Here is a 47,835-nt window from a genome sequence, read left to right as displayed (position 1 = left end):
ATTCCCACCGTTTTAGGCGTAGAACGTGTCACACTGTTGGCAAACTCATCAGCGATGACACGCACATGAACTGGCAGTCTTCCACCATACTCATCATCTGCCTTGTCGCAAAGCAGATTGAAAAGCTGTGACTGTAACATGGCAATCACAAAATTAAAGGTTGTATCTGTATCGGACATAATCAAAAACAAGGCTGTCTTCCTGTCCCCGATCTTATCCAGTTCCATTTCATCATAAGACATGATCTCACGAAGTTCTGCTATATCAAATGGTGCCAGCCTCGCACCACAGGAAATAAGAATACTTTTGGCAGTTTTGCCTGCCGCCATTTTGTATTTTTTATACTGTCTGACCGCAAAATGCTGCGAATCTCTTTCTTCCAGTTCCTGGAACATCATATCCACAGGATTCTGGTAAGTTTCATCCTCTTCACGGGTTTCGCTTTCATTCAAAAGATCCAGAAGGGTATTCAGATTCTTTTCCTCTTCATCCCCTTCATACCAGATAAAAGCAATCAGTGCTGTATACAGCAATTTCTCTGCTTTCACCCAAAAATCTTCGGAAGCTTTTTCCCCTTCGCCTTTGGTATTAACAATGATTGTTGTCACCAGCTTCAGGATATCTTTTTCAGACCGTATATAAGCAAATGGATTGTAATGAAGCGATTTGGAAAAATTGATAGTATTCAGAACCTTAATCACATATGGCTCATGAACTACTTTTCCAGATCTATCTTTCATAATATTTCCATTCTTATCTTTCTTAGGTGGTCCCTTTGCTAACATCTTCCCGCATTCCTCAATCAGAGTGCCTTTCGGATCTGTAATGACCATGGAACAGTTCATCTGCATGACTGACGGCTTAACGAAAAATCGAGTTTTTCCGGAACCACTGCCGCCAATGACCACTATATTTTTATTTCTTGCATACTTTGGCTGTTTAGGTCTACTTTCCATAGTCAATGCTTCTGTTGCTGTCAATGGAATATTCATCCAGGGATCTTCCGACATATAAGGCTTGATATCCTCTGCGGTTCCCCATCTAGCTGAACCATACTCGATGCCTTTCCGTAATTTCTTTGCATCTGCCTGTTTCTGCCAGACCAACACTTTCAGAACGACTGCAACAACAATACCTGCTAACAGATCTTTCCAGTTATTGCTTAACACAAAACCTGCAAAAATCCGGTCTGCGTGTTCCATTGCATATAATAGTTTGTTCCCCATATCTTCTCCCGGACTGTTCCGGTAAAGAAAAAATGCCCGGTCTGCATAGAAAGCAGCCAGAGCATAAGGGATATTTGTAAGAACCAGTTTCTTTTTATCCAGGGCGGACAGCTTACCCCCGATTTTATTCTTCCACTTCTGCATCAGAGTTTTGCCGCTTTTCTTTTTCATCGACTCTGCTCCTGATGCCGGTTCTTTACTTTGTCCTTCGTCTTCTTTGGCATCATTGCCCGGTAAGCTGCAAGACGCTTATGAATGGAAGGTTTATTCGCTTTTTGAATCTGTTTCTGGGAAAACTCACGGAAAGCAGCATTGAGTGCATCCTGATCACGTCCCTTGAAGAATACCAGATAAACCGGAGGCTCTTTGCTCTTGTCTTTTTTCAGAGCATAATTGATCCCGTATTTTCTGGCATACCGTTCAAAGGACTTGATATTCTTATTTGTGATCTCGATATTGACCATCCCGGCATTCTGTTTTGCCAGCTCTTTTACCGTGACCTTTCCCTGTTTCGGCTGATTTTTCTGTGCTTTCTTCTCTACTGATTTCTGCTTCTGATGACGCAGATACGCAACAAGAACCTTTTTCAACAGGTCTGCCGTAATCTTAGTAGCCCGAATACAGAACGTGACCGTTTTCTGAGTTACCTCTTCCTGCATGACTTTTCCCTCCTTTCAGCGATTCAACTGCTGTCCAGATCTGTAATCATGGCAATCACCCCCTTTAATGAAAAAAGACAGATTAACCGGTAATCAGGTTCTGCACCTGTACGAGTTTTTCTGTCCCTTCTTCTTTTCTCTTATCTTCTCCACCACAATAGATGGGAACACACATTTCAAGTATTCTACTGTAAATACGCTGATGGGCAGTATCCAAATCTGTGGATTTCATTTCATTCAGTCCCAGATTCGTTGTTACGATCAGCGGAAGCATTTTACAATAGCGGCTGTCTATCACATTATAGACCTGCTCCAAGGCAAACTCGGAATTTCGTTCTATTCCCAAGTCATCAATAATCAGCAGCGGATAATCCACAAGATTTTGTATAATCTGGTTCCTATCTGCCTGATAACTGGTCATTTCATTTAAGATTCTGGAAAAATTTGTCATCATGACACGTTCTCCCTGTTCCAAAAGTGCATTTGCAATACAGCCTGCAAAGAAACTTTTCCCGGTTCCAACTGGTCCCATCAAAAGCAATCCTACATTTTTTCTCTTCATATCTGTCCAGTTTTCTACATACTGCCTGGCAATTAGTATCTTCTGGTTGCTTCCGTTGTCATTTTCAAATTTCCATTCCCAGAATCTTCTTTCCCGAAGTCCGACGGATTTTCTCTGATAAAGCTGCCGCTGTGCTTCTTCCCACTGCATCTTCTCATCCAGTTCCTGCCTGGCTTTTACCTCGCATTCGCACAAACAGGACACTACATGCTCAAATCCCATCAGACTGACTTTCATCTGTTTTCTTTTTCCACAGGTGCCACAATGAAGACATCCCTCTTCGTCCAGATAATCTGCTGTTACTTTATTTTCCATCACAGGCTTTCTCCTTCCTGAAATTCATATTTATCCATTCCTGTCCTGGTTCCATCCCTTTCTGCCCAAAGACAGATTGTTGCAAAATGGTTCTGATACTCTTTTCCACTGGATTTCATATAAACAGAAAGATGATCAATCCGTTTCTGGTAATCCCATGGAAATAGCGTCATCAGCTCCTGCAGTTCAGCTTCCGACAGAACAACATTTTTAAATCTACCATACTGACTGAATTTTTCTTCCAAAGTGGGAGTATTGCCCTTACTCTTATCAGTATGATTCTTTTCAGTCTTATTTATCTTAGTATTACTTCCATCCAGATTCTTGCAGTCCGGACTTCTATTTTTTTGCGTTCCGGACTTCCAGTTTCTTGCAATCCGGATTTCCAATTCCTTGCAGTCTGGAGTTCCAGTTTCTGGCATTCCAGAAGAAAAGTATCTTACTGGCTTTCCTCTACTCCGTTTTACAAAATTTTTCACATATATGACAGAAGGACGATTATTCCCCTGCCGATACCGTTCGATCAATCCAATTCCATGCACACTGTCAAGTTCATAAAGGAGCTTTGTTACAGTCGTATGAGACATCCGCAAAAGATCCTGCAGTTCTGCAATCGTATAAATGATATAGACATAACCGTCACTGTCAATCCAGCCATTTTTCTTTGATAGACTGATGCGGTCTAAAAGGATTCCATACAAGAGTTTTGCATCTGTGGAAAGACCCTGAAATTCCTTTTCTGTAAACAGGGCTTTCGGTATTCGGAAAAAAGAAAACTGGTCAGATTCTTCTGCTCTGAAGTATTCAAAATCTGCCATAATTTATTTCCTATTCTTCCATATTGTTGAAGTCATACCCTGCTGCACTTCCTGTGCCATGACATAATTCATCAAGCACATAATTGAACGCATTCACCGCTTCTTCCAGATAAATTTTCCTTGCCTCTTTATCACACGCATACATATCGGCAATAAATCCTTCATCATTTCCTATTGCGTGTACCAGAGTCTCCAAAACTTTCATAAATTTCTTTTTTGAACACTTTTTATGCTGCCTATTCACATACTTCTGAATGTCCAGTACTCTATCAGCATTTTCCTCATTTTCTTCCAGGATTCCAAATGCCAGGTCCATGCCAAATTCATAGCCATCACAGGAAATCTGATCAATATCAAGCTGTCCAAGCTCATCTCGATAATTTCTTTCTTCCATTGAAGTCAGTGGTGTCTCATATTCATCCAGATATCCCATATCCGCAATCGTTTCCAGAATATCTCTGGATGCTTTCACCATCTTGTCCATGATAATTTCTCTTTCTTCCATCGGCATATTTGCCATAATGCTGTCTAATGTCATCATTGATTCTTCCTCCATCTCATTTTCATAAATATCATTGATATAAAAGTGGTTCGCCTTTCCATTGTCTGAAATGATACGCACCAGATTACCAACTTGAACCAGTTCCTGCACTGCCTGATCTACGCCATATCTGGTCGTATTCAGGTCTTTTTTCATTTCACTTTTCGGATAGATTACAAATAAATCCCCTTCACCATCTACCCAGCCATTCTGCACCGCAAATTTTAAGCGATCCAGAAATAAGCTGTATAAAATCTTTGCTGTATTTGACAGATTTTTGTATTTTTCCATCTGGAACAGCATCTTTGGCACCTGCAGACAATCTACCGGCATATACTCCATCTTACTCATTGATTGTTTCCTCCTTCTGTTTGTACAGCACTTCGGCTGAATTAATATTGATTTCCAGCATCCCTACAAATACCTGATAGTACAGCAGGCATATCTCTTCATCCTCTCTTGCCAGATACAATCCTTCCAGTTCATCGGACGGATGTTTCATTCCATATACTGCCTGACAGATATCATGGATTTTCTCACATTCCACACTTCTAAGATGCAGCTCCAAGGTGTGGTTAAATCTCTGCCAGTCCTCCAGTTTCTGATTTACTGACATCATGCACTGGAACAGTTCCGCTGCTTCACATGCTGCTGACATCACTATATTTTTGTTATTGATACTTCCATCGGCATTTTTCATATGCCCTACCATATACGCCTGATCTACCGAAACCATCTTTTATCCTCCTATCTAAACGGCATTTCTTCTTCCATGCCCTCTGGGATCTCTAAGAACCCTTCCGCATCTTCTGGAAACGGTGGTCTGTCAACCATTTTTGCACCTGCGAATTCAATCCGGTTTGCATACACTTCGGTGGTATAAATCTTTTTTCCGGTATCCTTATCTTCATAATTACCTGTGACAATCTCGCCTTCCACCATGACCTTCGTGCCCTGCATCAGATAATCTCTGGCAAATTCTGCTTTCTTTGCAAAAGCCTTTACCGGAATGAAACTGACTTCATCGGAATAATTTCTTCTGACTGCCAGAACAAACTTGGCGATCTTATGAAGTCCTTTTTCATTCTCCACTTCGTTGTATCCGGGATTTCTTACTAATCGCCCGGAAATAACTGTTGTATTCATTGGCTTACCCCTCCTATGCTTTCATTGATTTGTAACAGATACCGATACATGGTCCACATTTTCCATAGGTACATCCGTAACATTCATCTTTTTCCAACTCTTCTTGCTTCATTTCATCGGCAAACATTCCTAACAGTGTTGTGTAAATCTTTTTCATTGCCAGGAACTTTTCTTCTGCTTTTTCCATCTTCTCTTTGTAAAATGGAATCAGTTCACGAAGAACTGGATGGAAACGTTCATTTTCATCATCCCAGGCACAGGTTTTCATCATACAGCGTGGCTGTTTCTCGTAATTGCCCAGATAATACGGGCAGAACGTACAGCCTCTTTCTTTAACAATTTCCACCGGAATCACTGGCATCTGACTTTTGACTTCCTTTGTTACATGCTTACTTTCAATTCGCTCTCTCATCTTAAAAATCCTCCAAGAATATATATATTTGCAAAAGGGAATTCCCCTGAATTGCCTGTTTTTAAGCACAAAAAAAAGAGGCAGACTTACGATTTTTGTTTTCGCAAGCCTGCCTCTTATCAATCTAATATTCTATTTTCCAATGACATACCGTATAAACACGTATATCGCTCTGATCACATACACTGGAATCATGATACTTCCAATCAATGCTCCAATAATGACACTTAATGCAGCCATCCCAAATGTTGCTGTGGTATCCATTCCTCTCGGAATCAGAATCAACCGCATTTTATGTATTCCAAATGGAAGTCCGGCAATAAATACCAACCAGAACCAATCCGTCTGCCCACTGACCTTCATAATTGTTTTTGTCATCCAAAACCAGAATACCATAAATGCCAGTGGCAGAATTGATTTTTTTATTACATCTCCAATCGTCATTTCTTTCGTCCTCTTATCTAATCTGTTTATCTTCTGTACTTTAGAAAGATATGCCTGATATCTTTGCATCTGTCTATCATTATATCTTATTTGCTTTTCATATTCCACTTTATCATCCCCTTCGCTCTGTTTGTGCTTTCCACGAATCTAATAACTGGAAAATTATTTTTTCGATTTGCTCTTTCTTGTAATCTGGTGGAAAATATTTTTGCAGTTGCTTTTCTGAAAAACTGATTTTCTGATAATTCACTTTTGCTTCTCCTCCAAGAATTTTCTCTATATCTTCTCCAGTCAATTCTTTTTGCTGGCTAAGTTCTTTCAGTTTTTTTGCCTGAGATCCATTTGGCATTTTCTTTGTTGTTCCTATAAACGCCAGTAACAATGACTGCTCATTACTTTTCAAATAAGATAAATCAACTGCAACAGTAAAGGGCAATTCATTTTTATCTACAAACTCCAGCAAGTAATTCGACAAGTAGGTCAATCGTATATATCGTTTGATCGTACTCATTGTCTCTCCGACTTCTGTGCCAACCATCTCAGCTGCCCATCTTTTTTTCAACTTTGGTTCAACTTGGACCAAAGTTAAATCAGTCCGTCTACCCTGACGTTTCAATGCTTCATACTTCATGCGGTATGCAAATGCCTTCTCACTATATAGCAGATTTTCTCTTTGAATGTTGGAATCGACCATAACCACAGTTGCTTCATCATCAGACATATCTCTGATAATGACCGGCATTGTTTTCAGTCCTAATTCCCTGCAAGCATATTTTCTTCTGTGTCCCACAACTAATTCATAATCCTTTTCCCCTGAATTTGAAGGTCTTGCAATTCCTGGCACAAGAACTCCATATTCTGAAATACTTTCAATCATTTCCTCCATTTTATCATCCCTGAACACTTTAAACGGATGATTCTTGAATGTATCCAACTCGTCCAGCGGAATTTCTCGCACACACTCCTGCTCCTCTGACAATCCGAATAATGCATCTACCCCTTTGAATTTTATCTTTGAAGCACTACTTTCTTTCACTGCCATCACCAATCACCTCCTCTACCAGTTTTTTATAAGCTTCGGCAACACGACCTTTCGGATCGTGTTTATAAATACTTACTCCTTCAGCACTCGTCTCAGCTGCTCTTATCGAAAACGGGATTGCAGTCTTGAAAATATTGATATATTCGCCATAATTATCGTGAAGCAACTCTATAATCTCTTTTGAAAAATTCGTTCTTCGATCTACCATGGTAAGTAAGATTCCGTCAATCTGAAGCTTTCGATTTATCTGCTTTCTGACTTTATATATGGTCTGCATCAACTGTTCCAATCCTTTAACAGGAAGATAATGTGCCATAACCGGAATGATAACCGAATCAGCTGCTGCAAGAGCATTTACAGTAAGCATTCCTAGCGATGGCATATTATCAATCAGGATATAATCATATTCTGGTGAAATTGTCTTGATAAACTGTTTTAACACATATTCTCTGCTCATAACATTTACCAGACTAACTTCTACCCCAGACAGTTCAATATTTGCCGGAAGAATGTCCATTCCCTCTTCATGGTGAAGAATTCCATATCCTTCTGGTAATTCAAGACCATTCATTTCACAATGAAGAATTGTCGCTACTGTTATTTCCAATTCATCTGGATTCTGATATCCAAGACTTTCTGTTAAACTTCCCTGTGGATCAAAGTCTATTGCCAGAACTTTATATCCTTTTTTTACCAATCCGATTCCTAAATTCACACAGGAAGTTGACTTTGCGACACCACCTTTTTGATTGACTATTGCTATAACTTTTGCCATCTCTATTTCCTCCCGATTCGTAATGTATGTTTTGAAACTGCTTTTTCTGCCTTTTTCTGATTTTCAGCCTGCAATGTTAAATCATGCGTCTTTATCAGCAATGCCTCAAATCTTTCTTTTTCTTCCTGCTGTTCGTGTGCTGTCAAATCCGTTTCCAAATTCGTTTTTTGTGAAACGCTCAACTTATTTCTAATATTATATGTGTCATATCTTCTTCTAATGCAATTCGCTTCTACACCGGACAGTGTAACCAGTTCTGACCAGGAAGACACTTTACATCTTCTTGCAATCGTTCCCCATGATGGTGTTTCTGGATTTCTACAAGCATCATATATTTTTGACGTTGCCGGTTGTATCCGTTCAAATTCGTTTTTAAATATTTCCAGAAAATCATATTGATCATCCACACACCTTGTTCCATGACGTCCAATCCTTACATATTCCATCTCACCATAATAATCATTTAGAAATTCTCTGGCTGTTTTTCCAAAAAGCTTTTCAAAGACCATATGGCTTGGTAGCTCTTTATGGCTGTCACACTCTTTTATTCTCGGTGGTATACCATTATGAGATTCTGTCCATTCATCTAATGCTTCATATACACTCGCTGCATCCCATCTATCCAATGGCGTGGAAGAATATTTTTTTAGTGCCTGTATCACTTCCACAACTTCCTCCGTCTGTGGCAGACATTGCAGTAATTCGATTGCCTTGGGTATGGCTTTTCTTCTTGTCATAATTCTTGCCATAAAAAAACCTCCTTTGAATGGTCATCATCTCATTCAAGAAGGTTCCTATCAGAAACAATTCCGAATTGTTTTCAATATCTTATCTATACTATTATTTCAACATAAGATATCGAAATGTACATCTGACAGCACTGTTTTTTTATCCAATGCCTTTATCAGAAATCCCTTATTTTAAGGCTTTTCCGGTCGTTTCCTTTATCTTACTCTATTGGAACTGCATAGGTAGAAAATTTCACATCATAGCCCAGATCAAACTTATCGATCGCTTTTAAAAGCCCGATGCTTCCGATCTGAAATAAATCCTCTGCCTCTGTGCCCCGTCCGTAAAATCTTTTCACCACACACCAGATCAGACCGGTGTTTTCCTCCACAAGCTGTGCCCTCGCATTTTCATCCCCTTCGTGAGCCCGTCTGATCAATGCGATTGTGTGGTCCATACAGCTTCCTTCTTTTCCCCTCCTGTCGTTTTCTTCATCCAAACCGTAGTCCCTTTTCCAGGCACAGATTCCACCTGTACTTCATCCATAAATGCTTCCATAAATGCAAATCCCATCCCGGACCGATCCATATCCGGCCTGGTCGTATAGAGTGGCTCCATCGCCTGCTCCACGTTTTCGATACCGATGCCCTGATCCTTCACTGTGACTAGAATGGTCTTCTTATCTTTTTCAATCCCGCACCAGACCGTGATCTTTCCGGACGTCCGTCCCTCATATCCATGAATAATGCTGTTTGTCACTGCTTCAGAGACCGCTGTCTTCACGTCTGCCACTTCCTCCAGAACCGGATCCATCTGCGTCATAAACGCAGCCACTGCCACCCTTGCAAATCCCTCATTCTCCGATCTGCTGTCAAAAACTACTTCCATCTCGTTAAAATATTCCATTACATCATTCCCTCCTCATAAATCTGTATAATCTTCGTCACGCCGGACATATTCAGAATCTGCCGCATCCGTTCACTTGTATGTATCGCCCATACTTCCCCGCCAAGAAGAAAGATATGCCGGTACCGTCCCATGATCACTCCAATCCCGGAACTGTCCATAAAATTCGTTCTTCCAAAATCAAAGATCACATATTTGATATGTTGCTCCTCGATCACCTTATCCGCCTCCCGTTTGATCTCCTCCGCATTGTGATGATCCACCTCCGCCGGAAGAAAAATCGTAAGACAATTTTCTTTGATCTGATACTGCATTTTTGCTTAAACCCCTTTCTGTCTTTTTTATTTATACAAATACGCCAATAGCCTTGATGGATTTATAAAAAGAGTGCGCATTTACGGCACATAGTGCCTTTTGTTTTATAGGAAGTTCCTTCGGAATTTCCTATAAAACAAAAGAGAAAGTAACGCCTTTTTTCGCTACTTTCTCTTTTGTGCCTTTTATATTTTATTGTCCCTGGGTGCCTGTTCCACCGGAAGTATTCTCCGAAGTTCCATCTGATCCCATTGCATCCAGTGCGCTCTGTGCCGAATATGCTGCCTGTGTTCCCGGATAATCGGTCGCTGCTTTTTCGTAATTGCTCTTTGCATTGTCCTTATCACCTTTACCAGCATACGCGTCTCCAAGAAGCTTGTACACACCACCATCACTATAAGAGTCATCCATCTTCTGGATCTTTTCAAGATCCGAAATGGCATCATCATAATTTCCACTCTGCACTTCATACTGCGCGGTCGAATACAGGCTCACACATACTCGCGGGAACACGGAACCGGAGATCGAATCGTAGATTTTCTGTCCCTCTTCTCCCAACGAATCCCTGTTCAGTCCAAGCAACGTATCTGCCATATCCGCATTGCTCGTTGTTCCGCCATAATACTGCTGATATACCTTGACCAGGGCATCATAGCTGTCCTGTGTGGATGCGGCAGTCTGCTTTGCCGATTCTACCTCATCACTGCTGTTACGGTATCCCTCCAGTTCATCCTTAAGCGTCTGGATCTGTGTCTTCTGTGAAGCTATCTGCTCGCTTAGTGCAATGACATTCCGGTTTTTTGTAGACGACTTTGTCTGGTTTACCGCCGGAGCGATCAGGAACCACACCACTGCCGCTCCAACCACCATACCGATCAGAATATTGACAACTGTCATCACTGCCGCATTGTCTCGCAGTGTTGCTGCAGGCTGGATGATCGTCTCATTTCCCAGATTGTATGTGACAACCGACTGTCTGCCATGCTTTTCCTCTTTAATATGTGCAACCTGCCGATTCCGCTGACGGTTCAGCTCATGCATATACCGGAGCGTAATATCATTCGTCACATCCAGCTTGAGTGCCGTCTTCAGGCTCTGTCTTGCTTTGGAATACTGTCCGGAATGCATATAAAGAAGTGCCAGAAGCTGATATGCCTTCAGGAAAGACGGATGTGCCACAACCACCTTTTTCAGCTGGATGATCGCAAGATCTTCTCCATTCTGTCTGCAGTATCCAAGACACTGGTTGTATTTGTGAACTGCCTGATTCACTTTCTCCAGCTCACTTGGATTATCCTGAACCTTACTGATATAGTAGCTGGCAATATTCTCTGAAGCCCTGAAGTTTTTACTGATGATCCACTCTACAAGAGCCTCCGCTACTTCTCCACGTCCATAATAGACAAGTCCGAGAAGATTCCTCGCTGTGATATTTTCTCTGTTAAACTGCAAACTTCTTTTTAACGACACAATTGCCCCGGACAGATCCCGGATCTGCGCTTTCTTCAGTCCATCATTGTACCAGTAGTTCGACTGGTACTCGAGTTTCTGCTTATAGTCCATCAAAATCTCCCCTATTTTTTCTGATCCATCATCTCTCTTAAGATATCTGTCATATCAGACAGATCCTCCTGATATACTGCATTCTCGATATCTTCTACTTCCAGACTTGGTTTGAACTTCTTAAGTTCTTCTTCAAAATTAAGCATCTTCTCCTCCTATCAGTTCTTTTAACTCCCCTACCAGATAGAGCGACCCCAGACAGTAAAGTTTCCCTTCGCTGCCCTTTTCATTCAATGCACGTGTAAATGCATCAGCAAGCGTGTCCTCCCGATAGACCGGTCTGTCTGTATACTTCCGGAACAACGCGGCAAGTGTATCTGCCTGCGCTCCCCTTTTATTGTCTACTTTGGCAATGACATAAGCATCTGCTTTCGATTCTCTGCATAAAAGCTCGATCATATGACTGTAATCCTTATCTGCAACGGCTGAAAAAAGGATTATCAGTGGATGGATTTCCCCTTCCGCCTCTCTTTGCAGCCGGATACTCTTTGTAAATTCACGGATTGCCGCAAGATTATGCGCCCCGTCAAAGATAACTCCGGGAAGAACCTCTTCCATTCTTCCCTGCCATTTAACAGATGCAACCACCTTCTGCCATTTGCAGATTTCTGCCTTGTCGCCAAATGTATATCTCATCGCCCGGATTGCAAGTGCTGCGTTCATCACCTGATAGATTCCGGTGCTGGCCACCTGCCATACGGTATTATTATCATACTCATCCAAAATAGAAAAAGCAATATGTTTGTCTGTAATTTCTTGAATTTTCAACGCATCTTTTTCCATTTTATACCACGGTGCTTCTACATTTTCGGCAGTTTCTTCTATAACCCGACTACTTCTTTCATCAGAGCCGTCAAAAAATACCGGTACGCCTTTTTTGATGATTCCGGCTTTTTCTCCCGCAATCTTTTCAATCGTATCTCCAAGGATCTCTGTGTGATCCAGTCCGATCGATGTAATCACGCTCAGGAACGGATGCTCGAAGGAATTAGTCGCATCCAGCTTTCCTCCAAGTCCTGTCTCCAGTACAATATACTCTGCATCATTCTCTTCAAATGCAAGCATACCCATTCCATACAGGAATTCAAAATAAGAAGGATGTTCCAGCCCTTCCTTTTCCAGTTCTTCTGCCACCTGCCGCACCTTTGCAAAAATCCGGCAGAAGGTATCATCGTCAATATCTTTTCCATTGATCCGGATCCTCTCGTTGAGCTTCACCAGATGTGGTGATGTAAAAAATCCGACACGCTTTCCCTCAAAAAGAAGAATCGCCTGCATATATGCGCAGACGCTTCCCTTTCCGTTTGTCCCTGCCACATGAAGAACCTTTCTTCCCTGGCAGGGATTCCCCAATCTTCTCATAAATTCACGGGTATGCAAAAGCGTATGCTTCTTTGTAAATTTTGGTATGTCCTCTATATATCGGACTACTTCTTCATACTTCACAATCTTTCCCGTCTTTCTTAAGCGGAACTCTACTGCTGCCCGCTCTTTTCTTCTTTATTATTCTGATCCTGCTGTTCTCCGGACTGTCCGGCATTTTCTGTCTTCTGCTGATTGCCGTCCGTCTTTGCAGAATTCTTCTGTTCTTTTACTTCATCTGTATATTCCAGGATTTTTCCATCCATGTAAATATATTCTCTTGAAGTCCTGAAGATGGTATTGCTTGATCCGACCTGGCTGACCGTAATGATGTCTCCATCCTTCAGCTTACTGTCCGGAAGTTCGATCCTTGTATTATTGAGGAAAGTAGATTCCTGCTTTTCATCATTGATGTAAACCTTGCTCCATTTAGTAAAGTTTGTTCCGTAGAGGCTATAGGTCTCATCCAGATTTTCTACAAGATCCGTGAGCGTAACCTCCTTGATCCCCATCTGCATATGGCCTTCTGTGATCGGCGGCTTACCATTGTATACATACTGGTCTCCATACAGAATATCATACTGTAACAGCTCCAGATCCTTCAGATAATCCTTTGTCTGGCGTCTCTGCTGGTGATAGTTGAATACCGTACCGGAATGTAATCCCAGGCGGTCCATCACATCCGCCATGATCTGGTAGGACGGAATGTTCCGGTCCTCTTTCTGAAGTCCAAGATTGTCCCAGATCACATAATTTGTATTGTACAGATAACGGTTCTTCATATCCTTTGCTTCCAGTCCCATTGTCGGCAGATGGTCACCATAGAATACAACCACAGTCGGCTCACCGCGTTCTTCCATCATTTTTACCAGATTACCGGCAAACTGATCCATCTCATATACCTGGTTCACATAGTATTCCCAGGCATTGTTCTTCTCTTCTGTCGGTGCTCCTGTTACGGTGATCTTCGGGTTCTCAATCACCTTTTCTGTCGGATAATTTCCATGTCCCTGTACACTGACTGTAAATACAAAATCCTCCTGCTCGGTAGAGTCCAGAGCGTCTTTGATGTGCGTCAGAAGAATATCATCCTTCGACCATCCATTCTCTGTTGTCTGGAGAATATTCATAAACTCTTTACTTGTAAAGCTGTCAAAACCAATATTGTTAAATACCTTCGCACGGCTGTAGAAATTACCACCGTTGTTGTGAATCGCATGGGTTCCGTAACCGAATGCAGAAAATGCAGTTGCTGCACTTTCACATACCTGATTCTTAAGCTTTGTCTTATAAGGATACTCGCCCGGTCCGAAATAACGCAGGTTCATACCTGTCAGCACTTCAAATTCTGTATTGGCTGTTCCGGCCCCTACCGAAGGAACCTTAAAATATCCGGAAGAATAATTTTCAAACATCTTGCGCAGATTCGGAATCGGATCCTCTGACATCTGCAGATCCTCATATTCAATAGGATCAAAGAAAGATTCCAGCTGTACAAACAAGACATTCGGTCTCACACCATTGTCGGATGTGCTCTCTGTCATCTCTCTATTATCCGTGATCTTCTCGATCGTGTCTTTGTTATAATCATTCGGTTCTGAAATACCTGTATTAAAAAGGCTGGCCGAGAAACAATACGGAAGTCCGTAATCCTGATAAGCAAATGCGATATTTCCAAAGTAAGTAGAAATAATCCTCTTATCTACAGCAACATTTGTCAGTACAGAATATCCAAAAAACGCTGCAACAACAATAATCAGCATCGGGATCCTGTGCATCTTTCCTTCATACTGTCCGGCACGTCTCCACATGGCAACCAGCCAGATGAGCAGTGCCGGAACACCAATTCCCATCATCACAAGCTCTGCCACCGAGAAATAGTTTGTAAACAGTGACAGTCCTTCTGTAAATGTCTTTAGATCCTGTGCATTAAACGGCGTAACACGCTTTGCCAGCATCACTCCGTTGACAACACCCAGAAAGAGCCACAATGCACTGATGATCAGTCGTGTAAACACCCGGCGCCGCACCAGATAAGCGATTAAAAGTGTAACGAAAATCATTCCGGCATTGTACAAAAATACCAGCGGTGTTCCTGTCATATACTGCCAAGCTGCAATTGCAGAATGTCTGGACAGTGCTTCAATGATAAAGTTAATGATACAAGCCCACAGTGCCTGAAGCGGCAAAGAGAACCGATTCATTATCTTATAGTACGGTGCCATCTTTTTTGCGAATTTGCTGTTTCGCCGCTTTTCAAGAATCTGCTGTCTTCGCTCATGCTGCTTTTTTAAATGCGCCTTTATATCTCCTGGCTTCATATTCTTCAGCTTCTGCCATTTTCCTTTCAGATCCGGTTTTTTCCACTGAATCTTTTTAAAATGAATTTCCTTCATCGTCTTTTAACCCCTTACGTGTTTCTGTACCGTCAGGCGCAGTTTATGCTGCGCCTGACGGTATATCCGGCTAAAAAAGAATATGCCTTAGTACTTTCCTGCAGTGATTATCTTCCTGCCTTTAAAGCCTCCAGACGTTCTTTCACCTGTTCCATCATCTGTGTATACTTTTCAAGCTTTGCTTTTTCTTCATCAACCTTTGCCTGTGGTGCTTTGCTGACGAATTTTTCATTTGAAAGCATTCCCTTTGCACGGTTGATTTCTTTTGTAAGCTTTTCTTCTTCTTTTGTCAGACGCTCGATTTCCTGTTCGAAGTCAATCAGCTCTTCCAGTGGTACATATACAGAAGCATCCGGTACTACGATCGATACGGCATCATCCGCAATACCTGCCTTATCAGCCTGGACAGCAAGTTCAGAAGCACTCATAAGCGGGCATGCACATGTTGTCAGTTCTTCGAATCCTTCACAGAGCTTCTCATCTTCGCATACTACATAAACCTTTGCTTTACGGCTCGGCGGTACATTCATTTCTGCCCGCGCATTTCTGACACCACGGATAACTTCTTTCATATGATCTGTTATATTTTCAGCGTCTGCATAGCACCAGTCTTCGCTAAACTGCGGCCAGTCTGACATCATCAGAGATTTTTCCTCCGGTACCAGTGCGCTGTAGATTTCTTCTGTTACAAATGGCATAAATGGATGTAACATCTTCAGTGCATTACCAAGAACCGTCTTCAGTGTCCAAAGTGCTGCATTAGCGCTCTTATAATTTTCATCAGAATGGTAGATCCTGTATTTTACAAGCTCAATGTACCAGTCACAGAATTCATCCCAGATAAAGTCATATACTTTCTGTACAGCAATACCCAGTTCAAATTTATCCATGTTCTCAGTTACATCTTTTGCAAGTGTATTTACCTTGGATAAAATCCATTTATCGGTTACTTCAAAGTCTGCCTCATCCGGTTTGGAAATTACCTTATCTTCCATGTTCATCATGATAAATCTGGATGCATTCCATACCTTATTGGCAAAGTTACGGCTGGATTCTACACGTTCGTTGTAGAAACGCATATCATTTCCGGGTGCATTTCCTGTGATCAGAGTCAGACGGAGTGCATCTGCACCGTACTCATCAATGACCTCCAGTGGATCGATACCATTTCCAAGAGATTTACTCATCTTACGTCCCTGGGAATCCCTTACCAGTCCATGGATCAGAACAGTATGGAACGGTGCTTTTCCAGTATGTGCATATCCGGAGAATACCATACGGATTACCCAGAAGAAAATAATATCATAACCGGTTACCAGTACATCTGTCGGATAGAAATACTTGAAGTCCTCTGTCTCTTCCGGCCATCCAAGTGTTGAGAACGGCCACAGTGCTGAACTGAACCAGGTATCCAGTGTATCTTCATCCTGTGTCAGATGTGTGCATCCGCAATGCGGGCATTTTTCCGGCATCTCACGTGCAACAACCACTTCTCCACATTCATCACAATAGTAGGCCGGAATTCTGTGTCCCCACCAGATCTGACGTGAAATACACCAGTCACGGATATTTTCCAGCCAGTTCAGGTAGATCTTACCAAAACGTTCCGGTACGAATTTTAATTCGCCGGTCTTGATCGCATTGATCGCCGGTTTGGCAAGCTCATCCATCTTAACAAACCACTGTGGTTTGATCATCGGTTCAACGGTTGTCTTACATCTGTCATGTGTTCCAACGTTGTGTACATGTTCTTCGATGCTTACAAGGTATCCTTCTTTTTCCAGATCTTCTACGATTGCTTTTCTTGCTTCGTAGCGATCCATTCCGGAATATCTTCCGTATCCTTCTACGATGGTAGCATCATCATTCAGGATGTTGATTTCCGGAAGATTATGTCTCTTTCCTACTTCAAAGTCATTCGGGTCATGTGCTGGTGTGATCTTAACCGCACCTGTTCCGAATTCTTTATCAACGTAAGCGTCTGCCACGATCGGGATTTCTCTTCCAACTAACGGAAGGATGACATTCTTTCCTACGATATCTTTGTACCTGTCATCGTCCGGGTGTACGGCGATCGCTGTATCTCCAAGCAGAGTTTCCGGACGTGTAGTTGCGATCTCAAGGAAACGTTCTGTTCCTACGATCGGGTACTTGATGTGCCAGAAATGTCCTGCCTGTTCCTCATGCTCAACTTCTGCGTCAGAAAGGGAAGTCTTACATACCGGACACCAGTTGATGATTCTGGAACCTTTGTAGATAAATCCTTTTTCGTGAAGACGAAGGAATACTTCTTTGACCGCATTCGAGCATCCTTCATCCATGGTGAAACGTTCTCTGTCCCAGTCACAGGATACACCAAGCTTTTTCAGCTGACCTTCGATGGTTCCTGCGTACTCTTCTTTCCACTGCCAGGTTCTCTTAAGGAATCCTTCTCTTCCGAGTTCTTTCTTATCAATTCCCTCTGCCTTTAACTGGTTTGTAACCTTTACTTCTGTTGAAATTGCAGCGTGGTCTGTTCCCGGGATCCACAGTGCATTATATCCCTGCATTCTCTTGTAACGGATCAGGATATCCTGAAGCGTATTATCGAGAGCATGTCCCATATGCAGCTTACCGGTGATATTCGGTGGCGGCATTACCGTTGTAAATGGTTTTTTACTTCTGTCAACTTCAGCGTGAAAATACTTTTCTTCACACCATTTTTCATAAAGTTTCGCTTCAATCTCTTTCGGATTGTAGGTCTTTTCAAGATTCTTACTCATTGTTTCCTCCTCTTATAAGTCCACCGCGCACTTTTGCTCTCTATAAAGAATAAAAAAAGCCCTTTACAATATGTAAAGGGCGTGTATAAACGCGGTACCACCTTTGTTCCACGAAATAAATCCATCTCGTATCTCTCACAGTTCTATAACGGAAACCACCCCGTGATATCCTACTCGCCCTTTTTCAGATACCCGGCTCCAAAGCTACCTTCTGCAACCACTTCCCGTAAACCGTCTCTCAGCCTGTGAACGGTTCTCTCTTCTTCGGACCAGTCTGCATACTCCTCTTTCTCATTGCCTTTTCCCATAACTATTGATAATCATAGTATTCAAAGTCCGATTTGTCAAGAAGTTCATGAAATCTTTAGAACTTCTTAAAGATTAAATTTTTCACTTAACTCAAAAAAGGCGAAATCCCTCTGAATAAGAAAGATCCCGCCCTAAATTCCTAAGCCTCGTCAATCGCTTTTCCGATATCGTGGCGCATATATTTGTTATCAAATTTAACCCATTCGGTTGCTTTGTAAGCATTGGCACGGGCCTCTTTGAGCGTTGCTCCTTTGGCTGTCACACCGAGGACACGTCCTCCGTTTGTCACGATCTGATCTCCATCGAATTTGGTTCCGGCATGGAAGCAATAGTATCCTTCATGCTTCTTGAACTCGTCAAGACCTGTGATCGGAAGTCCTTTTTCATAAGCGACCGGATAACCGTCAGATGCAAGTACCACACAGACTGCTGCATTGTCTTCAAACTGAAGATCTACCTGATCCAGTGTTCCGTCGATACAGGCTTCGATCACATCGATCAGATCATTTTTCATACGCGGAAGAACAACCTGTGCCTCAGGATCTCCGAATCTGGCATTGTATTCCAGAACCTTCGGTCCGTCTTCGGTAAGCATCAGTCCGAAGAAGATGATCCCCTTGAACTCTCTTCCCTCTGCTGCCATTGCATCTACCGTCTTCTGGTACACATATTTCCGGCAGAATTCGTCAACTTCTTTTGTATAGAAAGGACTCGGTGAGAAAGTTCCCATACCACCGGTATTCAATCCCTGGTCTCCGTCTTTGGCTCTCTTGTGATCCTGCGCGCTTGTCATAGTCTTGATGGTCTTTCCATCTACAAAGGAAAGAACAGAAACCTCACGTCCTGTCATGAATTCTTCTACAACCATGGTATTACCGGATGCACCGAATTTCTTGTCCAGCATGATCTCTTTCACGCCGGCTTTTGCTTCTTCCAACGTATTACAGATCAGTACACCTTTTCCAAGTGCCAGACCATCTGCCTTCAGAACGATCGGAAATTTGGCTGTCTCCAGATAAGCCAGCGCTTCGTCTGCATTGTCAAAGTTCTCATATGCTGCGGTCGGGATGTCATATTTTTTCATCAGATCTTTTGAAAATGCCTTGCTTCCCTCCAGGATTGCTGCATTTTTTCTTGGTCCGAATGCGCGGATCCCGGCTTTTTCAAATTCATCTATAAGGCCGCCAACCAGCGGATCATCCATTCCTACGATTGCCAGATCAATCTCTTTTTCCTTTGCAAATGTAACCAGCTTGTCAAATTCCATCGCACCAATCGGTACACATTCTGCAAGCTCTGCAATCCCGGCATTTCCCGGTGCACAGTACATCTTCTCTACCTTGCTGCTCTTTGCTACACAATATGCAATTGCGTGTTCTCTTCCGCCACCGCCTACGATCAATACTTTCATTGGTGCTCCTCCTTCTCTAACGGGCAATTGACACTCTGCCATCTTTTACTGTTACTTTTCCATTTGCGATCAGGTCGATCGCATGTGGAAGGATCTTCCACTCCGCCTGCTCCATCACTCGTCTCTGCAGAACCTCCGGTGTATCGCCTTCTTCTACTTCAACAGCCTTCTGGAGAATGATCGGACCGGTATCCGTTCCTTCGTCTACAAAATGTACGGTTGCTCCAACCACCTTTACCCCTCTGGCAAGTGCTGCCTCATGAACCTTCAGTCCATAATATCCCGTTCCGCAGAACGACGGAATCAGAGATGGATGGATATTGATGATCTTATTTCGGTATCTGCTGATCATTTCTTCCGGAATCACAACCAAAAATCCCGCCAGAACGATCAGATCCGGTTTCAGTTCGTCTACCTTTTCAAGAAAAACTTTGTTAAACTCTTCTCTTGTCTCAAAATCCTTCGGCGAAACGCACTGTGCCGGGATCTGATGATTCCCGGCTCTTGTGAGTGCATATGCGTTCTTATTATTGCTGATGACACCGACCAGCTCTGTATTGGTGATCGTGCCATTTTCCACTGCATCAATGATTGCCTGCAGATTGGTTCCGCCTCCGGATACAAGTACAGCAACTCTTAACATAAAGTAACTCCTTTTTCTCCTGCTTCTACATAACCAACCACAAATGCTTCATCTCCAGCTTCTTTCATTGCCTTAATTGTAGCATCTACATCCTTTTCATCGACAGCGACAACCATACCGATACCCATATTGAAGGTATTGTACATCATCTCTTCTGCAATGTTGCCAGTCTTTGCGATCAGGTTGAAGATTGCAGGGATTTCATAGCTGTCCTTCTTTACCACTGCACGGATTCCTTCCGGAAGCATTCTCGGAATATTTTCATAGAATCCACCGCCTGTGATATGGCTGCATCCTTTGACTCTTACACCGGCTTCTTTTACGTTCTTCAGTGCTTTTACATAAATTCTGGTCGGAGCAAGAAGTGCTTCGCCAAGTGTCTTTCCTAATTCATCATAGTATGTATTTAAGGATTCTTCTGTAATGTCGAATACCTTACGAACCAGTGAAAATCCATTGCTGTGAACCCCTGTAGACGGCATTGCAACAAGTACATCACCTGGCTTAATATCAGAACCGTCGATAATGTCTTTCTTATCTACAACTCCGACTGCAAAACCTGCAAGGTCGTAATCATTCTCTGGCATCAGTCCCGGATGTTCTGCTGTCTCTCCACCTACAAGTGCACATCCTGACTGCTTACAGCCCTCTGCCACACCGCTTACGATCGTAGCGATCTTTTCCGGGTAATTCTTGCCACAGGCAATATAATCCAGGAAGAATAACGGTTCTCCACCAGAGCATGCGATATCATTCACACACATGGCAACAGCATCAATACCGATCGTATCATGCTTGTCCATTACAAATGCAAGCTTCACCTTTGTTCCACATCCATCTGTTCCGGAAAGAAGTACTGGTTCTTCCATATTCTTGATTCCACTTAAATCAAATGCACCTGCAAAACCGCCAAGCCCTCCTAACACTTCCGGTCTCATGGTTTCTTTTACATGCTTTTTCATAAGTTCTACTGATTTATATCCTGCCTCGATATCTACGCCGGCTGTCTTATAATCCAACATTTTCTATATCCTCCTGGTATTTTCACTGACATCTGTATGCCTACATCTGCTTGATATATTCTTTGTGTCCGATTTTTTCAAGCTTTTCTGCTTTTTTCTGGACGGTTTCTTTCATTTCTGCAGTGTAATCCTTCAATTTCTGAAGAAGCTCAGGATCTGAGGTTGCAAGAATCTTTGCAGCCAGAATAGCTGCGTTTGCTCCGCCATCGATCGCAACTGTGGCAACCGGGATTCCAGGCGGCATCTGAACGATTGAATAGAGTGCGTCGACACCCTCCAGATTCTTCCCTGACATTGGGATTCCGATAACCGGCATCGGGAAAATTGCTGCACACATTCCTGGAAGATGTGCTGCCATACCTGCACCTGCAATAATTACTTTGAAGTCTTTTGCTTCTGCAGACTTCGCATATTCATAGAATACATCAGGCTCACGGTGTGCCGAGATGATCGTCATCTCATAATCGATTCCAAACTTTTCCAGCATGTCGGCAGCTTTTCCCATTACTTTCATATCTGAGTCGCTGCCCATTACGATTCCAACTTTTGGCATAATGATCTCCTTTTCTTTTATCTATAAGTATTTTAATAAATAGCTAACCACTTATAAGTTATTTTACTAAGTCTGTTGCGGTATGTCAACCGTTACTTATCTGACCATTATTTAATTTTACTTATTGGTATTATTGAAAATCCATAACTAATACTAATTCAGAGGTTCATTGAGGATCTCTGTTCCCGGAAGAACAAACCGTCCATCACGGATAATTTCTGTCTCTGTTCCGTCTTTCGCCACTACAACAATGCTTCCCAGCTCATCATAAGGGATGGTGATATCGGTATGGCACTGGAAATATGCTTTCGACGGATCCTCTTTTCTCAAGATCGATATGCTGTTGTCTCTTGCAATAATCTCTTTTCCATCCGGATTGTAAACCTTTACATCCTCTGCCCAGCTGTAGCAGGTATCCCCTACTGCAAAATGCGGTCCCGTCTTTTCAGCGATCAGAATCGTATATTTATCTGCAATATCATATTTCTTCGCAACCGCATAAGCTGTGGTATTGGTTCCGATCGCAAACTCGCCGATCGGAAGTGTCTGATGATTGTGCAGAATGTTATCGAAAATATATTTTTTATTTTCTTCTTCTGAATCAAAATTGGTGCAGGTATACTCTGTGATCTTTCCTTCTTTAAAACTGATCTTCAGATTGTAATACGGAAGTCCGTGAAGAAATACCTTGCTCACAAAAAGGGTACCTTCTGTTCCTTCCAGTACCGGGGAAGTGAACACCTCACCTACCGGGATATTGACATCGGCAACACAGTTTTCAAAGATCGTCTCTTTTGCCGGATCGGCAAGCGGATGAAGCATCACTTTCAGATCCGTCTGGTTTTCGCCTGAGCCTGTTACTTTTACATACTCTCCTTTATCCAGTGCATCGATCATTGTCTGCTGCACCTTCTGGTAAAGCTTGTAATCCAGAGTATTGATCTTGATCGTTTCATCAAAGATCTCATGATACTGCTCTCCGATTTCCGGAACCGGCCAGGAAATGATCGTAAAGCTTCTCTCATCTCCCGGAAGATATTCATTGGTCAGACGTCCGGCTCTTCCATTCATCGCAACCAGAAGTTCTTCCTGCTTTTCGCTTAATTTAACTGCCTCTGGTTTAGCCTGCGGAACAAAAGTCTTTTCTCCGAAAATGTCGATCACTGCCGGTCCTGCATAGCCTGCTGCAATCTCTTTATTCTGCTCGTAAGTGGTACGCATCACTTCCAGCTTTCGCTCTACATACTGTTTATCCATCACAAGCCCGATATCATCTCTGTGGTCATAGACATACTGCTTGTTGCCGGAAATATTGAAAAATCCGATCTGGCTGTTACGTCCTCTTGTGATCACGCTGTGACTTGTTCGGAAAATACTCGGCTTTAATCCCATTTTGGCAAAATTCTCAATGGCTTTTTTTACGATCCGTTCAAATCCCATTGCATAGTAAATGTTGACTACAGATTTTTTTGACAGGTCTTTTCCGGTATTTACAAAACCAATCCTGTATCCTTCACTGAAGGTATCTGCCATCTTATCAATCTTCTCCTGTGAAAGTGAATTTAAATATGCGGCTGTCTCTCTTTCATTTACCCCCACATATTCTCCCATACGGTAGAGATAACGCAGATCGGAAAGATCTTCATTCATGATCATATTCACAATGAAGCATCCTCTTTCCGGATCGATCTGGTCTTTGATGCGGTCTGCCGCAAATACATCACAGTAATCACTTGCATACCAGTAAAAGATTTCCTTCAGGCTTTCCGGCTGCGGCTGCTTTTCTTCTTCAAATTTGTTGTAGATTTCAATCAAAAGCTCTGCTCCGATCACAACATACTCCATACGCTGTTCCTGAACATAAGAAATGCTTCCGCGAATCTCGGTGTAAACCGCAGACAAAAAGCTTCCCAGTTCTCCTCCCAGCACCAAAACCGCATAAGCCGGATTTGCATAAGATTTCTCATAGTTTGCTTCCAGTTCGTCTGCATAAAGATCCTTCATCTCTTCCTGCAGCTCTTCTTCTGACATCTCTTTCTGCTTTCCGCTTTCCACATTCTGTTTCAGCTCATCAAGCTTTAAAATAAACCGAGCCACATGCTGGAAATACTCCCGATATGGCTCTGCTACTGTTTTTTCTTCTATTATTGCTTTTATTCTGTCAATTGCCAGATTATATCTTTCTTCCATTTATACACATCCTCTTATAAATACTAAGATCAGGGCAAGTAAAATAAATCCGTTTACAACAATTCCGATCTTGCAGGTCAGATAATTTTTATCTCTTTCTTTAAATCCTTTTACACCCGTTACAATACCGATGCAGGCAAGAATCATATCGAAAACCCCAAAGCTTCCTACCATTGCTGCTGATTTCCCTTTATTCATAAATGCCATTACAATCAATCCCGCTATCACTGCCGTAACAAGTACTGCCATCACACAGGACCAGATTCCCTTGCGGGAATGCTTTCTTTTTATCTGACCATACTTCCGGCTTCTTTTATTTCGATCTCTTTCGCGTGCTCTTTTTTTATCTCTCCTGCTTCGCATCGTGCCATCTCCTTATCATATTACAAATCGCGAAGACGATATACCCGATCACACCGCCAAGGGTGTTGAGCAGCATATCATCCACATCAAAACTCCCCACTCTTGTTACCAGCTGAAAGCACTCCACAAAGAAGCTCACTCCAAAACTGTAGAAAAGGGTAAGAAAAAAGCTGCGATACCGGCTTGCCATCGGCATAAAAAATCCAAATGGTATGAAAATCAGGACATTTCCGAACAGATTTGCATAAGATACCCATCCTAAAACATCTCGATACAGCCAAAATCTTTTTATTTCACAGAAAAGAACCAGGTTATAATGATATTCCCCGGTTCCTTCCCGTCCATACCAGTCAGAAAAAATCAGAAAGTAAAATAAAAATCCAATATACAGGACAAATAAAATCTTCCCAAGAACCCGAAGTCTTTTTCTGTTCTTTGCTTTCAACTTAAAGCGCCCTTCCTAAAATGTCAGTCCCTTTTTCGCACCAAGCAGCTTTCCACCGCTGACAAGCAAAATGATCCCGGTTGTCACACCAACAACAATAGAAATAATTCCGATCGCAATATTGGCACCGCCGGCAAGTCCCATCACCTTATATGTCTTTTCTGTCACTGTAACTCCTCCTTATTTTGCACCATACTGCTCATAGTATGCGTCGATTGCAGCCTTGATGTTGTCATCGATAACAATTTCACCATTGCATGGTTTGTTGTACAGATGCTCTACTACATCCTTCATGGTTACGATTGCATTAGTTTCAAATCCGTAAAGATCCTTTACTTCATCGAGTGCGCATTTCACACCGCCTTTTCCTACTTCCATACGGTCAAGGGATACCATCAGTCCAACAATTGTTACATCAGCGGCTCCTCTTACCTTCGGTACAGTCTCTTCCATGGATTTGCCGGATGTGGTAACATCTTCGATCATAACCACGCGGTCTCCGTCCTGAAGCTTGCTTCCGAGGAAGCTTCCCTTATCTGCTCCGTGATCTTTTTCTTCTTTACGGTCTGAGCAGTAACGGATCTCTTTTCCGTATAATTCACTGTAAGCGATCGCGGTTACAACTCCAAGCGGGATTCCTTTGTAAGCAGGTCCGAATAATACATCAAAATCATCCCCGTATTTGTCATGGATTGCTTTTGCGTAATATTCACCGAGTCTTTTGAGCTGTGATCCTGTCACATAAGCTCCTGCATTCATGAAGAAAGGGGACTTTCTTCCGCTTTTCAGTGTAAATTCTCCAAATTTAAGCACGTGGCTTTCTACCATAAAATCAATAAATTCCTGTTTGTAGCTTTCCATTTTATTTATCCTCCATCTCTTATCTGTTCTTTATTTTACAATTCCAACCATATCTTTCACAGACTCAAAGCCATTCTTCTTCATGTAGGCTTCAATTCCATCGATCACTTCCATCGTCACTGCCGGATTGTGAAAGTTGGCTGTTCCTACGGATACGGCACTTGCTCCTGCAAGAAGGAACTCGATCGCATCTTCTGCGCAGGAAATACCGCCCATCCCGATGATTGGGATGTTCACTGCCTGTGCTACCTGATATACCATGCGGACAGCGATCGGTTTGACGATCGGTCCTGATACACCTCCGGTCTTATTTGCCACCGCAAATGTCTTACGATTGATATCAATCTTCATACCGGTCAGTGTATTGATCAGGGAAACTGCGTCCGCACCGCCTGCTTCTGCCGCTTTTGCTATCTCAGTAATATCGGTTACATTCGGTGTCAACTTCATGATGATCGGCTGCTTTGCGATCTTCTTGATCTGTCCGGTCAGCTCTTCTACATGCTTTGCATCCTGTCCGAAAGCAAGGAATCCTGCATTGACATTCGGGCAGGAAATGTTGATTTCCATCATATCGATCGGTTCATCCGCAAGGCGTTCTACCACTTCAAGATACTCTTCCGGTGCATGTCCGCAGACATTCACAATGATCTTGGTATCATAGTTTTTCAGATACGGAATATCTCTTTTACAGAACAGATCGATTCCCGGATTCTGAAGTCCTATGGCGTTCATCATTCCGCCGTAAACCTCGGCTACACGCGGAGTCGGATTGCCCGGCCACGGTACATTTGCCACACCTTTTGTTGTCACAGCTCCAAGCTTGTTCAGATCTACAAATTCAGAAAACTCTTCTCCTGATCCGAAGGTTCCTGATGCCACTGTTACCGGATTCTTCCATTCTACTCCGGCAATATTTACACGCATATCCATTAGATTTCCACCTCCGTAGAAAGAAATACCGGTCCGTCTTTACAGATACGTTTGTTGTGCACATTGCTGTGCGCATCCTTTTCCTTTGACTTGCACACGCACGCAAGACATGCACCGATTCCACATGCCATTCTCTCTTCCAGAGAAATATAGCATTCGATTCCGTTTGTTTCTGCATACTGTTTGATCGCACGGAGCATCGGAGTTGGTCCACAGGCATAGATCATATCTGCTTCCAGCGCATTCTCACGGATTGCATCCATGACATTTCCTTTTGTTCCGACACTGCCATCTTCGGTTGAAATATAAAGCTCTCCTGCCTGTTCAAATTCTTCTTTCAGGAAGGTATGTGCATCACGGTATCCAACCACAATCTGCTTTTTCTCACATTCCATCTGTTTTGCAAGCTCCAGGATCGGCGGCACACCGATTCCTCCTCCCATCAGAAATACCTTCTTTCCTTCGGCCTTCTCAAATGGGAATCCATTACCAAGTGGTCCGATCACCGGAATGGTATCTCCTGCCTTCATCTGTGAAAATTCTTCTGTTCCGGTTTTTTCCCCTGTTACACGGTAAACCACACGAAGTTTTCCACCTTCTTTATCGATCTCACAGATACTGATCGGGCGTGGAAGAAGCTTGCTTCCATCATTGGTATACATGGAAATAAACTGCCCCGGTCTTGCACTCCCTGCTGCTTCTGTCTGGATCCACATACTGAAGATTCCATCTGCAAGCTGCTCCTGCGATACAACCTTTGCCTGTTCTTTTTTCTTTGTAGTCATCTTCTATTCTCCTATAATCCGGATTTGCCGGTATGTCAGAAGCTTCTGTCACACCGGCTCATTCTTTTCTCTTATCTGTTCTCAAGCGCGCCTTTGATATCTGCTACCATGGCTTCTACTGCTGCACGGGATGCATCTCCAAAGTTCTCTGCACCGTATTTTGCATAAGCTTCCTGTTTATATGCTGCAATGATTCCTCTGGATGAGTTTACGATTGCTCCAAGTCCATCTTCATTGAAGAAATGAACCAGATCTTTTCCTTTTCCACCTTGTGCACCGTATCCTGGAACCAGAATGTAGGATTTCGGCATTACTTTACGAAGGACTTTTCCCATCTCCGGATAAGTAGCTCCCACAACTGCTCCGATGTAGCTATAATCATCACCCATGCAGTCTGCTCCCCACTCGGCAACCTTTTCTCCGACCAGTTCGTAAAGCGGACGGCCATCGATCAGCCGATCCTGGAATTCTCCACTGGATGGATTGGATGTCTTAACAAGGATAAAAAGACCTTTCTTCTCTTCTTTACATACTTCGATAAATGGCTTTACTCCGTCAGATCCAAGATACGGATTCACAGTAGCGAAATCTTCATCGAACGGTACATAGGATTTGCTTCCTACCTGAACTCTTCCAAGATGTCCAACAGCATATGCTGCTGAAGTAGAACCGATATCACCTCTCTTGATATCTCCGATAACAACAAGTCCTTTTTCTTTACAGTAGTCTACCGTCTTCTTAAATGCCTGAAGTCCCGGAATTCCGAACTGTTCGTACATAGCGATCTGCGGTTTAACTGCCGGGATCAGATCATAAGTCTTATCCACGATCTCTTTGTTGAACTGCCAGATAGCTTCTGCTGCTCCTTCCAAAGTCTCGCCATACTCTGCAAATGCCTTTTTCTGTACCTGCTCTGGTACATAGGAAAGCATCGGATCCAGTCCGACAACGATAGGTGCTCCTGTTTTTTTAATGTTAGCGACTAATTTGTTAATCATCTTATTCCCTCCAGTTTTCTATTTATATTTTTGCTGTAACAGAAAGTATTGTCCTTTTGTTACCTGAAAAAAAATATTCTTTACTTATGATATCATATTAAAAACTAAAAGGGAATGCCGTTTTCGGCATTCCCTCCGGATTTCTGTTATTGATTGATTTTATTTCTCACCTGTTCCAATGCTGCATCAAGCTGATTATCTGCATTCGGATTATTCTCATCCTGCTGATATTCAACTTCTACGTCCGGCGTAATTCCTTTTTTGTGAATATTTCTTCCATTCGGAGTATAGTACTCAGCCATTGTCAGCTTCACACAGGTTCCGTCTCCAAGATCAAAAATCTGCTGAACGATTCCTTTTCCGTAAGTTGTTGTTCCGACGATCGATCCAAGTCCGTAGTCCTGGATCGCTCCGGCAAAAATCTCGGAAGCACTTGCACTGTTGCCGTCAACAACAACCGACATCGGCTTCGTAAACTGGTGTTCATCATCCGATGAGATCACCTCTTCGTGACCACTCTTGTCTTTTGTTGACACGATCGTACCTTTTGGCAGTAACAAATCCAGCATCTGTGTGACTGTCGCAAGATTGCCTCCCGGATTCGCCCGAAGATCAACCACAAGTCCTTTCATCCCCTGGTCCTCCAGACTGCCGAGTGCACTCTTGAACTGGTCATAGGTCACACTGTCAAATTCCGTAACCCGGATATAACCGATCTGGTCATCCTTCATTTCAGACTTGACTGTCTCCACCTGGATTTTTCTCCGGGTAACCGTCATTGTCACTTCCTTCGCATCATCCCCACGCAGGACTGTGATATCAACAGTCGTATTCTCTACACCGCGGATCAGCTGTACAACATCGGAAAGATCCGTTCCACTTACGTCCTTATCTCCAACCTTATACAGAATATCATTTACCTGGATACCTGCTTCATTCGCCGGGCTGTTCTCATAAACCTGAACTGCAGTGATCACCTTAGTTTCCTGATTCTGTGAAAAAACAACTCCGATTCCCGAATACTCTCCCGAAGTTGATTCCTGCAGGGATTTAGTCTGTTCTTCATCATAGTATACGGAATATGGATCTCCCAGTGCATTAATGTATCCACTGTAAAGTCCATTCTCCAGATCTTCTTTTTTCAAATCATCTGTATAAAGATAATTTTCATCAATCAGCTTTTTCAGTTTATTCAGTTTTTTCTCTTCCTGCGCATTTACAACCTTTTCCTGACTGGTTCCAAGGTCTACACCTGCGACATTCATAATTCCAAGTGCCGCAGCACCTACCATAAACATGGCGAGGGCGCCTGCAAGCGCCCCCTTCCAAAAATTCTTTTTATTATTTTCCATCATTTACTCTTTCATACCTGTTATGTATTATCTTACAGATAGTTCAGTGGATTGACCGGTACACCACCTACATGAACTTCAAAGTGAAGATGTGGTCCTGTGGAAATTCCGGTCGTACCGACATTTCCGATCACCTGACCTCTTGCCACCGTCTGTCCCACGCTAACATTCATCGAACTCAGATGCTGATACCATGTCTGCATTCCATTACCGTGATTGATTACGATGTAATTTCCACGTGCACTGTTGTACTGTGCGGTAATAACGGTACCGGAATCAGCCGCATAAACTGCTGCTCCGTATCCTGCACCATAATCGATTCCGTCATGACCGGTTGTTGCACCTGCAGTCGGTGCCACACGTCCGCCAAAGCCACTGGTAATCGCTGCTCCCGGTACCGGATGTGTAAGTGATCCGGTTCCCGATGCACTTGCATTGCTGCTTGTATTGCCTGAGCCGCCTGAACTGCTTGTGCCTGACGAAGCTGATGCCTGAGCTGCCGCCGCTGCCTGTGCAGCCTGAGCGGCTGCCGTTGCTTCTGCTTCTTTTCTGCGGGCTTCTGCCGCCTCTGCTTCTGCAATCAGCTGCTTCAGTTTGTCAGCATTACTACTGATCTCAGATGTCAGGTTATCGATCTGAATGTTCTTATCAGCAAGAAGCTTTTCTACATTTGCCTGTTCTCCCGCAAGTTCATCCTGCAGGCTTTCCAGCTCTGCATACTCTTTTTTAAGTGCATTTTCTCTGTTCTCAACATCTTTTCTTGTATCTTCGTATTCTACAAGAAGTTCACGGTCACATTTGGAAATCTTGTTGATGTATTCTGCTTTGTTCAGCAGATCTGCAATACTGTTAGCTTCCATCAGGATCTCCAGGAATTCATTGCTCCCGTTCTCATACATATACTTGATACGTAGCTTCATCGTCTGGTACTGGTCATCTTCGTTGGCTTTCGCAGTTACCAGCTCTGTCTCTGCATCATTGATCTCCGTCTCTTTTGCAGTCAGATCTGACTGTGTCTTCTCCATTTTTGATACAATGGAATCCAGTTCAGAAGAAAGTTCCGACTTCTCCGCCTCAGCCGTATTCTTCTGCTGTTCCAGCTCCTGCTGCTTCTTTTTCGCATCCGAAATATCATCAGCCTGTGCCGGAATTACCATACCGAAGCAAAGTGTAAACGCCAGTAACGCCCCAAGTATCTTTTTCCCTCTTATCATATTCGTCTCCCTTAAATATTATGCGACTAGACTCTTAAGTGCTTTCTAATCGTAAAGAAACTTCCCACAAAACCAATTCCGATTCCCAGTAAAAGTCCGACCGGAAGCAGTGTCTTGTATACCTGCCCCACCGGAAGGAAATCCAGAATATTATTCAGCAGGCTGAATTTTGTAAGAATATAAGTAATTGCTTTATTATAAAGTACATAAAGGATACCAAGCGGAATCGCCGCACCGACAAGACCGATCAGGATACCTTCAATGATGAACGGTGCCCGTACAAAACCATCCTTCGCACCGATATATTTCATAATTGCAATCTCTTCCCTTCGGACAGTAATACCCATTGTGACCGTATTGCTGATCAGGAAAATGGATACTGCCAGAAGAATCGCAATGATAACAACCGATACATACCATACCAGCTTGTTCACACTGTTCAGTGTATTGGCTACGGTATCTGATTTGTTAACCTTGCGAACCCCGTCAAGGCTTTCCGCAAAGGAAACCAGCTTCTTCTGTGAAGCCACATCTGTCATATATACTTCATAGTTGTCAGATCCTGCCAGAGGGTTATCATTTTTAAATCCTTCTGCAAGGTCACTTGATTCGCCAAAATACTGATCTTTAAATGTATCCCATGCTTCGTCCGCAGACACATACTTGATATCTTTTACACCATCCTGCTTTTTAAGCTGTGCGCCAATATTATCAATCTGCTCCTGCGTTGCATCATCATTAAAAAATACAGTGATTGCCACACCTTCTTCTGCTTTGTGTACAATATACTGAAAGTTCATAATAATTGAGAAAAACAGTCCGAACACAAAGATACATGCAGCCATAGTTGCAACAGATGCCAGTGAAAACATCTTATTTCTTCCAATATTCTTAACTCCCTGTTTCACGGAGTATCCAACTGTACTAATCCTCATGCTTATACCCACCTTCTTGTTCGTCGCTGACAATGACACCCTTCTTCATCGTAATAACGCGCTTTTTCATCTCGTTTACAATTTCCTGGTTGTGAGTAACTACCAGAACTGTAGTTCCTCTCTCGTTCGCTTCTTCAAGAAGTTTCATGATCTCCCATGAGTTGGTTGGATCCAGGTTTCCTGTCGGCTCATCAGCCAGCAAAATAGCAGGCTCATTTACAACAGCTCTGGCAATTGCAACTCTCTGCTGTTCCCCACCGGACAATTCCTTCGGGAACGCTTTGTACTTCTGTGCCAGTCCGACAAGTGACAGAGCCGCCGGCACTTTCTTTTTGATGACACGGGTTGATTTTTCTGTAACCCGCTGTGCAAATGCAATATTCTCATAAATATTGCGGTCTTTCAGAAGTCTGAAATCCTGGAATACAACGCCGATTCCTCTTCTGTACTGCGGAATCTGGCGATGTTTCATACGATTCAGATTCTGACCGTTGACAATAATCGTACCTGACGTTGGTTCGATCTCCTTCATCAGAAGACGTATCAACGTAGACTTTCCGGAACCGCTGTCTCCAACTACGAATACGAACTCTCCCTGTTCGATCCGAAGGTTGATACCATTGAGTGCAGCAATACCCTTCGAGTATTCCTTGGTAACTTCTTTAAGTTCTATCATATGCTCCTCCTAATTATCCATACTCCGATATAACTTAATACTCCAGTGTTTCCATGTATTTCATATATTTGACTACCATCAGCGCGATCTTAAATGTGATTGCGTCCTCAAATACGCGCAGATCCAGTCCTGTGCTCTTCTGCAGTTTGTCAAGACGGTACACCAGTGTATTTCTGTGAATATACAGCTGTCTTGATGTCTCGGAAACATTCAGGCTGTTCTCAAAGAACTTATTGATGGTCGTGAGCGTCTCTTCATCAAATTCGTCCGGAGATTTCCCCTCAAAAATTTCGCGGATAAACATCTTGCAGAGCGGAATTGGAAGCTGATAGATCAGTCGTCCGATTCCAAGCGCACTATATGCAATAACTTCCTTCTCGTCGAAGAAGATCTTTCCTACATCGAGCGCAAGCTTCGCTTCTTTGTAAGACTTGGATACTTCTTTGATGTCATTGACGATCGTACCATATGCGATACGGACATTCTCTTCTCCTTCTGCTTTCAGAAGATCAAGAATCTCATGTGCAGTCTTGTCCATCTCCGGATATCCATCGCCAGGACCTAATTCTTTTACTACGATGATGTTCTTCTCATCAACAGCTGTAATAAAGTCCTTGCCCTTTCCACCCAGAACAGAACGGAGACTGTCAAGCGCACTGACATCTCTTTCCCGAGAAGTCTCAACTATAAAGATATCACGTTTTACCTCTGTGTCAATATGTAATTTTTTGGCGCGATTATAAATATCCACCAGAAGAAGGTTGTCAAGAAGAAGGTTTTTGATGAAATTATCCTTGTCAAAACGCTCCTTATATGCTACCAGAAGATTCTGGATCTGGAAGGCTGCAATCTTGCCAACCATATAAACATCTTCACTGCCGCCATTGGCGATCAGAATGTACTCCAGCTGGTGTTCATCATAAATTTTGAAAAACTGATACCCCTGAATCACCTGACTTTCTGCCGGAGATTCTACAAACGAAAGAACGGCATTCTCATAATCTCCAGGCTCCGGAAATGTTGTCGCCAAAGTCTTTCCATCTGTATCCATCACTCCAAGATCAATCCTTGTAATTGATTTCAACCCTTCAATCGTATTCTGCAGTATCTGATTTGATATCATATTCTCTCTCCTCCATCCTCCGTGGTTCTATACACTTTGTACAATCTTCATCCCCCGCAACTGTGGACTTAGCCATATACATATAATACTTTAATACATATTACCAAAAAAATAAAGAGGAAATCACATTTTTTTATGCATTTCCTCAATTGAGTTTATTATAAAATTTATTCTATCAAAAAAGATTTTTTGATTTTTTTTATTATTTTCAATCTTTTGTCGCTTCAATTATACTTCTTTTCTTTTTTGCTCTTTTTTGATCTCCCGTTTTAAAATCCTTTTACCGATAAAATTTTTCAGGTGATCTGCCCAGTTCTCACCATTTGCAAAGGAAGCAATACTATGTCCTGTTCCAAACCACATTCTGGTATTCAGCTGCTCTTTGCACCGGTAAACAAACTGTTCCTGCCAAGGGAAATCCATGCTGGCAATCACACAGTCTACTTCTCCGCCGTTGACCAGATTGGTGATCCTGTCATCCTCACTTTCGTCTGCCGGTACTGCTTTCATACCGACAACCTGAATCCCACTGTATGCCTCATGCAGATAGCCCTGCAGTCTGTCTCCTTCTTCCTCAGATCCTGCCAGTATAAATATCTTACAGCGGTTCTTATGAAAATAATGGAATACCATCTTCAGCATCGTCTGATCCTCCATCTCCTGGATCCGCTTTCTATCTGTGATCTTTGCAGCTTCAAGAATCGCCATATCTCCCGGAAGCAGAAGATCCAGTTTCTCCAGCTCTTCCTTCATACCGTCAAGCTGTGTCGCTCTCATCAGGGTATCCACCGTAACAATATCTACTGTGTTAAGTTCTTCTGTCTGCATATATTCTGCAATGATCTTCATCGCATCTTTTGCCGTACAGTTATCAAGCTGTACGTCCAGTACGTTCATTTTTTCATTCATTTGCCTCACCCGTTCCATTTTCTCGGTTTTTGCGGTCAAGCGATTATATCAAACATACAGTGCTTTTTCAACAAACGTTGCAAAATATTCACATTTTTTAAAATTTGTAATATTATTGTAAATTCCCAGTCTCATTCTTCCTGGATTTTTTTGAAATGATTCCTCCGATCCGCCCGGTTTCTTTTGATGACAGACTCTTCCAGCCATCTTCCAGAACCTTATCGAGAAGTCCAAGCTCCTCCGCAATCTCGTATTTTACCCGCTCACTTGTTTCCAGATTGGGGATATCTTCGCGTCTGATTTTCTTTGTCTTTGTGCTTTTCATACCTTTCAACTCCTTTTTCAGAGTGTTTCCCCAATTACGGATTTTATACATTTATACCTGGTTATTATAAAAGAAGCCGGAAACATTACTTCCGACTTCTTCTCCTTCTGCCTTTTCTTTATCGGCAAAGCTCTCTTATTTTTTATTCTGGATCCGGAATGATAACTGCTGCAACAAAATAGGCAACCACGGCAGTCCCACAGCTTACGCAAGCCAGCAAAACACCTCCAAGCCGGATCAATGTAGGATCGATATTAAAATATTCTCCAAGACCTCCACATACACCGCAGATCTTACGGTTTGTTACGGATCTGTATAATCTTTTCTGTTCCATAAAAATTCCTCCTAAAAGTTTCTCCTATTTTTGTGTTTCTTCTATTATATATGTGTTTCATCTGATAGATTTTTCTGTCTATGTTAATTCTAATGGAAACGGATCTCCACGCTGCCTGCTCCGTTCGATATCTCAATCGTGCGTTTACTGCCATTATCGATTGACTTCTCTGTGCTTAAGCCGCCAAGATCTATATCTTCTCCAATTTCTATCGAACCGGCACTACTATCCAGTTCATAATTATAATCCTCCACTTTTCCTTCCAGATTCAGTGTGACGCTTCCAGCACCACAGTCAATGTCCACTTCTTTTTCCACTGTTCCATAAAAATCCAGACTTCCGGCACCTGTTTCTACATCTAACTCCTCTATATCTGCATTTTTTATTGTACAGCCTGATGCCCCGCTTTCAATCTTAAGGCTTTTCGCATTTAGTCCATCGATCTCTGCTGTTACTGCACCATATTCCATGTCCACCTGATCGAACTTGTAATCTCTTGGAAGATAGATCACAAGTATTCCCTTTACGTTTCTCACATTTTTGAAATCGAAACTGCTGCGCATTTTCGTTGTTATTTCCAGGGTTTTCCTGTCATCGGACAGTCTTTTCTGCACTGCATCTTCCGTTTTCATCCTGGAATCATCCACATGGATCTTATCATCCGTCCCCGTCTTGATCTGTACCTCACTTGCACCGATATCAAGCTTCAGATTCTCTACGTTCGAAAATGTCTCCCCTGATACAACATTTTCTGTCTCTTCCGGCTCATCATCGTCGTCATCATCCCAATCTTCCTCGAAAGAAACGTAATTCTTTCTTATAATACCAATTCCATTCGGATATGCTTTTTCAAACTGTGAAAATGTGACTCCAAGGCATAACGCAATGATACAAAATACAACTCCTGCCCCTGTCAGGCTTATAATAACTGTCCAGAAAATCTTCCATCCTTTTTTCATCTGCATTCACCTCTCTTTTTCTGAAATGGTCTGCGACAAAGATTTACAAGACCACGGAACATCATTGGAATCAGTTTGATGCATCCCCATCCGATCAATACTGTAAATACTGCCCCAAGTGCCAGCAGCAGGCAGCCGACACCAAGCATTCCAATTCCAAGAACCGGGGAATAAAACAGCTGACCAAATCCGTGAATCCCCAACAGAATCCCTACGGCTGCGGTTGCAACTGCTGCCACCCAGATTGCTATTGCTGATATTGCAAGTACGACCAGAACTCCAAATGCCGCCAAAAGAAGACCAAGTGCTGTCGGAACTACAATTGGAAGCCCAATCAAAAGGATACAGATGATCAAAATGATCTTGCCGGCACTAGATCTCTTCCGCGGCATTTCTGTCGTCTGACCCGCACCATATCCCTGATTTCCCGCATATGTATATCCCTGATTAGAATTGGCTGTATAAGAATACTGTCTTTCTGAAAATGGATTCCTGTCATTCTGTGACTGGCTTTCTCCACATGTCTCCGAATAGCTGTCTTTATAATAGCCATCTTTTCCCGCCGGATACTCACTGGTATCAAAACGTCTGTCCTGATATCCTCTCTCTCCGTACTCTCCATAACTTTCCGCCTCATCGGTATTGCCATTTACCCCGGAACGAATCGTATCTGCAAGCTTTGCAGGACTTCCCAGCTCTTCGATTACCTTTTCTTCATTCTCGCTTCCGGCATCATCAAAATAATCGTTGTAATACTGCATTGCTTCTTCTCTTTCTTCTTTCGAAATTCCTTGAAGCAGTGCATCTAATTCCCTCATATACTCTGTACGGCTCATTCGGCTGCACCTCCCTCGAACATCTCTGTAATCTTCCTTGTGTAGTTCTTCCATTCGACTTTATACAAATTAAGCTGTGCCATTCCTTTTTCTGTAACTTTATAGTATCTGCGGTTTCTTCCGTCAAACTGCATATCGTAGACTTCCAGGCATTCATCTTTCTGAAGTCTTCTGAGTACCGGGTACATCGTTGATTCCGATACATCCAGAACTCTCCGGACATCCTGTGTGATCTTATATCCATAGGTTCCTTCCTGTTCCCGTGATACAACGGCAAGCACGATTGCATCAAGGAGGGCAGCTCCGGTGTTAAATACCATATGATTCACATCCTTTTATTGTTTGTTATATTGTTTTGTTAAGCATATTATACGTTATATAATATAGTAAGTCAATGTAATATTGTATAAGACTTTCTGAAGATTTCCTAAAGAAATGGGTGGGAGACGGATGGTGGGAGGGAGGTTGTGACAGCTTGCGGATAGAAATAAAGTCCACCGCTTCCCACGGGGCGAAATTTGAAGGATTGTGAAAGGGGGGGGACGGGTCGACTGCAAAATTTGGAGAAGGGAAGTTATATAAAGAGGCGCAGCGCCCCTGGGTGGATAGTTTCGTTTGGTATTATGTTTTGGATAAAGGAGACGCACAGCGCCTGTAAGGCGACTGTGCTGGGGGATCAAATATTTTAAATATGGGGGTAAAGAAAATATGTAATTACTATTTGAATGATTAGAATAATAGGAATTCCTAATTTGAATTTCAGGTGGCGGGTTTTGTGGTGGTAGTGTTTCATGGCGAGGAGGGCGGCTGGGGAGCCGCCCAGAAGGGCCAGGAGGATGAGGGTGCGTTCGGGGATTCGCCATTTGTTTTGGCGGGCTTTGGTTTTATCGGCGGCGTAGGTGAAGTAGGTGATGATGTTGATCAATAGCAGGTATGCAAGGAGTATTATTTTAATCATTTTTGTAGTCCTCCAGGTGGATTTCTTTGCGAAGGGTGAAGGAGTAGATGATCTGTTCTTTTACTTTTTTCCGGATGATCTGTTCAAGGGCTTTGGTGTAAAGGCGGAGCTGTTCCCGGTAGCGGTCTTTTAGTTCAGCTTGGGTTTGTACACGGTCGGTTTTATAATCGAGTACGATGATTTCTCCGTCTTCTTCAAAGTAAGCATCAATAATTCCCTGGATCAGTACCATTTCACCCTTTTTCTGATCCGGATAAAATTCTTTTGCATCTACACCGAGAACAAACGGCTGCTCGCGGTAAAGTGTTTTTGCCCTGGCTGCATTTTGCATTCTTTTTCCCACATTCGTATTAAGAAACTCCATAATTTCTTTTTTTTGAATACACCCGGCTGTTCCCGCATCCAGGTATCCTTCGTTTTTCAGATTCTCTATGTTTTCCCGCAGTAAATCCATCGTATATATTTTCGAAAAATCGAGAAGCTCCATTACTTTATGATAAGCTGTTCCTTTTGTTGCTCCTTTTACCTCTTCTTCCTCTTTCATAAAATTCGGAAGGATTGGAACAATCTCCTCTTCCGGAATCAGTATTTCTCCATCTTCTTCTTCCGAAGCTGCCGCATATTTTTTCAGCTCTGACACGGTGTACTTCATTTTCAGCTGATCTTCACCCTGATACGGATATCTGTAGGAAAATGCTTCCTCGATTTTTGCCCGAAAACGTTCATCTGTCACAGACATCGGATGTTCTTCTGCTTCTATTTTTTCAAGGAACACCTCTTTTTCCAGATAATCTGCTGCTTCCTTATCCACTTCACCTTCTACAAGCGTATCAACACCAATCACTTTTAATTCGATTGGAACTTCTTCTGTTTTACGCACTGCCGCCGGAAGGATCCAGTCATAATAAGACGTTGCACGTGCAAGTTTTGTAAAGTCCAGTGTTTCTTTCTGACTATTTTCCTGTTCCAGCTGACAGGCTTCCAGTTTGTCTGCCGCATGTGGAACCGTTCCGGTAAGAATCAGCTTTTCCTTTGCACGTGTAAGTGCTACATAAAGCACACGAAGCTCCTCACCAAGATTTTCCAGACCGATTTCATTTTGAATAACTTTCTTTAATAGTGTCGGAGATTTGGTTCGCCGCTCCAGATCGATCGCATCGATTCCAAGCCCCAGATCCGGATGGATCACAACACTTGCCGTGGTATCCTGAATGTTGAACCTCTTTCCCATTCCGGTCACAATCACAACCGGGAATTCCAATCCTTTACTCTTATGGATACTCATCAGACGAACTGCATCCGTCTGCTCATCGTAAAGCCCGGCTTCCCCAAAGTCTACATTATATTTCTTGAGCTGATCAATATAACGGACAAAATGATACAGTCCCTTATAACTGGTTGCCTCAAATGCCTTTGCCCTGGTGATCAGCATATCAAGATTCGCGCGCCTTCCTTTTCCTCCTGGCATTGCCGCGATATAATCCCGGTATCCTGTCTTTTTCATGATCTCCCACAGGAGATCATGGATTGCCGTGTACGGTATCCTCTCCCGGAAATAAAAGAGCCATCCAAATACATCGCGCACTTTTTTCAGAATGCCCGCCGGAAGATCTGTCTTTTTTTCCGGATCCGCTGTTTCCAGCACATTCTGATAAAATGGTACTTCTGCATTCAATTCTCTGATCTGTGCCAGTTCTTCATTTGTCATTCTTCCAAACGGGGATTTCAGCACTGCAACGAGTGGAATGTCCTGACGAAAATTGTCAAGTACACGCAGATAGTCCATCATCCATCCAATTTCCAGAGTTTCAAAATACCCATCTGCCGATTCAGCCAGAACCGGTATTCCCTCATCCTGCAAAATTCGTGTAACAGTATCGGTCCACCCTGCAGGGCTTCTTGTCAGGATTACAATATCCTGATAGCGTATCGGTCGCAACATTCCCGTTTCTTTATCTACAATCTGCTGATTTTCCATCAGCTCTCCGATTCTTTGTGCGATCAGACGGACTTCCAGCTCTTTTGCCGTCTGGCTTCCGCTTCGCACAGAAAGCCCGGTATCCTCTTCCTCACTTTTTGTATCCAGAAGAAGGATTTCTGTCTCATTCTTTTCGGATTCCGGGTAAGAAGCTCCCACATAAAGTGCAGCATTCTCATCGTATGTGATCCTTCCAAGCTCTTCGGTCATGATCTGTCGGAAAATGAAGTTTACCGCATCCAGCACTTCTGCACGGCTTCGGAAATTTTTGTGCAGATCGATTCGCCTGTTTCCTCCGTCCGTCAGACTGTAGGTATTGAATTTTTCCATGAAAAGCTCCGGCCTTGACAAGCGGAAACGGTAAATACTCTGCTTCACATCTCCTACCATGAAGAGATTATTTTCCCCTCTGCTGATCCGGGACACACTGGTCAGGATCGCCTCCTGGATCAGGTTACTGTCCTGATATTCATCGATCATTACTTCCTCAAATGTATTCTGATACTCCTTGGCCACCTCAGAAGGCACTCTTTTTCCGTTTTCTTTTCTTGTCAGGATCTGCAAGGCAAACTGTTCCATATCCCGGAAATCGATCAGATTTTTTTCTGCCTTCTTAGCTGCAAGTACCCTCTGGTATTCTTTTACCAGACTGACCAGCTCATGCATCACCGGAATGCAGATTTTCCGGTCTGCTTCCATCTCAGATGGCGGCTGGAAAAAATAATTGTTTCGAATGTCATCGATAAGTTTCTTCCAGGTATCCCGATAGGCTCTTACCTGCTCTCTTTTTGTCGGATCTACTGCGTCATCTTTCTTTCTGGACAGAGTTTTCCATGCCGGCTTTTCTTTCAGTGCCTCATACATTTCTTCATAGCTCTTTGCCGCAAAAAGCTTTCTCAGAACTTTCTGATCCGCTTCCAGCATTTCTCCATACATATACGGTCCGTCCGGTTCCATGCAGATCTGGTCCGCTTTTTCCATCAGCATCTGCATATCCGCAACTGTTCTCCGGATATACTCCATCACCTTTTCAATATAAATGGCTTTTTCCCCGCTCTCTTCGTACATCCTTGCACAGTCATCCAGCCACTCCTCCGGATCCGGATAACTTCCGGCAAATTCATACAGTCTGCTGATGATTTCTTCCACCTGCAGATCTTCCCTTCCGGTTGCAAAAGTCTCCACAAAACGCAGGAAATCCTCGTTTCCTTCTTCATATTTTGCTTCCAGAAGCTCTTTCATCACGTCCTGCTTCAAAAGCTTTAATTCTCCTTCTTCCGCAATACGGAATCCCGGATCCAGATCGATCGTGTGAAAATACTCCCGGATCACAGACAGGCAGAAGCTGTGGATCGTTGTAATCTTTGCTGTATGGATCAGGGCAGACTGCCGCTTCAGATGTTCACTTGACGGATCCTCCTCCAGCTCCTTCTCAATCGCAGCACCGATTCTTTCTTTCATCTCAGCCGCCGCCGCCTCAGTGTAGGTCACGATCAGCATATGGTCGACATCCACCGGATTTGCATCCCTTGTCAGCCTCGCAATAATCCGCTCCACCAGAACAGCAGTTTTCCCGGAACCAGCGGCTGCTGACACCAGAATATTATGATCGCGCAGGTCGATCACCTGCTGCTGTTCTTCGGTCCATTTTACTCCCATGTCTGCTTCTCCTCTTCCAGCTTCGCCATAATTTTCTCCATTACAATTTCCTTCGGAAGCTTCTCAAGCTTCCGGTATTCATATCCTTCGATCTGCTCATCAAATCCGCAGATATCCCGGTATGGGCAATACGTACAGCCATTTTGTGTACCCATCTCATACGGCAGTGCCTCCGCCTTTCCGCGGTACATTGCTCCCTGAAGATCAGTCCGTCTTTTCTGTGCATAAGTCAGCACTGCATCAAACTCTTCCGGCAGGAGCATTTTGGATGCTTTGGAATAGCCGCTTTTCGTCTTTCCTGCCGGAATCACAAGCGAATTCCCCGAAAAATCCGCATCCAGTCTCTGAATCACGGCATCCTCCTGACGGATGATTCCATCCAGCCGAAGCTCCTTTAAAATTGCCTCTTCCAGTTTTTCTTCATCCAGCTCTTTCCCGACGATCGGATCCTTCATCCGATAGTAGAAAATGCCTGCCGGCACAATCTTTTTACCCGGATGTTTTCTTTCCTCCAGCCGGACTGCTTCTTCCATATACACCACCAGCTGCATCTGCAGACCATGATAAAAAGCTGCCATATCAAAACTCTTTGCCCCGGTTTTATAATCCAGGATCTTCACATAGACCTGATCTTCCGTCTCACATGTATCGATCCTGTCAATCTTTCCGCTTCCAAAGCTTACCTCATAGCCCTCCGGTTTAAAGCTTCCCTTCCGAAGCTGCTTTGTCATCGCCCAGACCGTCCGGTTCATCATACGTTTCATACGTGGCACGATATACGCGTTCCGCGCACTGCTGTAGATTACGGTATTGCTGTAATCTACGATACTCTCATCCACGCTTTCCGACGCAAACTGTTCCTGCTGCTCCTTTGTAACCTCAGTCCATTCCAGGCCTTCCCGTTCTACCCGTCGGGCATATTTTTCCAGTGCTTTATGAAAAATATTTCCAAAATCAAGAGCAGCAAATTCATAGACCTCTCTCTCCTTAAGGCGAAGTCCATAGATCAGAAAATGCGCACAGGCACAGGCAGCAAATTTCTCCAGTCTTGAAATGCTTGGTGCCCAGTCTCCATATAGCTTCCGTGCGGTCTGCAAAGTCAGATTGTCCTCCGGCCTGCGGTATCTGCTGATCCTTGCCAGATCGTGCACCTTTTCGTTCCAGTCCTCCTGCGCACAATACCAACGGTACAGCTCCTGCCAGCTGCCTTCCTCCATCTTTTTCGGGTTCTGTAATCCTTCGATCAATGACCCGATCCCGGTCTGTGGAAGCATTTCTTTTGTCTCCATCCCATACTGATCCATATTAAATACAGGAAGCTTTGTATACATCCGCTTCAGATCCCCGATCAGATATGCCGCCCTCCTGCTCTTTCCATCGGCCGATACTTTACTGTAGGTCAGCATCAATTCTTCCGTCGGCTTTGTCATGTGCAGATACAGATAAAATTTCTGGATGTAACTTTTTTCTCTTGTTCCCGGTGCAAGCGCAATTCCTCTTTCTTCAAAACGCTCCCGGTCTCTGTCTGAAATCAGTCCACCTGCGGATGCATTTCCCGGAATCAGAGAATCATTGACTCCCAGAAGGATCAGCGCCCGGATATCTTTCAGTCTCGTTCGCTCAATATCTCCTGCCATCACTTCATCCAGACTTGGCGGAATTACACCGATCCTTGCCTCTTCCATTCCGGCATCCAGAAGCTCCCTGTACTCTTTGAGCGCAATCCGCTCATCTCCAAGAAGACTTACAAACTTGTCAAACAGCTCCATCACCACACGATAGATCTGTGCATATTCTTTTGCAAGTGCAAGCTCTCCTGCTTCTGTAAATTGATTCTCCAATACTTTTACCTGCTTCTGGATTTCTTCTTTTTCCAGAAATTCACAGATTGCAAGCGTCACATCCCGCACTGTCTTCTGACGCTGCTTTAAGACAAACACCAGCTCTTCTGTTTTTTCCACAAAGCATACCCGGAGATGATTCAGTACCTCCAACTCTTCCTCGGTCGTATCCTTCGCTCTGCGGATCCATTTTTCCTGCCATTTTTTGTAACCACGGATGCCCAGCGCAAGTACATAATTTTCCAGAAGATCCAATTCCTCACCGGTAAATCCGACCAGATCCGTTCTTAAGAAACGGAACACACTTTCTGCAGAAAAATTCTGTTCTGCCATCGCAAGAAGACTCCGGATATACTCCACAAAAGAATTTAAAAGTACATTCCGCTTATAATCCATGAAAACCGGAATCTCATACTCCCGGAAAGTCTTCTCGATCTCATCCGCATAGAGATTCATGTCACTTGCGATCACCGCGATCTCCCGGTAACGATATTCTTTCTTACGAATTAAAAAACGTATCCTCTGGGCAGCGCATTCTACTTCCATCCTGGGATTTGCCGCTGCATAAACCCGCACATTTGACTGCTTTTCCCTGTAAGTCCTGCCACTGTAACGGAACAGTTCCTTCTCCAGAAATGCAAGTGCCGGCGCATTTCTAAAACGCCAGACCGGCTCCTGGTACAGACAGACCGGCTCTTCGACCAGCACCTTTTCCTCCCCTGCAATCTTCACAAGAGACGTCACCATCTGCTTACTCAGCGCAAACAGCTGATACTTGTCTTTCATCACGTAAGGATCTTCCCTCTTATCCATCGTGACAGTAATCATCACCTTCTGACAATGATGCAGCATTTCCCCCAGTACCTTGTTCTGAAGCGGCGTAAATCCGGTAAACCCATCCAGCGCGATCACACTGTCCTTCAGCATTCTCGATTTGTCCATCACATTGCAGAGAATGTCCAGAATTTCTTCTTTTGTAATATATTTATCTGCAAGATATTCTTCAAATGCCTGATACATCACCTGGATATCCTTCAATTTCCAGGCAAGATACGAAGACTCATCTGCCTCCGTGATCATATCATCCATGCCATCCGGGGAAATGTTGTACTGCGTCAGCTCGGAAATAACGGATTTCACCTCACTGATGTAACCTGGCTTTTTGATATTTCCTTTTAAAACCTTTAGCGAATCTTCTTTTTTCCCCGCGAGTCGCCTGAGAATCAGATTCTTTCCTTCATCATCCAGAATCTCCCTGCTTCCATTCCCTGTTTCTTCCAGAACACGAAAAGCAAGACGTGCAAAACTCAGCACGTCTATGTTCATAATTCCATGTCTCGGATGCCGCAGGACCAGTTCCTTCTGCGTCTGCATCGTGAACTGTTCCGGCACCAGAATAATATAATTAATATCAGGATGTTTCATTGATTCCCGAATGATATGTTCATATAGATAATGTGACTTGCCCGAACCCGGATTTCCAAAAATAAACTGTAAAGCCATCTGTTATACCCTCCCGTCAAGCTCTTTCGGCACGTATGCAGATACATGGATTCCATCTTCTTTGTATTCTTCCTCCAGCAGTTCTCCATACTTCCGGATGAGCTGGATTTTCCCGGATTCCTGATAGGAATAAACTCGTTCGATATAAATTTTCTGCTCCCGCAGGATCTCTTCTATTGCCTGAAGAAGCGCCTCCAGACCTTCTCCGGTCTTTGCAGACACCTGTACGATCCGGTCTGCCTTAAAGTCACGTACCGTCAGGCTTTCCCCGATCCTGTCCATCTTGTTAAATGCCGTGACCACCGGTTTGTCCATTGCCTCCAGACGCTGCAGTGTCTCATACACCACATACATCTGCTCATCCATCTGTGGATTGGATGCATCGACTACATGCAGGATCAGATCCGCATACTTCGCTTCTTCCAGCGTACTTTTAAATGCATCGATCAGATGATGAGGCAACTTCCGGATAAAGCCTACCGTATCTGTCAGAAGAATCTCCTGCCCACTTGGCAGCTTCCGGCTTCTTGTCGTCGGATCAAGAGTTGCAAAAAGCTGATCCTCCTGCAGCACACCGGCTCCGGTCAGTGTGTTGAGAAGCGTGGACTTTCCGGCATTGGTATAACCGACAATTGCCACGACCGGGATCCGGTTCTTCGTCCGCTGTTCGCGTGTCAGTTCCCGGTGTCTCTTCACCTCCCTGAGTTCACGGTTCAGCTGTGCGATCCGGTTCTTGATGAGTCTCCGGTCCATCTCCAGCTTCTTTTCTCCCGGTCCTCTGGTTCCGATTCCACCTCCCAGACGTGACATCGCCCTTCCTGCCCCAGTAAGCTGTGACTGCCGGTACTTAAGCTGTGCCAGTTCTACCTGGATCTTTCCTTCACTTGTAGAAGCCCGTCCTGCAAAAATATCCAGAATGACCATCGTCCGGTCCATTACCTTCACATCCAGAATATCCGTCAGATTGTTCATCTGTGCCGGAGACAGCTCATCATCACAGACGATCCCGGTTGCGTCAAGCTCCCACAAAAGCTCCCGGATTTCCTCAATCTTGCCTTTTCCGACATAAGTTCCCGGATGGACAAGCTCTCTTTTCTGGATTACCCGTCCGACCGCTTCCGCACCTGCGGTCTTCACCAGATCCTTTAACTCATCCAGAGAATCTTCCGTGTCATCGTTCTCCCTTGTACTGACACCGACCAGAATTACCCTTTCCTTTTCTTCTTTTATTTCATAAAGTGCCATATTATTCTCCCCTGCCAGATTTCTTTCCGTCCCGGATCAGATCTGCTCATCCGATCCGCTCTACTGCTGATCTCCTTCCGAAATCTGTGTATTTAAAAATTCCTGCTCTTTCAGCGCTTTTTTGTCATCTGGATTTGCTTTCAGATAACTGTCCAGCTTCTCTTTTGCAGACTGGTAATCCCCTGCTTTTTCATAGGCGACTACCAGATTATATGCCATTTCTTTTAGCAGCTCTTTTCCTGCGCCTGAAAGCTCCTGCCCATTTTCGAAATAATACACTGCCTTTTCCGGTTTATCCAGTTCCAGATCGCAGATTCCCAGAATATTATAAAGAGTTGCTGTCTCTTCCGTTCCATTCTTCAATGCTTTTTCCAACGCCTTCTCTGCCTTTTCATACTTTTTCTGTTCCCAGTAGCAGAGTCCGAGTCCGCGATAAGCCTCTCCCAGATTCTTCTTTTTGTCTACCGCATCCTGGAATTCCACCTCTGCATTTTTATAGTCTTTTTCTTCCAGATACTTCGTTCCTTTTTTTACAGAACCAGCACATCCCGTTACTGTCATACAAAGTGCTACAAGGATCCCTATGATTACCTTTTTCTTTCTTCCTGCTGTCACTGTTATCGTTTCCTTCCTTCTATATTGATATATCATCTGTTATTCCAGAATATGCTCCATTCCCTGGTTCATGATGGTCTGGATATGATCATCAGCAAGGGAATAGAACACCGTTTTTCCTTCCCGTCTGTTCTTCACAAGCTTCATCTGCTTGAGCATCCGGAGCTGATGGGAAATCGCGGACTGCGTCATTCCAAGAACTTCCGCCAGATCACAAACACACATCTCAGACTGAAAAAGAACACATAAAATCCGGATCCGCGTGGTATCTGCAAATACCTTGAAAAAATCAGCAAGATCCTTCAAAACCTCTTCATCCGGTATATGCCCCTCTGCCTTATGTACAAGTTCTTCGTGTATACAAAATGTATCACAACATTCTACTTCTGTCTTTTTCATAGTTACCCCTTTCATATGAACAAGTATTCATATATCTATTATGCCAAATGATCTCTTTACGGTCAACTGTTTCCATTGATTCCGGCATGCAAAGTAAAAAAGAAGTTACTGTTCACTCCCCAATGTCATTTAGTTAAGTTACAGGGTTAGCCCCTAATTGTGGGTCTAACCCAAATTTTTTCAAAAAAGCTACCCAAAGGGTTGACATAGGGTGCAAAATGTGCGGTCGCTCTCGCTACTGATAAATTTGTTGAGGTAGCGAGAGCGGCCCTTGAATTAGTGGTATATCACTTTCTCAAGGAGGCACATGATCATGATCCATCAACAAATCAAAGAACTGTTTTTTTCTTCTGTGGAACACATTGTTTCTGATATTTCACAGTATGCTGTCCATCCCGATTCCGATTTCAAGAGAAGCAAAAAAATCCCTGCCCAGAAACTTATTTCCTTTCTCGTTTCACAAGGCTCATCTTCCACCAGGGTTGAAA

At 43.4% G+C, this 47,835-nt stretch carries 48 protein-coding genes, 2 pseudogenes and 1 other annotated feature; of the genes and pseudogenes, 1 reads left to right on the top strand and 49 read right to left on the bottom strand.

Annotated elements, in window-relative coordinates:
• The 49 genes and pseudogenes from PG418_RS16100 to PG418_RS15860 all read right to left on the bottom strand — a co-directional run.
• On the bottom strand, positions 1 to 1,397 hold a 1,397-nt coding region (locus tag PG418_RS16100; RefSeq protein WP_498837684.1), incomplete at its 3' end, for a VirD4-like conjugal transfer protein, CD1115 family.
• Complete coding sequence (locus tag PG418_RS16095) at positions 1,394 to 1,885, bottom strand: PcfB family protein (protein WP_055057305.1); 492 nt, start codon at positions 1,883 to 1,885, stop codon at positions 1,394 to 1,396. The genes PG418_RS16095 and PG418_RS16100, both read right to left, overlap by 4 nt.
• Before the next feature lie 82 nt (positions 1,886 to 1,967).
• Positions 1,968 to 2,762, bottom strand: a complete 795-nt coding sequence (locus tag PG418_RS16090; protein WP_055650151.1) for an ATP-binding protein — start codon at positions 2,760 to 2,762, stop codon at positions 1,968 to 1,970.
• Positions 2,762 to 3,580 carry a replication initiator protein A gene (locus PG418_RS16085; RefSeq protein WP_117457748.1) on the bottom strand — a complete coding sequence of 273 codons (819 nt, stop codon included), beginning with the start codon at positions 3,578 to 3,580 and terminating at the stop codon, positions 2,762 to 2,764. The genes PG418_RS16090 and PG418_RS16085 overlap by 1 nt, the downstream gene beginning before the upstream one ends.
• 10 nt (positions 3,581 to 3,590) lie before the next feature.
• Positions 3,591 to 4,472, bottom strand: a complete 882-nt coding sequence (locus tag PG418_RS16080; RefSeq protein ID WP_117457749.1) for a replication initiator protein A — start codon at positions 4,470 to 4,472, stop codon at positions 3,591 to 3,593.
• A complete protein-coding gene (locus tag PG418_RS16075; RefSeq protein ID WP_117457750.1) occupies positions 4,465 to 4,857 on the bottom strand; it encodes a hypothetical protein in 393 nt (130 codons plus the stop codon). The genes PG418_RS16080 and PG418_RS16075 overlap by 8 nt, the downstream gene beginning before the upstream one ends.
• Positions 4,858 to 4,868: 11 nt before the next feature.
• Positions 4,869 to 5,267 carry a single-stranded DNA-binding protein gene (locus PG418_RS16070; RefSeq protein WP_005344165.1) on the bottom strand — a complete coding sequence of 133 codons (399 nt, stop codon included), beginning with the start codon at positions 5,265 to 5,267 and terminating at the stop codon, positions 4,869 to 4,871.
• Between the two features lie 13 nt (positions 5,268 to 5,280).
• Positions 5,281 to 5,679: a hypothetical protein gene (locus tag PG418_RS16065; protein ID WP_117457751.1), complete on the bottom strand. Its 399-nt coding sequence runs from the start codon at positions 5,677 to 5,679 to the stop codon at positions 5,281 to 5,283.
• 132 nt (positions 5,680 to 5,811) lie between these two features.
• Positions 5,812 to 6,123: a DUF6050 family protein gene (locus PG418_RS16060; RefSeq protein WP_117457791.1), complete on the bottom strand. Its 312-nt coding sequence runs from the start codon at positions 6,121 to 6,123 to the stop codon at positions 5,812 to 5,814.
• A 112-nt stretch (positions 6,124 to 6,235) separates the two neighbouring features.
• Positions 6,236 to 7,165, bottom strand: a complete 930-nt coding sequence (locus PG418_RS16055) for a ParB/RepB/Spo0J family partition protein (protein ID WP_117457752.1) — start codon at positions 7,163 to 7,165, stop codon at positions 6,236 to 6,238.
• Entirely contained in the window at positions 7,146 to 7,940 is a 795-nt protein-coding gene (locus PG418_RS16050) for a ParA family protein (RefSeq protein ID WP_117457753.1), read from the bottom strand. Before PG418_RS16050 ends, PG418_RS16055 begins: the two co-directional genes overlap by 20 nt.
• A 2-nt stretch (positions 7,941 to 7,942) precedes the next feature.
• On the bottom strand, positions 7,943 to 8,689 hold the full coding sequence (locus PG418_RS16045; protein WP_008688040.1) for a hypothetical protein: 747 nt from the start codon (positions 8,687 to 8,689) through the stop codon (positions 7,943 to 7,945).
• Between the two features lie 206 nt (positions 8,690 to 8,895).
• Positions 8,896 to 9,126: pseudogene (locus PG418_RS16040) on the bottom strand (sigma-70 family RNA polymerase sigma factor); the annotation flags it as partial.
• Positions 9,105 to 9,575 (bottom strand): anti-sigma F factor, encoded by a 471-nt coding sequence (spoIIAB, locus tag PG418_RS16035; protein WP_008372952.1) that lies wholly within the window; start codon positions 9,573 to 9,575, stop codon positions 9,105 to 9,107. The gene spoIIAB and the pseudogene PG418_RS16040, both read right to left, overlap by 22 nt.
• A complete protein-coding gene (locus PG418_RS16030) occupies positions 9,575 to 9,889 on the bottom strand; it encodes an STAS domain-containing protein (RefSeq protein WP_008372950.1) in 315 nt (104 codons plus the stop codon). Before PG418_RS16030 ends, spoIIAB begins: the two co-directional genes overlap by 1 nt.
• Positions 9,890 to 10,082: 193 nt before the next feature.
• On the bottom strand, positions 10,083 to 11,453 hold the full coding sequence (locus PG418_RS16025; RefSeq protein WP_022220982.1) for a tetratricopeptide repeat protein: 1,371 nt from the start codon (positions 11,451 to 11,453) through the stop codon (positions 10,083 to 10,085).
• 11 nt (positions 11,454 to 11,464) lie between these two features.
• Positions 11,465 to 11,599 carry a hypothetical protein gene (locus PG418_RS16020; RefSeq protein WP_022220983.1) on the bottom strand — a complete coding sequence of 45 codons (135 nt, stop codon included), beginning with the start codon at positions 11,597 to 11,599 and terminating at the stop codon, positions 11,465 to 11,467.
• A complete protein-coding gene (locus tag PG418_RS16015; protein ID WP_055249000.1) occupies positions 11,592 to 12,899 on the bottom strand; it encodes a bifunctional folylpolyglutamate synthase/dihydrofolate synthase in 1,308 nt (435 codons plus the stop codon). Before PG418_RS16015 ends, PG418_RS16020 begins: the two co-directional genes overlap by 8 nt.
• A 29-nt stretch (positions 12,900 to 12,928) precedes the next feature.
• Positions 12,929 to 15,136: an LTA synthase family protein gene (locus tag PG418_RS16010; RefSeq protein WP_055261151.1), complete on the bottom strand. Its 2,208-nt coding sequence runs from the start codon at positions 15,134 to 15,136 to the stop codon at positions 12,929 to 12,931.
• Positions 15,137 to 15,318: 182 nt separating this feature from the next.
• Complete coding sequence (locus PG418_RS16005) at positions 15,319 to 17,973, bottom strand: valine--tRNA ligase (protein WP_055156372.1); 2,655 nt, start codon at positions 17,971 to 17,973, stop codon at positions 15,319 to 15,321.
• Between the two features lie 72 nt (positions 17,974 to 18,045).
• Positions 18,046 to 18,277: a binding site (T-box leader), on the bottom strand.
• Positions 18,278 to 18,421: 144 nt separating this feature from the next.
• Positions 18,422 to 19,693 (bottom strand): phosphoribosylamine--glycine ligase, encoded by a 1,272-nt coding sequence (gene purD, locus PG418_RS16000; protein WP_022220987.1) that lies wholly within the window; start codon positions 19,691 to 19,693, stop codon positions 18,422 to 18,424.
• Between the two features lie 16 nt (positions 19,694 to 19,709).
• Entirely contained in the window at positions 19,710 to 20,336 is a 627-nt protein-coding gene (gene purN, locus PG418_RS15995) for a phosphoribosylglycinamide formyltransferase (protein WP_022220988.1), read from the bottom strand.
• Positions 20,330 to 21,355 carry a phosphoribosylformylglycinamidine cyclo-ligase gene (gene purM / locus PG418_RS15990; protein ID WP_055156423.1) on the bottom strand — a complete coding sequence of 342 codons (1,026 nt, stop codon included), beginning with the start codon at positions 21,353 to 21,355 and terminating at the stop codon, positions 20,330 to 20,332. The genes purN and purM overlap by 7 nt, the downstream gene beginning before the upstream one ends.
• 43 nt (positions 21,356 to 21,398) lie before the next feature.
• Positions 21,399 to 21,911 carry a 5-(carboxyamino)imidazole ribonucleotide mutase gene (purE, locus tag PG418_RS15985; RefSeq protein WP_008372927.1) on the bottom strand — a complete coding sequence of 171 codons (513 nt, stop codon included), beginning with the start codon at positions 21,909 to 21,911 and terminating at the stop codon, positions 21,399 to 21,401.
• A gap of 153 nt (positions 21,912 to 22,064) precedes the next feature.
• Positions 22,065 to 24,101 (bottom strand): aminopeptidase, encoded by a 2,037-nt coding sequence (locus PG418_RS15980; protein ID WP_055249004.1) that lies wholly within the window; start codon positions 24,099 to 24,101, stop codon positions 22,065 to 22,067.
• The gene (locus PG418_RS15975) at positions 24,102 to 24,464 is read right to left on the bottom strand and encodes a DUF6142 family protein (RefSeq protein WP_055156367.1); all 363 of its coding nucleotides are present in this window, start codon (positions 24,462 to 24,464) and stop codon (positions 24,102 to 24,104) included.
• Positions 24,445 to 24,909, bottom strand: coding sequence for a VanZ family protein (locus PG418_RS15970; RefSeq protein ID WP_008372920.1), 465 nt, complete (start codon positions 24,907 to 24,909; stop codon positions 24,445 to 24,447). The genes PG418_RS15975 and PG418_RS15970 overlap by 20 nt, the downstream gene beginning before the upstream one ends.
• A 15-nt stretch (positions 24,910 to 24,924) precedes the next feature.
• A complete protein-coding gene (locus PG418_RS15965; RefSeq protein ID WP_008372918.1) occupies positions 24,925 to 25,077 on the bottom strand; it encodes a hypothetical protein in 153 nt (50 codons plus the stop codon).
• 12 nt (positions 25,078 to 25,089) lie between these two features.
• The gene (gene pyrE, locus PG418_RS15960) at positions 25,090 to 25,770 is read right to left on the bottom strand and encodes an orotate phosphoribosyltransferase (protein ID WP_055249006.1); all 681 of its coding nucleotides are present in this window, start codon (positions 25,768 to 25,770) and stop codon (positions 25,090 to 25,092) included.
• Between the two features lie 30 nt (positions 25,771 to 25,800).
• Entirely contained in the window at positions 25,801 to 26,703 is a 903-nt protein-coding gene (locus PG418_RS15955) for a dihydroorotate dehydrogenase (protein WP_008372915.1), read from the bottom strand.
• The gene (locus tag PG418_RS15950) at positions 26,703 to 27,488 is read right to left on the bottom strand and encodes a dihydroorotate dehydrogenase electron transfer subunit (protein WP_022220989.1); all 786 of its coding nucleotides are present in this window, start codon (positions 27,486 to 27,488) and stop codon (positions 26,703 to 26,705) included. The genes PG418_RS15955 and PG418_RS15950 overlap by 1 nt, the downstream gene beginning before the upstream one ends.
• Positions 27,489 to 27,559: 71 nt before the next feature.
• Positions 27,560 to 28,486, bottom strand: a complete 927-nt coding sequence (gene pyrF, locus PG418_RS15945; protein WP_008372910.1) for an orotidine-5'-phosphate decarboxylase — start codon at positions 28,484 to 28,486, stop codon at positions 27,560 to 27,562.
• Positions 28,487 to 28,632: 146 nt separating this feature from the next.
• Positions 28,633 to 29,841 carry a S41 family peptidase gene (locus PG418_RS15940; protein ID WP_442872497.1) on the bottom strand — a complete coding sequence of 403 codons (1,209 nt, stop codon included), beginning with the start codon at positions 29,839 to 29,841 and terminating at the stop codon, positions 28,633 to 28,635.
• A gap of 29 nt (positions 29,842 to 29,870) precedes the next feature.
• Positions 29,871 to 31,052 carry a murein hydrolase activator EnvC family protein gene (locus PG418_RS15935; protein ID WP_270475681.1) on the bottom strand — a complete coding sequence of 394 codons (1,182 nt, stop codon included), beginning with the start codon at positions 31,050 to 31,052 and terminating at the stop codon, positions 29,871 to 29,873.
• A 26-nt stretch (positions 31,053 to 31,078) separates the two neighbouring features.
• Positions 31,079 to 31,987 (bottom strand): permease-like cell division protein FtsX, encoded by a 909-nt coding sequence (gene ftsX / locus PG418_RS15930; protein ID WP_270475680.1) that lies wholly within the window; start codon positions 31,985 to 31,987, stop codon positions 31,079 to 31,081.
• Complete coding sequence (ftsE, locus tag PG418_RS15925) at positions 31,977 to 32,663, bottom strand: cell division ATP-binding protein FtsE (RefSeq protein WP_008372900.1); 687 nt, start codon at positions 32,661 to 32,663, stop codon at positions 31,977 to 31,979. Before ftsE ends, ftsX begins: the two co-directional genes overlap by 11 nt.
• 34 nt (positions 32,664 to 32,697) lie before the next feature.
• Entirely contained in the window at positions 32,698 to 33,786 is a 1,089-nt protein-coding gene (locus PG418_RS15920; RefSeq protein WP_055156356.1) for a PucR family transcriptional regulator, read from the bottom strand.
• Positions 33,787 to 34,014: 228 nt separating this feature from the next.
• On the bottom strand, positions 34,015 to 34,695 hold the full coding sequence (locus tag PG418_RS15915; protein WP_022220992.1) for a WecB/TagA/CpsF family glycosyltransferase: 681 nt from the start codon (positions 34,693 to 34,695) through the stop codon (positions 34,015 to 34,017).
• Positions 34,696 to 34,807: 112 nt separating this feature from the next.
• Positions 34,808 to 35,020, bottom strand: a complete 213-nt coding sequence (locus PG418_RS15910) for an alpha/beta-type small acid-soluble spore protein (RefSeq protein ID WP_022220993.1) — start codon at positions 35,018 to 35,020, stop codon at positions 34,808 to 34,810.
• 142 nt (positions 35,021 to 35,162) lie between these two features.
• Entirely contained in the window at positions 35,163 to 35,354 is a 192-nt protein-coding gene (locus tag PG418_RS15905) for a PspC domain-containing protein (protein ID WP_008372894.1), read from the bottom strand.
• A gap of 89 nt (positions 35,355 to 35,443) precedes the next feature.
• Positions 35,444 to 36,313 (bottom strand): DUF4097 family beta strand repeat-containing protein, encoded by an 870-nt coding sequence (locus tag PG418_RS15900; RefSeq protein WP_270475679.1) that lies wholly within the window; start codon positions 36,311 to 36,313, stop codon positions 35,444 to 35,446.
• Positions 36,310 to 37,149: a DUF1700 domain-containing protein gene (locus tag PG418_RS15895; RefSeq protein WP_270475678.1), complete on the bottom strand. Its 840-nt coding sequence runs from the start codon at positions 37,147 to 37,149 to the stop codon at positions 36,310 to 36,312. The genes PG418_RS15900 and PG418_RS15895 overlap by 4 nt, the downstream gene beginning before the upstream one ends.
• Positions 37,146 to 37,469 carry a PadR family transcriptional regulator gene (locus PG418_RS15890; RefSeq protein ID WP_008372886.1) on the bottom strand — a complete coding sequence of 108 codons (324 nt, stop codon included), beginning with the start codon at positions 37,467 to 37,469 and terminating at the stop codon, positions 37,146 to 37,148. The genes PG418_RS15895 and PG418_RS15890 overlap by 4 nt, the downstream gene beginning before the upstream one ends.
• A gap of 365 nt (positions 37,470 to 37,834) precedes the next feature.
• The gene (locus PG418_RS15885) at positions 37,835 to 38,107 is read right to left on the bottom strand and encodes a DUF1294 domain-containing protein (RefSeq protein WP_082424231.1); all 273 of its coding nucleotides are present in this window, start codon (positions 38,105 to 38,107) and stop codon (positions 37,835 to 37,837) included.
• Complete coding sequence (gene addA, locus PG418_RS15880) at positions 38,100 to 41,744, bottom strand: helicase-exonuclease AddAB subunit AddA (RefSeq protein WP_498837683.1); 3,645 nt, start codon at positions 41,742 to 41,744, stop codon at positions 38,100 to 38,102. The genes PG418_RS15885 and addA overlap by 8 nt, the downstream gene beginning before the upstream one ends.
• Positions 41,735 to 45,088 (bottom strand): PD-(D/E)XK nuclease family protein, encoded by a 3,354-nt coding sequence (locus tag PG418_RS15875; RefSeq protein WP_498837682.1) that lies wholly within the window; start codon positions 45,086 to 45,088, stop codon positions 41,735 to 41,737. The genes addA and PG418_RS15875 overlap by 10 nt, the downstream gene beginning before the upstream one ends.
• 3 nt (positions 45,089 to 45,091) lie before the next feature.
• Positions 45,092 to 46,333, bottom strand: a complete 1,242-nt coding sequence (hflX, locus tag PG418_RS15870; RefSeq protein ID WP_022220997.1) for a GTPase HflX — start codon at positions 46,331 to 46,333, stop codon at positions 45,092 to 45,094.
• 60 nt (positions 46,334 to 46,393) lie between these two features.
• Positions 46,394 to 46,948 (bottom strand): tetratricopeptide repeat protein, encoded by a 555-nt coding sequence (locus PG418_RS15865; protein WP_049938179.1) that lies wholly within the window; start codon positions 46,946 to 46,948, stop codon positions 46,394 to 46,396.
• 39 nt (positions 46,949 to 46,987) lie between these two features.
• Positions 46,988 to 47,347 (bottom strand): ArsR/SmtB family transcription factor, encoded by a 360-nt coding sequence (locus PG418_RS15860; protein ID WP_022220999.1) that lies wholly within the window; start codon positions 47,345 to 47,347, stop codon positions 46,988 to 46,990.
• 307 nt (positions 47,348 to 47,654) lie between these two features.
• Here PG418_RS15860 and PG418_RS15855 point away from each other — a divergent pair.
• Positions 47,655 to 47,835 (top strand): annotated as a pseudogene (locus tag PG418_RS15855) (transposase); the annotation flags it as partial.

Source organism: Bariatricus sp. TF06-38A, assembly GCF_027690675.1.
Classification (GTDB): domain Bacteria; phylum Bacillota; class Clostridia; order Lachnospirales; family Lachnospiraceae; genus Allocoprococcus; species Allocoprococcus comes.
Note: the sequence above shows the minus strand (reverse complement) of the source record. Positions and strands in the feature narration are given on the sequence as shown.

What these genes read in the sequence shown, in the direction of transcription:
- PG418_RS16025 (WP_022220982.1), bottom strand. Translation starts at nt 11,453, where the DNA reads ATGGACTATAAGCAGAAACTCGAGTACCAGTCGAACTACTGGTACAAT.
- PG418_RS15935 (WP_270475681.1), bottom strand. Translation starts at nt 31,052, where the DNA reads ATGATAAGAGGGAAAAAGATACTTGGGGCGTTACTGGCGTTTACACTT.
- PG418_RS16010 (WP_055261151.1), bottom strand. Translation starts at nt 15,136, where the DNA reads ATGAAGCCAGGAGATATAAAGGCGCATTTAAAAAAGCAGCATGAGCGA.
- PG418_RS15860 (WP_022220999.1), bottom strand. Translation starts at nt 47,347, where the DNA reads ATGAAAAAGACAGAAGTAGAATGTTGTGATACATTTTGTATACACGAA.
- PG418_RS15890 (WP_008372886.1), bottom strand. Translation starts at nt 37,469, where the DNA reads ATGGTATTTAACACCGGAGCTGCCCTCCTTGATGCAATCGTGCTTGCC.
- PG418_RS16020 (WP_022220983.1), bottom strand. Translation starts at nt 11,599, where the DNA reads ATGCTTAATTTTGAAGAAGAACTTAAGAAGTTCAAACCAAGTCTGGAA.
- PG418_RS16080 (WP_117457749.1), bottom strand. Translation starts at nt 4,472, where the DNA reads ATGAGTAAGATGGAGTATATGCCGGTAGATTGTCTGCAGGTGCCAAAG.
- pyrE (WP_055249006.1), bottom strand. Translation starts at nt 25,770, where the DNA reads ATGGAAAGCTACAAACAGGAATTTATTGATTTTATGGTAGAAAGCCAC.
- ftsE (WP_008372900.1), bottom strand. Translation starts at nt 32,663, where the DNA reads ATGATAGAACTTAAAGAAGTTACCAAGGAATACTCGAAGGGTATTGCT.
- PG418_RS16030 (WP_008372950.1), bottom strand. Translation starts at nt 9,889, where the DNA reads ATGCAGTATCAGATCAAAGAAAATTGTCTTACGATTTTTCTTCCGGCG.
- PG418_RS15980 (WP_055249004.1), bottom strand. Translation starts at nt 24,101, where the DNA reads ATGGAAGAAAGATATAATCTGGCAATTGACAGAATAAAAGCAATAATA.
- PG418_RS16075 (WP_117457750.1), bottom strand. Translation starts at nt 4,857, where the DNA reads ATGGTTTCGGTAGATCAGGCGTATATGGTAGGGCATATGAAAAATGCC.
- PG418_RS16065 (WP_117457751.1), bottom strand. Translation starts at nt 5,679, where the DNA reads ATGAGAGAGCGAATTGAAAGTAAGCATGTAACAAAGGAAGTCAAAAGT.
- purD (WP_022220987.1), bottom strand. Translation starts at nt 19,693, where the DNA reads ATGAAAGTATTGATCGTAGGCGGTGGCGGAAGAGAACACGCAATTGCA.
- PG418_RS16055 (WP_117457752.1), bottom strand. Translation starts at nt 7,165, where the DNA reads ATGGCAGTGAAAGAAAGTAGTGCTTCAAAGATAAAATTCAAAGGGGTA.
- PG418_RS16090 (WP_055650151.1), bottom strand. Translation starts at nt 2,762, where the DNA reads ATGGAAAATAAAGTAACAGCAGATTATCTGGACGAAGAGGGATGTCTT.
- PG418_RS15920 (WP_055156356.1), bottom strand. Translation starts at nt 33,786, where the DNA reads ATGATATCAAATCAGATACTGCAGAATACGATTGAAGGGTTGAAATCA.
- PG418_RS16085 (WP_117457748.1), bottom strand. Translation starts at nt 3,580, where the DNA reads ATGGCAGATTTTGAATACTTCAGAGCAGAAGAATCTGACCAGTTTTCT.
- hflX (WP_022220997.1), bottom strand. Translation starts at nt 46,333, where the DNA reads ATGGCACTTTATGAAATAAAAGAAGAAAAGGAAAGGGTAATTCTGGTC.
- PG418_RS16070 (WP_005344165.1), bottom strand. Translation starts at nt 5,267, where the DNA reads ATGAATACAACAGTTATTTCCGGGCGATTAGTAAGAAATCCCGGATAC.
- PG418_RS16050 (WP_117457753.1), bottom strand. Translation starts at nt 7,940, where the DNA reads ATGGCAAAAGTTATAGCAATAGTCAATCAAAAAGGTGGTGTCGCAAAG.
- PG418_RS15905 (WP_008372894.1), bottom strand. Translation starts at nt 35,354, where the DNA reads ATGGAACAGAAAAGATTATACAGATCCGTAACAAACCGTAAGATCTGC.
- PG418_RS15885 (WP_082424231.1), bottom strand. Translation starts at nt 38,107, where the DNA reads ATGATTAAAATAATACTCCTTGCATACCTGCTATTGATCAACATCATC.
- PG418_RS15900 (WP_270475679.1), bottom strand. Translation starts at nt 36,313, where the DNA reads ATGAAAAAAGGATGGAAGATTTTCTGGACAGTTATTATAAGCCTGACA.
- PG418_RS15940 (WP_442872497.1), bottom strand. Translation starts at nt 29,841, where the DNA reads ATGATGGAAAATAATAAAAAGAATTTTTGGAAGGGGGCGCTTGCAGGC.
- PG418_RS15875 (WP_498837682.1), bottom strand. Translation starts at nt 45,088, where the DNA reads ATGGCTTTACAGTTTATTTTTGGAAATCCGGGTTCGGGCAAGTCACAT.
- PG418_RS15955 (WP_008372915.1), bottom strand. Translation starts at nt 26,703, where the DNA reads ATGGATATGCGTGTAAATATTGCCGGAGTAGAATGGAAGAATCCGGTA.
- PG418_RS16005 (WP_055156372.1), bottom strand. Translation starts at nt 17,973, where the DNA reads ATGAGTAAGAATCTTGAAAAGACCTACAATCCGAAAGAGATTGAAGCG.
- addA (WP_498837683.1), bottom strand. Translation starts at nt 41,744, where the DNA reads ATGGGAGTAAAATGGACCGAAGAACAGCAGCAGGTGATCGACCTGCGC.
- PG418_RS15910 (WP_022220993.1), bottom strand. Translation starts at nt 35,020, where the DNA reads ATGAAAAGCACAAAGACAAAGAAAATCAGACGCGAAGATATCCCCAAT.
- PG418_RS16060 (WP_117457791.1), bottom strand. Translation starts at nt 6,123, where the DNA reads ATGACGATTGGAGATGTAATAAAAAAATCAATTCTGCCACTGGCATTT.
- PG418_RS15915 (WP_022220992.1), bottom strand. Translation starts at nt 34,695, where the DNA reads ATGAATGAAAAAATGAACGTACTGGACGTACAGCTTGATAACTGTACG.
- ftsX (WP_270475680.1), bottom strand. Translation starts at nt 31,987, where the DNA reads ATGAGGATTAGTACAGTTGGATACTCCGTGAAACAGGGAGTTAAGAAT.
- PG418_RS15975 (WP_055156367.1), bottom strand. Translation starts at nt 24,464, where the DNA reads ATGCGAAGCAGGAGAGATAAAAAAAGAGCACGCGAAAGAGATCGAAAT.
- PG418_RS15950 (WP_022220989.1), bottom strand. Translation starts at nt 27,488, where the DNA reads ATGACTACAAAGAAAAAAGAACAGGCAAAGGTTGTATCGCAGGAGCAG.
- PG418_RS15895 (WP_270475678.1), bottom strand. Translation starts at nt 37,149, where the DNA reads ATGAGCCGTACAGAGTATATGAGGGAATTAGATGCACTGCTTCAAGGA.
- PG418_RS16045 (WP_008688040.1), bottom strand. Translation starts at nt 8,689, where the DNA reads ATGGCAAGAATTATGACAAGAAGAAAAGCCATACCCAAGGCAATCGAA.
- purE (WP_008372927.1), bottom strand. Translation starts at nt 21,911, where the DNA reads ATGCCAAAAGTTGGAATCGTAATGGGCAGCGACTCAGATATGAAAGTA.
- spoIIAB (WP_008372952.1), bottom strand. Translation starts at nt 9,575, where the DNA reads ATGGAATATTTTAACGAGATGGAAGTAGTTTTTGACAGCAGATCGGAG.
- PG418_RS16095 (WP_055057305.1), bottom strand. Translation starts at nt 1,885, where the DNA reads ATGCAGGAAGAGGTAACTCAGAAAACGGTCACGTTCTGTATTCGGGCT.
- purN (WP_022220988.1), bottom strand. Translation starts at nt 20,336, where the DNA reads ATGTTAAGAGTTGCTGTACTTGTATCCGGAGGCGGAACCAATCTGCAG.
- pyrF (WP_008372910.1), bottom strand. Translation starts at nt 28,486, where the DNA reads ATGATTAACAAATTAGTCGCTAACATTAAAAAAACAGGAGCACCTATC.